The organism is Streptomyces sp. NBC_01689 (genome assembly GCF_036250675.1).
GTDB lineage: Bacteria > Actinomycetota > Actinomycetes > Streptomycetales > Streptomycetaceae > Streptomyces.
In genome coordinates this window covers 2935076-2992746 of record NZ_CP109592.1, presented here as the reverse complement: position 1 = coordinate 2992746, position 57671 = coordinate 2935076, and the positions used below count along the sequence as shown (strand labels likewise).

48 protein-coding genes (1 of these 48 cut by a window edge) are annotated in these 57671 nt (G+C 73.2%); 21 read left to right on the top strand and 27 right to left on the bottom strand.

Features of this window, described 5'->3' with window-relative positions; all coding sequences use genetic code 11:
- Positions 1-470, top strand: the final stretch of a protein-coding gene (locus OG776_RS12645; RefSeq protein WP_329320679.1) for a damage-control phosphatase ARMT1 family protein. Its footprint begins 724 nt before the window's first position; 470 of the gene's 1194 nt are visible here — the last part of the coding sequence; the start codon falls outside the window, past its left edge; its stop codon occupies positions 468-470.
- A 10-nt stretch (positions 471-480) separates the two neighbouring features.
- Here OG776_RS12645 and OG776_RS12640 read toward each other — a convergent pair whose 3' ends face one another.
- Positions 481-1746, bottom strand: coding sequence for a cytochrome P450 (locus tag OG776_RS12640; protein ID WP_329320677.1), 1266 nt, complete (start codon positions 1744-1746; stop codon positions 481-483).
- On the bottom strand, positions 1743-2579 hold the full coding sequence (locus OG776_RS12635) for an alpha/beta fold hydrolase (RefSeq protein WP_148013203.1): 837 nt from the start codon (positions 2577-2579) through the stop codon (positions 1743-1745). Before OG776_RS12635 ends, OG776_RS12640 begins: the two co-directional genes overlap by 4 nt.
- 303 nt (positions 2580-2882) lie before the next feature.
- Here OG776_RS12635 and cyc2 point away from each other — a divergent pair, with 303 nt between their 5' ends.
- From cyc2 to OG776_RS12615, 4 genes are all read left to right on the top strand, one after another.
- Positions 2883-5270: a germacradienol/geosmin synthase Cyc2 gene (gene cyc2 / locus OG776_RS12630; protein ID WP_329320674.1), complete on the top strand. Its 2388-nt coding sequence runs from the start codon at positions 2883-2885 to the stop codon at positions 5268-5270.
- Between the two features lie 318 nt (positions 5271-5588).
- The gene (locus OG776_RS12625; RefSeq protein WP_329320672.1) at positions 5589-6248 is read left to right on the top strand and encodes a PDZ domain-containing protein; all 660 of its coding nucleotides are present in this window, start codon (positions 5589-5591) and stop codon (positions 6246-6248) included.
- 221 nt (positions 6249-6469) lie between these two features.
- Positions 6470-7585 carry an aminopeptidase P family protein gene (locus OG776_RS12620; RefSeq protein WP_329320670.1) on the top strand — a complete coding sequence of 372 codons (1116 nt, stop codon included), beginning with the start codon at positions 6470-6472 and terminating at the stop codon, positions 7583-7585.
- 29 nt (positions 7586-7614) lie between these two features.
- Positions 7615-8556, top strand: coding sequence for an aminoglycoside phosphotransferase family protein (locus tag OG776_RS12615; RefSeq protein ID WP_148013202.1), 942 nt, complete (start codon positions 7615-7617; stop codon positions 8554-8556).
- 678 nt (positions 8557-9234) lie between these two features.
- On the opposite strand, the gene treZ is transcribed toward OG776_RS12615, so the two are convergent.
- Positions 9235-10980 (bottom strand): malto-oligosyltrehalose trehalohydrolase, encoded by a 1746-nt coding sequence (gene treZ, locus OG776_RS12610; RefSeq protein ID WP_148013201.1) that lies wholly within the window; start codon positions 10978-10980, stop codon positions 9235-9237.
- 196 nt (positions 10981-11176) lie between these two features.
- Here treZ and OG776_RS12605 point away from each other — a divergent pair, with 196 nt between their 5' ends.
- The 3 genes from OG776_RS12605 (at position 11177) to OG776_RS42440 (ending at position 13983) form a co-directional block, all read left to right on the top strand.
- Entirely contained in the window at positions 11177-11728 is a 552-nt protein-coding gene (locus tag OG776_RS12605) for a DUF1707 and FHA domain-containing protein (RefSeq protein WP_148013200.1), read from the top strand.
- Positions 11729-11980: 252 nt separating this feature from the next.
- Positions 11981-13348, top strand: a complete 1368-nt coding sequence (locus OG776_RS12600; RefSeq protein ID WP_148013199.1) for a M14 family zinc carboxypeptidase — start codon at positions 11981-11983, stop codon at positions 13346-13348.
- The gene (locus OG776_RS42440) at positions 13345-13983 is read left to right on the top strand and encodes an SSI family serine proteinase inhibitor (protein WP_443077265.1); all 639 of its coding nucleotides are present in this window, start codon (positions 13345-13347) and stop codon (positions 13981-13983) included. The genes OG776_RS12600 and OG776_RS42440 overlap by 4 nt, the downstream gene beginning before the upstream one ends.
- A 1-nt stretch (position 13984) precedes the next feature.
- On the opposite strand, the gene OG776_RS12590 is transcribed toward OG776_RS42440, so the two are convergent.
- The 3 genes from OG776_RS12590 to glgX all read right to left on the bottom strand — a co-directional run bounded on the left by OG776_RS12590 (position 13985) and on the right by glgX (position 20777).
- Positions 13985-15235 carry a M14 family zinc carboxypeptidase gene (locus OG776_RS12590; protein WP_148013198.1) on the bottom strand — a complete coding sequence of 417 codons (1251 nt, stop codon included), beginning with the start codon at positions 15233-15235 and terminating at the stop codon, positions 13985-13987.
- 623 nt (positions 15236-15858) lie between these two features.
- Positions 15859-18318 carry a malto-oligosyltrehalose synthase gene (gene treY / locus OG776_RS12585; protein WP_329326414.1) on the bottom strand — a complete coding sequence of 820 codons (2460 nt, stop codon included), beginning with the start codon at positions 18316-18318 and terminating at the stop codon, positions 15859-15861.
- A gap of 341 nt (positions 18319-18659) precedes the next feature.
- Positions 18660-20777, bottom strand: a complete 2118-nt coding sequence (glgX, locus tag OG776_RS12580) for a glycogen debranching protein GlgX (protein ID WP_148013195.1) — start codon at positions 20775-20777, stop codon at positions 18660-18662.
- Between the two features lie 178 nt (positions 20778-20955).
- Between glgX and OG776_RS12575 the strand changes: the two genes are divergently transcribed.
- The 4 genes from OG776_RS12575 to OG776_RS12560 all read left to right on the top strand — a co-directional run bounded on the left by OG776_RS12575 (position 20956) and on the right by OG776_RS12560 (position 25377).
- Entirely contained in the window at positions 20956-21783 is an 828-nt protein-coding gene (locus OG776_RS12575) for a Tat pathway signal sequence domain protein (RefSeq protein ID WP_148013194.1), read from the top strand.
- A gap of 93 nt (positions 21784-21876) precedes the next feature.
- Positions 21877-23196 carry a copper amine oxidase gene (locus tag OG776_RS12570; RefSeq protein ID WP_148013193.1) on the top strand — a complete coding sequence of 440 codons (1320 nt, stop codon included), beginning with the start codon at positions 21877-21879 and terminating at the stop codon, positions 23194-23196.
- 114 nt (positions 23197-23310) lie between these two features.
- Positions 23311-24549 (top strand): SAV2148 family HEPN domain-containing protein, encoded by a 1239-nt coding sequence (locus tag OG776_RS12565; RefSeq protein WP_329326412.1) that lies wholly within the window; start codon positions 23311-23313, stop codon positions 24547-24549.
- A 105-nt stretch (positions 24550-24654) separates the two neighbouring features.
- Positions 24655-25377, top strand: coding sequence for a 3'-5' exonuclease (locus OG776_RS12560; protein WP_148013191.1), 723 nt, complete (start codon positions 24655-24657; stop codon positions 25375-25377).
- 461 nt (positions 25378-25838) lie between these two features.
- Here the strand turns inward: OG776_RS12560 and OG776_RS12555 are convergent, their stop codons facing one another.
- The gene (locus OG776_RS12555; protein WP_148013190.1) at positions 25839-26702 is read right to left on the bottom strand and encodes a phosphotransferase enzyme family protein; all 864 of its coding nucleotides are present in this window, start codon (positions 26700-26702) and stop codon (positions 25839-25841) included.
- Between the two features lie 521 nt (positions 26703-27223).
- On the opposite strand from OG776_RS12555, the gene mgt reads away from it, so the two are divergent.
- A complete protein-coding gene (gene mgt, locus OG776_RS12550; RefSeq protein WP_329320658.1) occupies positions 27224-28462 on the top strand; it encodes a macrolide-inactivating glycosyltransferase in 1239 nt (412 codons plus the stop codon).
- Between the two features lie 45 nt (positions 28463-28507).
- Here mgt and OG776_RS12545 read toward each other — a convergent pair whose 3' ends face one another.
- Together OG776_RS12545 and OG776_RS12540 are read right to left on the bottom strand one after the other, a co-directional pair.
- Positions 28508-28879, bottom strand: a complete 372-nt coding sequence (locus OG776_RS12545; protein ID WP_329320656.1) for a VOC family protein — start codon at positions 28877-28879, stop codon at positions 28508-28510.
- A gap of 375 nt (positions 28880-29254) precedes the next feature.
- Positions 29255-31522 carry an MMPL family transporter gene (locus tag OG776_RS12540; protein ID WP_329320654.1) on the bottom strand — a complete coding sequence of 756 codons (2268 nt, stop codon included), beginning with the start codon at positions 31520-31522 and terminating at the stop codon, positions 29255-29257.
- A 252-nt stretch (positions 31523-31774) separates the two neighbouring features.
- Here OG776_RS12540 and OG776_RS12535 point away from each other — a divergent pair, with 252 nt between their 5' ends.
- Both OG776_RS12535 and OG776_RS12530 read left to right on the top strand, forming a co-directional pair.
- Complete coding sequence (locus tag OG776_RS12535; protein ID WP_148013186.1) at positions 31775-32323, top strand: DUF1697 domain-containing protein; 549 nt, start codon at positions 31775-31777, stop codon at positions 32321-32323.
- Positions 32316-32702 (top strand): nuclear transport factor 2 family protein, encoded by a 387-nt coding sequence (locus tag OG776_RS12530; protein ID WP_329320652.1) that lies wholly within the window; start codon positions 32316-32318, stop codon positions 32700-32702. The genes OG776_RS12535 and OG776_RS12530 overlap by 8 nt, the downstream gene beginning before the upstream one ends.
- Before the next feature lie 100 nt (positions 32703-32802).
- On the opposite strand, the gene OG776_RS12525 is transcribed toward OG776_RS12530, so the two are convergent.
- Entirely contained in the window at positions 32803-33633 is an 831-nt protein-coding gene (locus OG776_RS12525; protein WP_148013184.1) for an aldo/keto reductase, read from the bottom strand.
- 52 nt (positions 33634-33685) lie between these two features.
- Here OG776_RS12525 and OG776_RS12520 point away from each other — a divergent pair, with 52 nt between their 5' ends.
- A complete protein-coding gene (locus tag OG776_RS12520; RefSeq protein ID WP_329320650.1) occupies positions 33686-34723 on the top strand; it encodes a ketopantoate reductase family protein in 1038 nt (345 codons plus the stop codon).
- A gap of 437 nt (positions 34724-35160) precedes the next feature.
- Here the strand turns inward: OG776_RS12520 and OG776_RS12515 are convergent, their stop codons facing one another.
- The 15 genes from OG776_RS12515 to OG776_RS12445 all read right to left on the bottom strand — a co-directional run bounded on the left by OG776_RS12515 (position 35161) and on the right by OG776_RS12445 (position 50308).
- Positions 35161-35898 carry a sirohydrochlorin chelatase gene (locus tag OG776_RS12515; protein ID WP_148013182.1) on the bottom strand — a complete coding sequence of 246 codons (738 nt, stop codon included), beginning with the start codon at positions 35896-35898 and terminating at the stop codon, positions 35161-35163.
- A gap of 6 nt (positions 35899-35904) precedes the next feature.
- Positions 35905-36798: an ABC transporter permease gene (locus OG776_RS12510; RefSeq protein WP_148013181.1), complete on the bottom strand. Its 894-nt coding sequence runs from the start codon at positions 36796-36798 to the stop codon at positions 35905-35907.
- On the bottom strand, positions 36785-37573 hold the full coding sequence (locus OG776_RS12505; protein WP_148013180.1) for an ABC transporter ATP-binding protein: 789 nt from the start codon (positions 37571-37573) through the stop codon (positions 36785-36787). Before OG776_RS12505 ends, OG776_RS12510 begins: the two co-directional genes overlap by 14 nt.
- A 36-nt stretch (positions 37574-37609) precedes the next feature.
- A complete protein-coding gene (locus tag OG776_RS12500) occupies positions 37610-38722 on the bottom strand; it encodes an aliphatic sulfonate ABC transporter substrate-binding protein (RefSeq protein ID WP_148013179.1) in 1113 nt (370 codons plus the stop codon).
- Between the two features lie 268 nt (positions 38723-38990).
- Complete coding sequence (locus OG776_RS12495) at positions 38991-40346, bottom strand: sulfate adenylyltransferase subunit 1 (protein WP_148013177.1); 1356 nt, start codon at positions 40344-40346, stop codon at positions 38991-38993.
- A gap of 2 nt (positions 40347-40348) precedes the next feature.
- Entirely contained in the window at positions 40349-41299 is a 951-nt protein-coding gene (gene cysD, locus OG776_RS12490; protein ID WP_148013176.1) for a sulfate adenylyltransferase subunit CysD, read from the bottom strand.
- A complete protein-coding gene (gene cysC, locus OG776_RS12485) occupies positions 41296-41862 on the bottom strand; it encodes an adenylyl-sulfate kinase (protein ID WP_148013175.1) in 567 nt (188 codons plus the stop codon). Before cysC ends, cysD begins: the two co-directional genes overlap by 4 nt.
- A gap of 2 nt (positions 41863-41864) precedes the next feature.
- Positions 41865-42584: a phosphoadenylyl-sulfate reductase gene (locus OG776_RS12480; RefSeq protein ID WP_148013174.1), complete on the bottom strand. Its 720-nt coding sequence runs from the start codon at positions 42582-42584 to the stop codon at positions 41865-41867.
- A complete protein-coding gene (locus tag OG776_RS12475; RefSeq protein ID WP_081220004.1) occupies positions 42581-42760 on the bottom strand; it encodes a hypothetical protein in 180 nt (59 codons plus the stop codon). The genes OG776_RS12480 and OG776_RS12475 overlap by 4 nt, the downstream gene beginning before the upstream one ends.
- Positions 42757-44451, bottom strand: coding sequence for a nitrite/sulfite reductase (locus OG776_RS12470; RefSeq protein ID WP_148013173.1), 1695 nt, complete (start codon positions 44449-44451; stop codon positions 42757-42759). The genes OG776_RS12475 and OG776_RS12470 overlap by 4 nt, the downstream gene beginning before the upstream one ends.
- Positions 44452-44583: 132 nt before the next feature.
- Entirely contained in the window at positions 44584-44667 is an 84-nt protein-coding gene (locus tag OG776_RS12465; RefSeq protein WP_309474722.1) for a putative leader peptide, read from the bottom strand.
- 132 nt (positions 44668-44799) lie between these two features.
- A complete protein-coding gene (locus OG776_RS12460; protein ID WP_148013172.1) occupies positions 44800-45372 on the bottom strand; it encodes a GNAT family N-acetyltransferase in 573 nt (190 codons plus the stop codon).
- A 161-nt stretch (positions 45373-45533) separates the two neighbouring features.
- On the bottom strand, positions 45534-46907 hold the full coding sequence (locus tag OG776_RS12455) for a hypothetical protein (protein ID WP_148013171.1): 1374 nt from the start codon (positions 46905-46907) through the stop codon (positions 45534-45536).
- Positions 46908-46988: 81 nt separating this feature from the next.
- On the bottom strand, positions 46989-48374 hold the full coding sequence (locus OG776_RS12450; protein ID WP_329320643.1) for a helix-turn-helix domain-containing protein: 1386 nt from the start codon (positions 48372-48374) through the stop codon (positions 46989-46991).
- A gap of 299 nt (positions 48375-48673) precedes the next feature.
- Entirely contained in the window at positions 48674-50308 is a 1635-nt protein-coding gene (locus OG776_RS12445) for an acyl-CoA dehydrogenase family protein (protein ID WP_329320641.1), read from the bottom strand.
- Positions 50309-50325: 17 nt separating this feature from the next.
- Between OG776_RS12445 and OG776_RS12440 the strand changes: the two genes are divergently transcribed.
- A complete protein-coding gene (locus tag OG776_RS12440) occupies positions 50326-51492 on the top strand; it encodes a YihY/virulence factor BrkB family protein (RefSeq protein ID WP_148013168.1) in 1167 nt (388 codons plus the stop codon).
- A gap of 333 nt (positions 51493-51825) precedes the next feature.
- Here the strand turns inward: OG776_RS12440 and OG776_RS12435 are convergent, their stop codons facing one another.
- Positions 51826-52686, bottom strand: a complete 861-nt coding sequence (locus OG776_RS12435) for an NmrA family transcriptional regulator (RefSeq protein ID WP_329320638.1) — start codon at positions 52684-52686, stop codon at positions 51826-51828.
- 103 nt (positions 52687-52789) lie between these two features.
- On the opposite strand from OG776_RS12435, the gene OG776_RS12430 reads away from it, so the two are divergent.
- The gene (locus OG776_RS12430; protein ID WP_329320636.1) at positions 52790-53725 is read left to right on the top strand and encodes an AraC family transcriptional regulator; all 936 of its coding nucleotides are present in this window, start codon (positions 52790-52792) and stop codon (positions 53723-53725) included.
- Between the two features lie 10 nt (positions 53726-53735).
- Complete coding sequence (locus tag OG776_RS12425) at positions 53736-54428, top strand: helix-turn-helix transcriptional regulator (protein ID WP_329320634.1); 693 nt, start codon at positions 53736-53738, stop codon at positions 54426-54428.
- 52 nt (positions 54429-54480) lie between these two features.
- On the opposite strand, the gene OG776_RS12420 is transcribed toward OG776_RS12425, so the two are convergent.
- Complete coding sequence (locus OG776_RS12420; protein WP_148013165.1) at positions 54481-54882, bottom strand: VOC family protein; 402 nt, start codon at positions 54880-54882, stop codon at positions 54481-54483.
- A gap of 88 nt (positions 54883-54970) precedes the next feature.
- Between OG776_RS12420 and OG776_RS12415 the strand changes: the two genes are divergently transcribed.
- A complete protein-coding gene (locus tag OG776_RS12415) occupies positions 54971-55666 on the top strand; it encodes a ThuA domain-containing protein (protein WP_148013164.1) in 696 nt (231 codons plus the stop codon).
- Between the two features lie 219 nt (positions 55667-55885).
- Positions 55886-57508 (top strand): carboxylesterase/lipase family protein, encoded by a 1623-nt coding sequence (locus OG776_RS12410; protein WP_329320631.1) that lies wholly within the window; start codon positions 55886-55888, stop codon positions 57506-57508.
- Positions 57509-57671: the final 163 nt, after the last annotated feature.

Genomic DNA, 57671 nt, shown 5'->3' with positions numbered 1-57671 from the left:
TGCACGTGAAGCCGTACCCGTACTTCGTCTCGGACGCCACGACCGCCGACGTGCTCGACGCCCTGCGCCGCCTGAAGGCCGCGCCCGGGAAGGCCGGGGCGTCGGGCCACCGCCTCTGGTCGGCGATGACCGACGGCCGTCTCACGGTCCGCGCCCACCCGTTCTCCTGCGCCCCGCTGCCCTGGGCCGACATGCCCGGCGATCTGCGCCGGGAGTTCGCCGAGGCCGACGTCACCCTCATGAAGGGCGACCTGAACTACCGCCGCCTCGTGGGCGACCGGCACTATCCGGCCACCACCCCGTTCGCGCGGACGACCGCCTGCTTCCCCGGCCCGGTCGCGGCCCTGCGCACCCTCAAGTCCGATGTCGTCGTGGGCCTCGACCCCCGCACCGAGGCCGCGCTCGACGCCGCCGGGCGCGGCAGCTGGCGTACCGGCGGGACCCACGCGCTGATCCAGGTGCGGCGCTGAGACCGCGGGCTCATCCCAGGTGCACCGGCAGGGACTTGAGTCCGTTGATGAAGTTCGAGACGAGCCGGCGCGGGGCTCCGGCCGGGGTCGGCGACGGCACGGCGCGCAGCATCTCCTCGTAGAGCACCCGCAGTTGCAGCCGCGCGAAGTGCGCGCCGAGGCAGACGTGCGGCCCGTCGCCGAAGGAGACGTGGGGGTTGGGGGAGCGGGTCAGGTCGACCCGGTGCGGGTCCGCGAAGACACGCTCGTCGTGGTTGGCCGAGGCGTGGAAGACGACCACCTTGTCGCCCGCGCGGATGCGCCGCCCCGCCAGTTCGGTGTCGACGGCCGCCGTACGGCGGAAACTGAGGACGGGCGGGTACAGACGCAGCAACTCCTCGACGGCGGTGTCGAGTCCGACCCTTCCCGAGCGCAGGGCGGCGTACGTGTCCGGGTTCCGCGCCAGTGTCAGCAGACCGCCCGGCGCGGCGCTGCGCACGGTGTCGTTGCCCGCGACCGTCAGCAGGAAGAAGAACATCTCCAGCTCCGCCGGGGCGAGTTCGGGGTCGCCCGCGAGCGCGGTCAGCACGTCGTCGCCCGGGACGGCCCGCTTGTGGAGCGCCAGCCGGTGCGCGTACGCGAACATGTCCCCCAACCTGGACGGGGAACGCGGATCGACGGGTCTGCCGTGTGCGTCGTGGACGGGCTCGCCCGCCTCGTCGGGGTCCTGGTAGCCGATCACCCTGCGCGTCCAGTGCAGCAGCAGCCCCCGGTCCTCCTCCGGTACGCCCAGCAGGTCAGCGAGGTTGAGCAGCGCGTAGTCGTCGGTCACGGAGGCGACGAGGTCGCAGCGTCCGTCCCCCGCGCGGGCCTCGCGCACCGCGCCCTCGATCAGGGCGCGGGCCCGTCCGCGCACCACCGACGTGAAGTGCTCGATCCGGCGGGGGGTGAAGGCGCGGCTGACCGTACGCCTCAGCCGGCCGTGGTCCGGCGGGTCCTGATTGAGCATCATCCGCCGGATGAACGGCAGGTCGTCCGGGGCGGGATCGCGGATCTGGGTGGCGCCGAGCCACGAGGAGTACGTCACCGGGTCCTTGAGCACCCGCACCACGTCCGCGTGCCGGGTCACCGCCCAGAACCCCGTTCCGGCGGGCCAGCCGAGCACCTCGGGTTCGTCCTGCCAGGCCACCGGGTGGTGGTCGCGCAGCGTGCGGTAGGCGGCGTACGGAATCCCGTCGGCGTACCGGCGGGGGTCGAAGACGTCGGGGACGGGCGGCACGGTCTCCCGCAGGCTCACGCCGCGCTCCCGCCGCCGGCCGCGGCGACCGGCACCGCGCCTCCGGCCCCCGCCGTTCCGCCGTCCTCCGCCGCGCCGAGGAAGGACTCCACCACGCGGATCAGGTCGAGCGGGCTCTCGTCCATCGCGTAGTGCCCGGTCCGCGCCAGTTCGTGGAGTTCGGCGTCCGGGTACCAGCGCATCCAGGTCTCCCGCATCAGGGCGGCCGACAGCGCGGGGTCCAGCGCGCCCGTCACGGCCAGCGCGGGCACCCGGGCGCCCTCGACCTCGGCGTGGAAGTCCGCGCCGGCCCACGAGTCCAGATAGGCGCGGAACGCCTTCGGGTCGCTGAGCGCCAGCGACCGCGTCACCATCCGGTCCAGCCAGGCCGCGGGCAGCCGGCCGCCGGTCGTGAGGTCCATGATGGTCCGCCGGTTCTCCGGCCGGTGCGCCGCGTCCGCGAACAGCTCCCACTGGTCCTCCGGCAGGGGCAGCCCCGACGCGGGTACCGGCGAGACCCCGACCAGCCGGCGCAGCCGGTCCGGGACGAGGGCCAGCAGGCGCTGGGCGACGGCGCCCCCCATCGAGTGGCCGATCACCGAGAACCGGGACCACCCCAACCGGTCCGCGAGCCCGACGACGTCGGCCGCCGCCTCGGAGGTCGTGTACGAGCCCGCGACGTCCCGTGCCTCCCCGTAACCCCTCAGGTCGACCAGCGCGTACTGGAACGCGGCGCGGTCGAGGTCGGGCAGCACGGACGCGTACGCGGACCGGTCGGCGAACCAGCCGTGCACGGCGATCACCTTGTGGGCGCCGTCGCCGTGCACTTCATGGGGGAGCACGAAGGAGGTCATGCGCCCACGGTGGCCCCGCCCGTCCCGGTCGGCAAGACCCCGCACGGGCGACCGCCGCCCGACCGGCACCTCCGGGGCGGTCCGTCCGGTGCGGGTGGTGCGGGTGCGGCCCCGCCGGTCGGGGTGCTCGCGGTCGGGTCGTTCCCGGTCGGGGTGGGGTCCCGCCGGCCCGGGTGCGGCGGCGGCCGTCGCGACCGGCCGCAACCGCCCTGCCGGAACGGCCATTTCGTACGGATTCACGCGATGGTGTGATCATGTCCCGGGCGGTGGATGTGTCCGCGATGCCATGGGTAGGGCCCGGCCATGACGCAGCCGTTCGAACTCCCGACCTTCTACATGCCGTATCCCGCGCGGCTGAACCCGCACCTCGACGAGGCGCGAGCCCACACGGCCGAATGGGCCCGGGGGATGGGCATGCTGGAGGGTTCCGGCATCTGGGAACAGTCCGACCTCGACGCGCACGACTACGGCCTGCTGTGCGCGTACACGCACCCCGACTGCGACGGCCCGGCCCTCTCGCTCATCACCGACTGGTACGTGTGGGTCTTCTTCTTCGACGACCACTTCCTGGAGACCTTCAAGCGCACCCAGGACCGCCGGGGCGGCCGGGCCTACCTGGACCGGTTGCCCCTCTTCATGCCGCTCGACCCGTCGGCCCCCGTGCCGGAGCCGCTGAACCCGGTCGAGGCGGGGCTGGCCGACCTCTGGGCGCGCACGGTGCCCTCGATGTCGCCGGGGTGGCGGGAGCGGTTCGCCGTCTCCACCGAGCACCTGCTCAACGAGTCGATGTGGGAGCTGTCCAACATCGACGAAGGGCGGATCGCGAACCCCGTCGAGTACATCGAGATGCGCCGCAAGGTCGGCGGGGCCCCCTGGTCGGCCGGGCTCGTCGAGTACGCGACCGCCGAAGTGCCCGCCTCCGTGGCCGGGTCGAGGCCGCTGCGGGTGCTGATGGAGACGTTCTCGGACGGCGTGCACCTGCGCAACGACCTGTTCTCCTACCAACGGGAGGTCGAGGAGGAGGGCGAGCTCAGCAACGGCGTCCTCGTCCTGGAGACCTTCTTCGGCTGCACCACCCAGCAGGCCGCCGAGACGGTCAACGACATCCTCACCTCGCGCCTGCACCAGTTCGAGCACACGGCGCTGACCGAGGTGCCCGCGCTCGCCGTGGAGCACGGGCTCACCCCGGACCGGATCGCCGCGGTCGCCGCCTACACGCGGGGACTCCAGGACTGGCAGTCGGGCGGCCACGAGTGGCACCTGCGGTCCAGCCGGTACATGAACGAAGGCGCCCTGGAGGCGGACCGCGCGTTCGGAGCCGGCGTCCTCGGCACCTCCGCCCTGGACCTCGCCGGCCTGCTCTCCGCCGCGGGCGCGGAGCGGCTGCGCGCGTACACCCACGTTCCGTTCCAGAAGGTCGGTCCGTCGCAACTGCCCGACTTCCTGATGCCGTTCGAGGTGACGCTCAGCCCCCACCTCGACGGGGCCCGGCACCGCCTGACCGGCTGGATGCACGCCATGGGCATGCTCCGGGAGGGCGTCTGGGACGAGGACAAGCTGGACGCGTACGACCTCCCGCTGTGCGCGGCGGGCATCCATCCGGACGCCACCGCGGACGCCCTCGACATCAGCTCGCAGTGGCTGGCCTGGGGCACGTACGGCGACGACTACTACCCGCTCGTCCTCGGTCACCGCCGCGACCTCGCCGCGGCCAGGACGGTCACCGCGCGTCTGTCGGCCTGCATGCCCGTCGACGGCGAGGAGGTCCCGGTCCCGGCGAACGGCCTGGAGCGAGGCCTCATCGACCTCTGGCGGCGCACCGTCGCGGACATGACCCCCGACGAACGACGGCAGTTCCGGTCCACGGTCGACGTGATGACGGAGAGCTGGGTGTGGGAGCTGTCCAACCAGATCCAGCACCGCATCCCCGATCCGGTCGACTATCTGGAGATGCGCCGGGCCACGTTCGGTTCGGAGCTCACCATGAGCCTGTGCCGGCTCGGCCACGGCCGGAAGGTCCCGCCGGAGGTCTACCGCAGCGGTCCCGTCCGGTCGCTGGAGAACGCGGCGATGGACTACGCGATGCTGCTGAACGACGTGTTCTCGTACCAGAAGGAGATCGAGTACGAGGGGGAGATCCACAACGGCATCCTCGTCGTCCAGAACTTCTTCGGCTGCGACTACCCGACCGCGCTCGGCGTCGTCCACGACCTGATGACCCAGCGCATGCAGCAGTTCCAGCATGTCGCCGCTCATGAACTGCCGCTTCTGTACGAGGACTTCAAGCTCTCCGCGGAGGCGCGGGAGACCATGGAGGGATATGTCGGCGAGCTGCGGAACTGGCTGGCCGGAATCCTGAGCTGGCACCGGGGCTGCCGTCGTTACGGCGCCGAGGACCTCGCCCGCCGCGCCCACGGCTTCGTACCCGACCTGGTGCCCGGGGTGCCCTTCGGCGGTCCGCGGCCGGGTTCCGCACCGGTGGAGGCGCCGGCCCCGGTGCCCGCGCCCGCGGTCCTCCTGCCCGCCGGGGCGGGAGCGGGGGGCTTCGGCGGCGGGGCGCCCCGCATCCCGAGGGGTACGGGGGCGGCCGCCGAATTCACCCTGCCGCCGCAGACCGCCGGGGACCCCGCGGACACGACGGCTCCGGCGATCCCGGCGTCTCCGGCGGCCTGGACGCCCGCGGCGGGCTGAACGGTTCCTCCGGGGTGGCCGGGGCCGGGGTCCGGACGGGGCCGAGGGAGCACGGGCTCCGGGGCCTCGGTCGGGTGCGGCCTCACCGGTGGGCGGGTGCGCCCCCACCGGTGGGGGCGCGGCCTCACCGTCGGGGGGCTTCCGCGGTGGACGGGTGCGGTCCCGCCCGTCCAGCACGCGCGGCGGCGGAGGCCGGCGGACGGGGGTGCGATGCGAACGCGGGTGTCAGTCTCACTCGTTCGTGAATCGTCCCGCGACGGCGCGCGGGGTAGAGCAACAGCCGGGGGCGGTCCGTAGAGCAGCTGCCGGAGGCGATTCATGGAACAGACCGCGTTGCGTCCCAAGCCGATGCCCGGTCAGGAGCCTGGCGGCGGCGACAGCCGTCCGGCGCCCGCCGCCAGGCGCCCGCACGCCGTGCGCCGTCGCGGCAGGCGGCTGATGTCCCTGCTGTTCGGTCTCCTAGTCGGGACCGTCCTCGTCCTGTCGGGGGTGGGGCTCGGCACCGTCGGTGCCACCGTGATCGGTATGAGCAGGATGGCGGCGCTGCAGAGGGCGGCCGGTGAAGCCGGGGATGGACGGGGGCCGGACAGGGCGCGGGGGCAGGAGGGGAAGCAGGCGCACGGGGGACGGCAGGGCCCGGCGCCGGGGGCGGAGGATGCGAGCGGGTCGTCCCCGTCCGCGTCCTCGCGCGGCGGCACCGGGACGGGGACCAGGGCGGCCCTCGGGGTCGAGGCCGTCGACGCGCCCGGGGGCGCGGGCGCGCTGATCACGGCTGTCCACGACCCCGGCCCGGGCCGCACGGCCGGTCTGGTCCGCGGCGACGTGCTCGACGCCCTCGGCGGCACCCGCCTCGGCTCGGCCGCCGACCTGGCGCGGGCCGTCGCCGCGGCGGACCCGGGCCACGCGGTGACGCTCGCCGTGCGCCACGCCGACGGCGGCCGGCAGCGGCTGACCGCCGTCCCGGGACTCGTGACCTGACGAGGGCGGCGGCCCTCCGCACCGGCTGCCCGGCCCGGGCCGGCCGGCAGGGCGTCGGGCGCGGTCGCGAACCGTGGGATCCGGGCGGTGCGGAGGCATACGATCGTCCCCAGGACCCCCGGACCGGCTCCGGGACCGTCGCGAGCGGCTCGCGGGCACCGCGTCGGAGGGGCAGGATGCTGCCCGTGGCCCCTGGGGAACGCGGACACGCGGAGGCATGGATGACCGGCACGCCCACACCTTTCACCGCCGGTGACTACGAGGCCCGGATGCGGCGCGCCGCCGAGGCCGCCACGGAGGCCGGACTCGCCGGTCTGCTGGTGGCGCCGGGGCCCGACCTGGTGTGGCTGACCGGCTACCGGCCGGTGGAGACCGAGCGGCTCACCCTGCTGGTCCTGCGGGCGGGCCAGGACCCCGTGCTGGTGGTGCCCACCCTGGAGGCCCCGGACGCGGCGGCCGCCGCGCCCACGCTCGCCCTCCGCGACTGGACCGACGGCAAGGACCCGTACGAGGCCACCGCGTCCCTCGTCGACGCCGACGGCCGCTTCGGCGTCAGCGACAACGGCTGGGCACTGCACCTGCTCGGCCTCCAGAAGCGCCTCCCGGACTCCCGCTACGTCGCCCTCACCGAAGCGCTGCCGATGCTCCGCGCCGTCAAGGACGTGGCGGAACTGGAACGCCTGGCGGCCGCGGGAGAGGCCGCCGACGCGACGTACGAGGAGATCCGGAAGGTCCCCTTCGGCGGACGCCGGGAGAGCGACGTGGCGGCCGACATCGCCGATCTGCTCCGGCAGTTCGGGCACTCCCAGGTCGACTTCACGATCGTCGCCTCGGGATCCAACGGCGCCAATCCGCACCACGAGGCGAGCGGGCGTGTCATCGAGCGCGGCGACATGGTCGTCCTCGACTTCGGCGGTCTCAAGCACGGCTACGGCTCCGACACCTCCCGCACGGTCCACGTCGGCGAACCGGACGCGGAGGAGCGCGAGGTCCACGACGTGGTGCGTGCGGCCCAGGAGGCGGGTGTCGCGGCGGTCCGGCCGGGAGCCGCCTGCCAGGACGTCGACCGGGCGGCCCGCGCGGTCGTCGCCGAGGCGGGGTACGGGGACCGCTTCATCCACCGCACCGGGCACGGCATCGGCGTCACCACGCACGAACCGCCCTACATGATCGAGGGCGAGGAGCAGCCCCTCGTACCCGGGATGTGCTTCTCGGTGGAGCCCGGCATCTACCTGCCCGGCCGCTTCGGGGTGCGGATCGAGGACATCGTGACGGTGACCGAGGAGGGCGGATGGCGCCTCAACACCACGTCCCGCGAGATGGCGATCGTCGACTGACCGGCCACCGGGAGCGGCACGGCGCGACCATGCCCCGGGCACCCGAGCCGGCACCCGCACCGACCGTCGAAACGGTCCGCCGGCTGGTCCGTCCGCTCATCGCCGGAAGCGGGCCGGACGACGCCGGCCCCGAGGTGCGGCCCGTCGCGGAGAGCGGCGGACACACCACCTGGTGGGTCGGCGGCCGGCATGTGCTGCGGCTCACCCGGGACCGCGAGGCCGCGACGCGCGCCCGCCGGGAGCTGAGGGTGCGCGACCTGGTCCGCCCTCTGGTCGGGGTCGCCGTGCCGCGGAGCGTCGCGCACGGGGACTGGGCGGTCGGACTGGCCTACACCCTGGACACCAGGGTGCCCGGGCGTTCCGGCGAGGCACGGGACGTCTCGGCCGTCGGGGAGGCCGACCTGGCCGGGCTGCTCACCGGGCTGCGCGAGGTGTCGGTCCGGCAGGCGGAGTCGCTCGGTGTGCCCCGGGCCGAGCCGCGTTCCCTGGAAGAGCTGCGGGCGGCCGCCGAGCGCGCCGTCGGGCGCCTGGCCGCCGAGGACGAGTTCGACGCCGGGAACCTCGCCCAGCTCACCCGGGACGCCGCCGGCCGGCTCGCCGCCCCGGCCGCGGGCGCCGTCCTCGTGCACCACGGGCTGAGGGGCGACCACCTGGTGGTGAGCGCGGACGGCAGGGTGCGGGGCGTTCTCGGCTGGACCCACGCGGTGCTCGGTGACCCGGCCGAGGACATCGCGGGGCTCGCCGCGGCAGTCGGCGCGCCCGCCGCCGTACGCGCCGCGACCCTCGCCGGATATGGCGCCCGCCCCTGTCTGCGCGGTCTGTGGCTGGCCCGCTGCGACACGGTGATCCGGCTCGCCGACCGGCTGGCGGCCCAGGCCGGCCGGCCCCTGGCGCCCCTGCGGAACCAGCTCCTGCGCGCCTGGGAGTCGATCCTCCTGGAACGGGTCACGGAACTGCCGGGCGACGGCTGAGGCACCCGACGGCCCGGCTCCGGGCCGCCCCGGAGCGTACGGAGCCGTGCCGCCGGAGCCCCACCGCACGCCCGCGCCGTCGGGCTCGGTCGCCGCCGCGGGCGGTGCGTGGGCCGGTGTCCCGGGAGCGGCGGTCCGTCGTACGGGCCCACGGTGCCGACCGACCGTACGGGTCCGCCGCGACCGCGGGGGTACGGGTCCGCCGCGCACCTTCCCCGTGCGGGGTGCGTCGCATGTGGGCCGGTGACCGGCGGTCGTGGGTCCACCGGGCTGGTCGGCCGGACGCGTCGACCGTACGGGTCCGCCGCACACGTCGGTCGCACACGTCCGCCCTGCGCGGACGGCCGGGCCCGCCACGAGCGAGGGCGTACGGGTCCGTCGCACGCGTCAGCCGTGCGGGGACCGTCGGGCCCCACCGCGAGCGCGGGCGTACGGGTCCACCGGGCCGGTCGGCCAAACGCGTCGGCCGTACGGGTCCGCCGTGCGCGACGCCACACCCGGCCCCCGTAGCCGGTGCGCGCGCGGGCGGGCCGAGGTCGGCGGCCCGCCGCGCACGTCCTCCGCGCACGTCCTCCGCGCACGTCCTCCGCGCATGTCCTCCGCGCACGTCCTCCGCACGTTCCGCCGTCCGCGGACAGCGGACGGCGTGCGGTCCGCTGTCCGGTCGGCCCGTACGCCTCACGCCTGCGTCAGCACCACGCACGACTCGCCGGGCACGCTGAGCAGCCCCTCCGCGTCCGGCGTCCGCACCGGCTCCCACGCGGCCAGCACGCGTGCCCGGCTCAGGCCGAGCGGGATCGCGGCGGTCTCCTTGCCGAGGTTCACCGCCACCCGGATGTCCCCGCGCCGCAGGGCGAGCCAGCGGGCGTCCTCGTCATGGGCGATCCTGACGGCGGCGAGGTCGGGGTCCGAGAGGTCGGGATGGCGCCGGCGCAGCGCGATCAGGTCCCGGTACCAGGCCAGCACGCGCGCGTGCAGCGCCCGCTCCGGCTCGGACCAGTCCAGACAGGAACGCTCCCGGGTCGCCGGGTCCTGCGGGTCGGGCACGTCCTCCTCGGCCCAGCCGTGCGCCGCGAACTCCCGGCGCCTGCCCCGCCGTACGGCCTCCGCCAGCTCGGGATCGGTGTGGTCGGTGAAGAACTGCCAGGGCGTGCCCGCGGCCCACTCCTCGCCCATGAACAGCATCGGGGTGAAGGGTCCGGTCAGCGTCAGCGCGGCCGCGCAGGCCAGCAGCCCGGGGGAGAGCGACGCCGAAAGGCGGTCACCCTGGGCGCGGTTGCCGATCTGGTCGTGGGTCTGCGCGTAGCCGAGCAGCCGGTGCGCCGGGACCCGGGTCCGGTCGAGCGGGCGGCCGTGGCGCCGTCCCCGGAAGCTCGAATACGTGCCGTCGTGGAAGAAGCCCGCCGTCAGCGTCTTCGCGAGCGCCGCGAAAGGGGTCTCGGCGAAGTCCGCGTAGTAGCCCTGCGCCTCACCGGTCAGCGCCGTGTGCAGCGCGTGGTGGAAGTCGTCGTTCCACTGCGCGTGCAGTCCGAGACCGTTCTCCTCGCGGGGGGAGATCAGCCGGGGGTCGTTCAGGTCCGACTCGGCGATCAGGAAGAGCGGCCGGCCCACTTCGCCGGCGAGTGCGTCCACGGCCGTGGACAGCTCCTCCAGGAAGTGCAGCGCGCGGGTGTCGCGCAGCGCGTGCACCGCGTCCAGCCGCAGTCCGTCCAGCCGGTGGTCCCGCAGCCACGCCAGCGCGCTGCCGACGAGATACGACCGCACCTCGTCGGAGCCGGGCGCGTCCAGGTTCACAGCCGAGCCCCAGGGCGTCTGATGGGTGTCGGTGAAGTACGGCCCGAAGGCCGGCAGATGGTTCCCGGACGGCCCGAGGTGGTTGTGCACCACGTCGAGGACGACGCCGAGACCCAGCTCGTGCGCCCGGTCGACGAAACGCTTCAGCGCCTCGGGGCCGCCGTACGGCTCGTGCACCGCCCACAGCGAGACACCCTCGTAACCCCAGCCGTGCCGCCCGGGGAACGGGCACAGGGGCATCAACTCGACGTGCGTGACCCCCAGTTCAGCGAGATGGCCGAGTCGCCCGGCGGCCGAGTCCAGCGTGCCCTCGGGGGTGTACGTCCCCACGTGGAGCTCGTACAGGACCGCGCCCTGGAGCGGACGCCCGGTCCACTCGGCGCGCCAGGCGTACCGGTCCTGGTCGACCACCGCGCTCAGCCCTTCGGGGCCGTCCGGCTGCCTCCGCGAGCGCGGATCGGGCAGGACGGGTCCGTCGTCCACCGCGAATCCGTAGCGCGTCCCGTCCCGCGCCTCCGCGTCTCCCGTCCACCATCCGGCGCGCTCCGGATCGCGCTCCAGCGCGCTCACGGCGCCCTCGCAGTGGAGTGCCACCCGGTCGGCCTGCGGTGCCCACACCTCGAACCGCACTGACGGTTCCCCCTTGTCCGCTCTCCGTGACGTAGCCCGTGTCCATGGTGCGGCACAGGAGATCGATTCGTGCTCCTCTCCACCCGTTTGCCGCACGTCGGTCACGTGATGGACGCGCGGCGGGAACGTGTCGCCCGGCGGCGGCGGTTCCCGGGTCTTCTGGACACCCCGCTCCTCCTGACCGACAATCACCAGCGTGACGTCGTCCTTCGAGTTCCACACGTACCCCGCGCGGTTGTCCGACGCGGAGCGCGACCGGGCGCTGAAGGCGCTCCGTGACGGCGTCGCGCTCGGACGTCTCTCGCACGACACGTTCGTCCGCCGCATGGAGCTGGCGCTCTCCGCCCGCCGGTCCGACGAACTCGCCGCGCTCACCGCCGACCTGACCACCGAGGGCCGCTGGTCGAAGCTGGTCTTCGGCACCGTCGAGGCGGTCTCCGGATTCACCGTACGTCTGCGCAGGGCCTGGCAGGCCGAGCGGCTCCCGAAGCTGCTGCTGCCCCACCCGGGCAACGGCTACCCGTTGCGGATCGGCCGTGATCCCGCCAGCGGGCTGCGGCTCAACCACGAGACGGTGTCGCGGATCCACGCCGAGCTGAGCCGCCAGGGCGGCCTGTGGGTGCTGCGCGACCTGGGGTCGACCAACGGGACGACGGTCAACGGGCGGCGGGTGATCGGCGCCGCCGTCGTCCAGGACGGCGACCAGATCGGATTCGGACGGATGCTCTTCCGGCTGTCCTCGACCTGACCTGACCTGACCTGAGCTGACCGCTCGGCCGGCCCGGCCGGGACACCGTTCGCCGCCGGGGCGTCCGGGCGCGGCCGGTCCACGCCACGCGCCCGGTCCGTCCGCCCTCCGGGCGGTCCGAACGAGCTCTGGCCTTGGTTTCACTCAGCGATTTCCTCGGCTTCCCTTCCGTTCCGCGGTGTTGACGTACCTTCGCAGTCGTGACTGACTGTGCGTACACCGTGTGCATCTGGTGAAGCGACGGCACCGTATGTGTGGAGGTGCGCCCTGCCGCCACTCCTCCGCTACCCGACCGTGGACGAGCTGGGTGCCCGTGCCGCCGCGCTCGTGGCCCGCCGCCCGAAGGACGCCCGGCTGCGCCGCGTGGGCACCTCCCGGGCGGGCACCCCCCTCTGGCTCCTGTCCGTCGGACACGGCCACCGCCAGGCCCTCGTCGTCGCCGGACCGCACGCCAACGAGCCGGTGGGCGGCGCCACGGTCCTGCGCCTCGCCGAACGGGTGCTCGCCGACCCCCGGCTTCGCGAGGGCGCGGACGCCACCTGGAACCTGCTGCTCTGCCTCGACCCCGACGGCTCCCGCCGCAACGACGCCTGGCTGCCCGGCCCCTACACCCTCGGCCGCTACTTCCGGAACTTCTTCCGCCCCGGCTTCGTCGAACAGCCCGAGTGGCTGCCCGAGGGCGCGGACCGCGTGACCCTGCCCGAGACCCGCGCCCTGCTCGACCTCCAGGACGAACTGCGGCCCTTCTTCCAGTGCTCCCTGCACGGCGTCGACGTCGGCGGCGCCTTCGTCGAGCTGACCCGCGAACTGCCCGGCCTCGCCCAGCGGGTCGCCCACACCGCCGCACGGCTCGGCATCCCGCGCGAGCTCGGACCCTACGACACCCTCTACTGGCCGAACCTGGGGCCCGCCGTCTACCGCATCCCGCCGCCGCACCGCGGCGACCTCGCCGCCGCGATCACCGAGGCCGCGGTGGAGTCCACCTGGTTCCATCCGCACCGCCACGGCACCGTCACGGCGGTCGTCGAGGCACCCATGTGGGGCGTGGCGGCCGTGGAGGACGCCGGCCGGCCCGCCGACGCCGACGCGGTGCTGCGCTCCGTCAGCCACACGCTGCGCCACGACACACGCGTCCTGGAGGACATCCTCGCGCGGGTCCGCCCCGGCCTCGGCACCGCTCCGGACGCGGCCCGCCTCCTCGCGCCGGTCGACGACTATTTACTGGTCGGACCCGGCCTCGCGGACTCCTGGGACCCCGATCTGCGGGACTCCGGATCGCGGCCCCTGCCCTCGCTCGGCACCGCCCGGCTCATGTCCCTGCGCCTGTCCGGGCGGCGGGTCGCGCTGCGCACGGCCGGACTCCTCCACCAGCTCGTCACCGCGTCCGGGTGCGACCCGCGCGGGGCGCTGCCGGAGCTGGACCGGCTGATCGACGCCTGGTGCGCCGACTACCGCGAAGGCTGCGGCGCGCGCTGGGTCCCGGTCGCACGCCAGGTCGAGTACCAGGCACGTGTGGTCATCGCCGCGTTCGAACTCGCCGGACGGTACGCGCCGGTGGGCTCCCCATCGGGTGAGACGGGCTGGAGTTCACCGGCCGTCCTGCCGATGCACCGGGAATGACGAGAACCACCGAAGCGCTGCGCGGCGTCCTGTCGGCCGCGGCGGTCCTGCTCACGACCGCCGCGACGCCGGTCGGGGCCACGGCTTCCGAACCGACGTGGGTCGGGGTCACTGTTTCCGAACAGCCGCCGGTGACCTCGGGGCGGGGCGCCTCCGGCGACTGGCTGTACCTCACGGTCACCCGGGGCGAGGCCTCTCCCGTGACGTTCTCACCCGTCCGGGTGCCCGCCGGGAATCCCGTCGGCGCACCTCCCGGGGCGCCGTCACGCGCCTCCCGGGTGTCCCTCCGCCCGATGCCCCGGCCGGCACCCTTCCGCGAGGGGACCACGCCCGGCACCGGCATCCGCCGCCCCGGCCCCCGTCACCTCGACACCCCCGGCACGCTCCTGCTCTGCGCCCCGCCCCGGGGCCCGCACCGCCACGCGGAACGGGCCTGTGCCGAACTCGCGGCGGCCGGGGGCGACATCGGGCGGATCCCGGCCACCCCGGGCGCCCTGTGCCCCATGATCTACGCGCCGGTCACCGCCGCCGCGCGCGGCGAGTGGAACGGCCGCCCGGTCACCTACGCGCGCACCTTCGCGAACTCGTGTGTGCTGGGCGCGGACACGGGCGCGGTGTTCGCCCTGGGGGAGTAGTTCAGACCGCGCCGTCGCGCGCGTGCAGGGCCGCCGCGACCACGGTGCGGGACTGGTGCTCGACCTGGTGCTGCAGCGGCACCCAGCGGGCGCCGAAGCGTTCGGCGAAGGCGTCGCTCCAGGAGGCGACGAGGCGTTCGAGGCGCGGCGCCGCCCGGTCGTCGGCCTCCTGGAGGACGCGCAGCAGCATCGCCGCCGCCCGCAGCGGCAGCCGGCGCCCGAACGCGTCCACGCTGCCGACGTACGCCCTGGTGGTGTCCGCCGGCGGTGTCCTCGTCCAGTCGTCGGCCAGTCCCGGTATCAGCTCCAGCGCCCACTTGGCGGCCCTCAGCAGCGGCCCGTCGGGGCCGGGCAGCCGCGGTACGACCTCCGTCAGCACCGCCTCCACCTGGTGCGCGTCCAGCCGCAGCCGGCGGGCCAGACCGCGCATCGCGGAGGCCGGCGCCGGGTGCGGCGCGGGATCGGCGACCAGGTCGCTGGCCCACATCGGGACCTCGACGACCGCGGTCAGCCCTCCGTACCGGTGCGCGTGGTACCAGGTGCTGTGCCGTGCGTCGTCGGGCATGCTCGGGTAGGCCGCGTCCGAGCCGGGGGCCGGCATCACATGCACACCGGGCCCGGAGGCCGGCCATCCCGCGGCGTCCGACGCGCCGGTCTCGACCGGGATGTGCAGCTCGGCCGCGGATTTGGCGAACGGTTCGGCGAGCCCCGGGATGTCCTTGGTCAACTGCACCCAGCTGCCGCCGAGATCGGTGCCGTGCAGGGTCACCTGGAGGTAGGGCCGCAGCTCGTCGATGACCCGGAGGAGGGCGCGCGTCTCCGGTGGGAGCCGGTCGGGCGGCAGCACGGACGGCGACCACTCCGGCTGCTCGGGTCCGGCCGGACGGAAGAAGCCGAGGTGGTAGTCGAGCAGCGTGCGCGGTGCCGGTGTCACATGCAGGCTGGCCCCGTCCGGGTCCGCGCAGAGCAGGAAGTGCCACGAGGTACCGGCCCGTAACTCCTTGTCGTACAGCACGCGTTCGGCCAGGGACAGCAGGGTCGAACCGCCGGCCGGCTCATTGGCGTGGGCCCCGGCGACGACGAGGACCGCGCGCCGCGCGTGACCGACGGACAGCAGGTGGAGCGGCCTGCCCGCGCGGGAGACCCCGATCTGCCGGAGCCTGCTGAGGCCGGGCCGATGAGCCGCCAACGCCCGTGCGGACGCGACGATTTCGGTCACACTGGGGTAACGCAGCTCCTGCAGGAGACTCACCCCCGACCGGTCCGCCCTGCGTCGCTGTCCGCAGTACTCCACGGACGGGGTCAACTGTCAAGCGGCGGCCGGAGCGCCCCGGCGGCGCCGGCCGTTCCCGCGCGCGGGTTCGGGAGGCGCACACGCCCGAAAGCGCGAGGTCCCGCCGGGACGCGCGTGGTCCTCCCGCGGGTGCGGGCGTTCCACGGCCGCCGGTTCACGTCACCCGTACGGGTGTACCGAGCCGAGTCCCGCGGGGAGACGGCCAGACGGCGGTCGGCCGTCCGACCGCCTGGCCGTCCGTCCGGCCGCCCGGCAGCCCCACCGTCCGGCCGGACGGCCCGACTGTCCGACGGCTCGGGCCCGGCCGTCCCACCGTCCGGCCGGTCCCTCCGCCCGGCCGACGGAGGGACCGGCCGCCGCACCGGCCCCCCGACTCGCCGGGTGCCTTCCGCGCCCTCGTACGACGCCGCCGCCCTCCCGGGGGCGTCACCCGGTCCCGGATTCCGCCCCAGGACGCGCGGCGCCGTCCCTCCGCACGTCAACCGGCCCAGGCGTCCCGGGCCCGCACCCGCGTCCGGATCTCCGGACCGTCACCCGGCCACGGTTGTCCGAACTCCCGCCCGCCGCCACCGCGTTACTGGTCAGCCGTGCGTCGCCCGGTCCGCGGGTGTGTCGTCACCGGTGCGTTCCAGCAGTGCGACCGGTGACCGTTCGAAGAGGTCCGCCACGCGCACCCGCCCCGTGAACCGCCGTCCGGGGACGAGCAGATCCGTCCACCGCCCCGCGGGCAGCGCGAGACATGTGTCGCGCCAGCCGCCCCCGTCGGTCAGCCGCGACGACAACCGGGTGACGGCCGAGAGCACCTCCCCGGAGCGTACGAAGGCCACACAGTGCGCGGCCCGCGGCCCCTCGGCGGCCAGCGGAGCGTACGTCGCCGTACTCCCGAAGACGTCGGGGCGCCGCGCGCGCAGCCGGAGCGCGGCGGTGGTGAGCGCGGCCTTCTCCGGGATCCCCGCCGTCTCCGCGCTCGCCGCCGTGCCCGGGGCGGAGGATCGGGGTGGCGACGGCCGCGGGGGCGCGAACGGCTCCCGGTTGTCCGGGTCCACCAGCGCCAGGTACTCGTCCTCGGTGCCCTGGTACACGTCCGGCAACCCCGGCATGGTCAGGTGTACGAGGGCCGCCCCCAGGACGTTCGCGCGCACGTGCGGCGCGAGTTCCGCCCGGAGGGCGGCGACGTGCCGGCCGGGCTCCCCGCAGGGGCCCGCGGTGACGAACGCCGCGACCGCTGCCTCGTACGCGGGGTCCTGCTCGGTCCAGGCGGTGTGCAGGCCGGCCTCCCGGACGTGCTTGAGGAGCGCGCCCCGGACCCGGTCCGGGTCGGCGGGGCCCAGCCCGAACACCGTCTGCCAGGCGGCCCACGCCGTCTGCGGGTCGGGCACGTCCGCCGCGTCCCGCGGTGTCACCTCGGCCAGCAGGCCGTCCCACCGGTCCGGACACTGGGTGAGCACGGACAGCGCCGCGCGTACGTCGGCGCTGCGTTTCGTGTCGTGGGTGGACAGCGCCGTCCCGGTGCCGGGCCAGTCCCGCTGGAGGCGGGCGCAGTAGGCGTGGAAGTCGTCGGGGGAGACGGCCGGGGCTCCCGGGGCACCGCCCACCTCGTTGGCCGACAGCAGGGGTACGTAGCGGTAGAACGCCGTGTCCTCCACGGACTTCGCGCGCAGCGCGGACGAGGTCTGGGCGAACCGGGCCCGGAACTCGGCGTGTTCGGGCCCGTCCCCGTACCGTCCGAGCACGAGATCCCGTACGACGTCCACGGCGTGCGCCTCCTCAGGCACGGTGAAGACGGCCCGGGCCTCGGCGGCGGCCTCCGCGGTGACCACGGTGGAGGCGTCCGTGGAGGGATACGGCCGGTACACCCCGACCCGTACGAGCAGTTCACGCAGCGCGGTGCCCAGGGCCCAGGGCGCGTGGTCGCGCAGTCCCGGTTCGTCCGAGCGGGCGCACAGGCGGGCGGCCACCCGGGTGAGACGGCCGGACTCGGTGGCCAGCTCGTGGGTGAGCACCTGGTACGCCGCCCGGCGCACCGTCGCCTCCCAGGACCCACCCAGGTCGGCCGGCGGAGACGCGAACCGCCGGTACACGCCCAGAAGTTCGGCCGCTCCGGCCGGGTCCGTGAAGAGGCCGTCGACGTGCCGCAGCGCGTCGTAGCCGGTGGTGCCCGCGACCGGCCAGGCGGCGGGCAGCGGTTCGCCGTCCGCGAGGATCTTCTCGACGACCGTCCAGCGTCCGCCACTCGCCTCGTGCAGACGGCGCAGATACGCGTCCGGGTCCGCGAGCCCGTCCGGATGGTCGACGCGCAGCCCCTCGAACACGCCGTCGGCCAGCAGTTCCAGGATCTTGCCGTGGGTCGCGGCGAACACCTCCGGGTCCTCGACCCGCACCCCGACGAGTTCCGAAATGCTGAAGAAACGCCGGTAGTTCAGCTCGGTGCGGGCCAGCCGCCACCAGACCGGGCGGTACCACTGCGCGTCGAGGAGCCGGGGCAGCGGCAGGTCCCGGGTGCCCTCGCGCAAGGGGAACTCGTGGTCGTAGTAGCGCAGGACGTCGCCGTCCACCTTGAAGCGGTCGAGCTCGGTGCCGAGGCGGCCCCCGAGCACCGGCAGCAGCACCCGGCCGCCCTGCGCGTCCCAGTCGATGTCGAACCAGCGCGCGTACGGCGATTCGGGCCCCTCGCGCAGTACCTCCCACAGCGGGCGGTTGTGGCGCGGGGCCATGGCCATGTGGTTCGGCACGATGTCCACGACGAGCCCGAGCCCGTGCTCGCGTGCGGTGCGGGCCAGGGAGCGCAGCCCGCGCTCGCCTCCCAGTTCCTCCCGCACCCGTGTGTGGTCGACGACGTCGTAGCCGTGCGCCGAGCCCGGGACGGCCTCGAGGACCGGGGACAGGTGCAGATGGGAGACCCCGAGCGAGGCCAGGTACGGCACGGCGGCCTCGGCGGCCGCGAAGGGGAACTCGGGTTGCAGCTGGAGCCGGTACGTGGCGGTCGGAGCGGCGGGACCCATGGAGTCCGGGATCTCCCGTTCGGGACGCTCAGGTGTCATGGGAACCTACGTACCCCTCTCGCCCGGTTTCGTGACATCCACGCCCGCATACGGGTCCGTGGGGGGCCGGGCCCGCGGTCGTCCGGTCGCCTGGAGGCCCCGCGCGCCCGCCCCGCGGCCCCGGCGGGACCCGCGCGGGGCGACGGCCGCGCCGGGGCCCCCCGACGGCCGGACGACCGCGGCATCGGGGCCACGGCCGGGAGCCGGCGGTCCGGTCCGGCCCGGCCGACCGGTCCGACCGACCGGCCCGACCGACCGGTCCCGGCCGGACGGCCCAGGGCGTCGCGGCCGGGGTGCGGCGGGGCGCCCCCCAACCCCCCGGCCGGTGCGACGGGACCGGGTCAGAAGTCCTGGGCGGGCCGTTGCAGCACCGTCAGGCTCCGGTCGATCAGTGTCAGCCGGTCCCCGGCCTGGACCTTGGCGCCGGTGCCCGGTACCGGTCCCTCCGGCAGGGCGGTGTCGACCACCACCTGCCACTGCCGACCGTGGTCGACGGGGACCGTGAACTCCAGCGACTTCGGGGAGGCGTTGAACATCAGGAGGAAGGAGTCGTCGGCGATGTGCTCCCCGCGCGGGCCCGGTTCGGAGATCGCGTTGCCGTTGAGGAAGACGGACAGCGCGTGCGTCTGCGTCGCCCCCCAGTCCTGTTCGGTCATCTCGGCGCCGGCGGGGGTGAACCACGCGATGTCGGACAGCTCGTCGTGGGTGCCCTGGACGGGCCGGCCGTGGAAGAAGCGGCGGCGCCGGAACACCGGGTGGTCACGGCGCAGCCACACCATCGCCCGGGTGAAGTCGAGCAGTTCGCCGCCCTCCTGCGGCCACGGCACCCAGGCGAGCTCGCTGTCCTGGCAGTATGCGTTGTTGTTGCCGCCCTGGGTGCGGGCGAACTCGTCGCCGTGGCTGAGCATCGGCACACCCTGGGAGAGCATCAGCGTCGCGATGATGTTGCGCCGCTGGCGGGCCCGCAGGGCGAGGACGCCCTCGTCGTCGGTCTCGCCCTCGGCACCGCAGTTCCACGAGCGGTTGTGGCTCTCGCCGTCGCGGTTGTCCTCTCCGTTGGCCTGGTTGCGCTTTTCGTTGTAGGAGACGAGGTCGTTGAGGGTGAACCCGTCGTGGCAGGTGACGAAGTTGATGGAGGCGAGCGGCCGGCGGCCGTCGTCCTGGTAGAGGTCCGACGAACCGGTCAGTCGGGAGGCGAACTCGGCGAGCGTGCGGGGCTCGCCGCGCCACAGGTCTCGGACGGTGTCGCGGTACTTGCCGTTCCACTCCGTCCACAGCGGCGGGAAGTTGCCCACCTGGTAGCCGCCCTCGCCGACGTCCCAGGGCTCGGCGATCAGCTTCACCTGGGAGACCACCGGGTCCTGCTGGACCAGGTCGAAGAACGACGACAGCCGGTCCACCTCGTGGAACTGCCGTGCCAGGGTGGCCGCGAGGTCGAAGCGGAAGCCGTCGACGTGCATCTCGGTGACCCAGTAGCGCAGCGAGTCCATGATCAGCTGGAGCACGTGCGGGGACCGCATCAGGAGGGAGTTGCCGGTCCCCGTGGTGTCCATGTAGTAGCGGGGGTCGTCCGCGAGGCGGTAGTAGGAGGCGTTGTCGAGACCCCTGAAGGAGAGGGTAGGTCCCAGGTGGTTGCCCTCGGCCGTGTGGTTGTAGACCACGTCCAGGATGACCTCGATCCCGGCCTCGTGCAGCGCGCGGACCGCCGACTTGAACTCCAGGACCTGCTGGCCTCGGTCTCCCCAGGAGGCGTACGTGTTGTGCGGGGCGAAGAAGCCGATGGTGTTGTAGCCCCAGTAGTTGTTGAGGCCCATCTCCACCAGACGGTGGTCGTTCACGAACTGGTGCACCGGCATCAGCTCCAGAGCCGTCACCCCCAGCTCCGTCAGGTGTTCGATGATCGCGGGATGGGCGAGTGCCGCGTAGGTGCCGCGCAGTTCCTCGGGCAGTGCCGGATGCCGCATCGTGAGGCCCTTCACATGGGCCTCGTAGATCACGGTGTGGTGGTATTCGGTACGGGGGCGACGGTCGTCCCCCCAGTCGAAGTACGGGTTGACCACGACCGACGTCATGGTGTGCGGCGCCGAGTCCAGGTCGTTGCGCTTGTCGGGCGACCCGAACGGATAGCCGTACACCTCCTCGCCCCAGTCGATCGAGCCGCTTATCGCACGTGCGTATGGATCGAGCAGCAGCTTGGCGGAGTTGACGCGCTGTCCGCGCTCGGGCGCGTACGGCCCGTGCACCCGGAACCCGTACCGCTGGCCGGGCATGATCCCGGGCAGGTACGCGTGCCGTACGAACGCGTCGCTCTCGCGCAGTTCGACCGCCGTCTCCGAGCCGTCGTCGTGCAGCAGACACAGCTCGATCCGGTCGGCGGCCTCCGAGAAGACCGCGAAATTGGTACCGGCGCCGTCGTACGTGGCACCGAGTGGATATGCCTCACCAGGCCAGACCTGCATGGATACGACTCTCCCAGTAGTGCCGCGCCCCGGGGGGCGACTCCGAAGCGAGTCTCCCCGAAAGTGATGGAACCTCCTATGACTTACGTCCCTCTTACCCGCTGACCAGGCATACGTCGTATGCCGAACCGGTGGTACTCAAAACGCTCCTAGGGAAACAGGGGGAGTAGGGGGAAATGTGCGCAAGATAGTGCACCGCCATCTGGGAAAAGTGGTGGCGGGTGCGGCCATCGCGGTGGCAGGGACGGCCGTGATGGTCGGGATCACCCTGCCGGGCTCGGCGGGCGCCGACGAACCGGGCCGGGGCCCGGCCGGCGCCGGCTCGCAGCAGACCGGACAAGGACAGGCGCAGGGACAGGACCAGGGGCAGGCGGCCGCGCGGCCCGGCGTCGTCGAACAGGCTCCGGCGCAGGGGGACAAGGGCGTCGGCCGTGACCCGCTGACCGACGACGAGACGGCACGGGTCGAACAGCTGGCGGCGAACCGGCAGTTGTTCCGTTCCAGCGAGAACGTCGAGGGCGGCCGGGGCCCGCAGCGCATCAGCGTCGACCTCGCCGAGCCGGAGGAGGACGAACTCGACGACCCGGGGGCACCTCGCCGCGCGGACGTCACGTTCTACGACTACCACGACGACACGCTCGTCACCAGGACCGTCGATCTCGGCACCGGCAAGGTGGAGAGGACGGACACCCAGCACGGCGTCCAGCCGCCGTTGAGCCGTGACGAGATGGACGAGGCGGCCCAGCTGCTCATCGCCGACCCGCTCGGCGCGGGCCTGCGGGCCGACTACAAGGACGCCACCGGCAAGGAACTCACCTCGCCCGACCAGCTCACGCTCAACAGCATGGTCTACCGGGCCACCACGGGTGCCCGGCCCGGCCTCCTCGCGAAGTGCGGGGAGCACCGCTGCGTGAGGCTCTTCCCGAAGGTCAGGAACGGGTCCTGGATCGACAGCCGTGACCTGGTGATCGATCTGAGCGCCCGCAAGGTCGGCACGCTCGGCTGACGTCCGCGGCCGCCTCGCCCGCGTGGCGCCGCCCTCACCTCCGTTCTCTCCAACTCCCTTCTTCCGCATGCTTTCGCGAGGAGTCCCTTCGTCATGCGCGTGAACAGAATCAGCCATGCCCGCAGCCGGACGGCGGTGGGCCTGTCAGTGGCCGCGCTGGCCGCCGGCGCGACGACGGCCGCGGGTCCGGCCGTCGCCCAGCCGAAGTCCGCCCCGGCGGCCGCGGCCAGTTGCAGCACGGCCTACAAGATCGAGCAGAAGCTCTCCACCGGCACCACCTGGCGCATGTGCTGGCACTACGAGAGCGAGGCCGGGCTCGTCCTGGAGAACATCTCGTACCAGCCCAAGGGCGAGGCCCAGCCGATAAAGATCCTCACCAGCGCCAAGCTCGGCCAGATCCACGTCCCCTACGACGACGGCAAGGCCGAGTACGACGACCTCACGGGCGCGGGCTTCGGGCAGGGCCTGATGAAGATGGCGCCGGGCGAGTGCCCCGGCGGCACCATCAAGACCGTGAAGATCCCCAACGCCTGGGATCCGCAGCACCCGAACGTCAACGGTCTGTGCACCACGACCCGTTCGCGCGGTCACGCCTACCGCATGGAGGCCGACTCGGGGAACAAGGTCTACCAGACCCAGGGCAAGGACCTGCTGATCTACACGGTCAACAAGGTCGGCTGGTACGAGTACATCACCGAGTGGCGTTTCCAGGACGACGGCACCGTGAGCATGAACATCGGCGCAACCGGCAGCCTCTCGCCGGGTGACTACGACGCCGGCGACGGCCGCGGCTGGCCCATCGGCAAGGGCGCGAAGGCGTACGCCACCAGCCACAGCCACAACGTCTTCTGGCGGCTCGACTTCGGCCTGGACGGTTCCTCCAAGAACAAGATCGAGCAGTACGACTCGGTGGTCAGCCCGCCCCGCAACGGCAACGAGGGCCCGACCAACAAGACCACCCGCACCAAGATCACGAAGGAACTCGCGGGCGACGCCAAGAACATGCGCTGGTGGCGGGTGGTCAGCGCCACCGGCAAGAACAAGGACGACCACGCCCGCTCCTACGAGATCGTCCCCGGCGCCACCACCAAGTACCTCGGCCGCAGCTTCACCAAGCACGACCTGTACTTCACCGAGTACAAGAAGTGCGAGCAGTTCGCGAGCGACAATCTGCTCAACTGTGGAGCGGGCGCGGGCAAGTCCGTCGACAAGTACGTCAACGGGCAGACCCTCACCCACCCCATCGTCTGGGTCAACGTGGGCTTCCACCACATCGCCCGCGACGAGGACCAGCAGCCCATGCCGGTCCACTGGCAGGGCTTCTCCATCGCTCCGCGCGACGTCACGGCTATGAATCCGCTCACTCCGCCGGAGCTGGCCGACCAGAACGGGCATGTGGAAAACGCTAGTTGAGAAACGACCTGTCCATCGGGCTGCACCGCCCGCCGCTCCCGGAGTACCCTTCCTTGATCGTTGAGTGGGGCTGGCCCCACGGGAGAGCTCGGGGGAGCGGAAGGCGGTGCGCGGGTGGGCTCGGGAGGGCTGGAGTTGCCTCCTGGTGACGAGGGTCACGAGGGGAACTCCACAGATGTCCCACCCGGCGCGGTGTCCCTGGCGCGGCCGATGGAGATGGGATCCATCGGACCGGAACTGGACTGGGGCGCCGACGCCTGGCGCGAGGTGCGTACGCGTGCCCAGCGGGCCGGGCGCGCCTACATCTGGCTGAACCTGGTCGAACAGCGGGTGCGCGCGGTCGTGGCCGCTGTTCTGCGCCCCATCTACGAACCCGTCCACAGCGACGATTGGGTGGTCGCGGCGGCGGGTCCGGCCGGGCAGGAGTGGGTGCAGCGCGCGGTCGCGGTGCGCGAGGTCAGCCGGCGCAAGGGGTATCTGCTCGACCCCGCCGACGACAACGTGCTCAGTTTCCTCACCCTGCCCCAGCTGCGCGAGCTGATGGTGCAGCACTGGCCCTGCTTCGAGCCCTACTTCGACGAGCGCCGGGACGTCGAACTCGCCCTCGACGAACTGGAAGTCACCCGGAACGTGGTCTCGCGCAACCGGGCGCTGTCCGAGGCGGTGCTGGGCCAGGCCGAGCGGGCCGCCGCGAAGCTCCTGGAGATACTCGGCGCCGGCAGTGACACGCCCTCCGCGCGGCGGCTGCCCGTCGACGCCGTCGAGGACCTGGTCGGCGACCGGTACGCGGACGTCGTCGGGGTCCATTCCGACCGGGTCCGGCTACTGCGGCAGTTCCCCGCGGAGGACCTCTTCGGCGGAGCCCGTCGTCTCGACGCCGTCGGCATCGGTCTGAACCTGCTGGTGCAGAACTTCTCCGGACGGCGGCTGGTACGGCTCGCCGAGTCCGGCTGCCGGGTCAGGCTGCTGTTCCTCAACCCGGCCTCCAGCGCGGTCAAGCGCCGCGAGCGCGAACTCGGCCTCAAGCGGGGCGAGCTGAGCCGCGCCGTCGAGATGAACATCCTGCACATGCGCAGGGTGCGGGCCCGGCTGCGGGACCCGGGCGCGTTCGAGATCCAGGTCTACGACGAGACACCGCGCTTCACGGCGTACCTCGTCGACGGCGACGGCTCCGACGGCATCGCGGTCGTGCAGTCGTATCTGCGCCGCGCGCGTGGCATGGAGGCACCGGTGCTGGTGCTGCGCGGCGGCGGCCGTGTGGTCAAACCGGACGAGATCGGCGAGGAAGGGCTCTTCCCGACATATCGCGAGGAGTTCGAGGTGGCCTGGGCCGATTCGCGGCCGGTGTCCTGAAGTGTCGCCGTCCTCCGGAAGCGGAACGCGCTCCTCGGGTTGTCAGTGGGCCGTGCGATCGTGGAGACCACTGGGGGAAAGCACCACGAAGAAGGGGGGCCGCCGATGGGCTGGCACCAGGAGCTGCTGATCGGCTTCGACCTGGAGACGACCGGGACCGATCCGCGCGAGGCGCGCATCGTCACGGGCGCCGTGATCGAGGTCAAGGACGGAGAACCGCTGGGCCGCCGCGAGTGGCTGGCCGATCCGGGCGTGCGGATCCCGGAGGACGCCGTCGCGGTGCACGGCATCTCGAACGAGCGCGCCACCGCGGAGGGCCGCCCCGCCGACCAGGTCGCCGACGCGATCGCGGAGGTCCTGGTCGGGTACTGGAAGACGGGCGTCCCGGTCGTCGCGTACAACGCCGCCTTCGACCTGACGCTGCTCTCCGCCGAACTGCGCAGGCACGGCCTGCCCTCGCTGCGTGAGCGGCTCGGCGGCAGCGACCCCGCCCCGGTCATCGACCCGTACACCATCGACCGCTCCGTCGACCGCTACCGCCGCGGCAAGCGCAACCTCGAAGCGGTCTGCACGGAGTACGGGGTGGAACTGCGCGCGGCCCACGACGCCTCGGCCGACGCCCTCGCCGCGGCCCGGCTCGCCGGAGCGATAGCCGGCCGGCACCCGAAGGTCGCGGGTCTCGGCCCCGCCGCACTGCACCGCCGCCAGATCGAGTGGTACGCCGAGTGGGCGGCGGACTTCCAGAGCTTCCTGCGCCGCAAGGGCGACACGGACGCGGTCGTCGACGGGACCTGGCCCCTGCGCGACCTCGCCGACGAACGGGTCTGACCCCCGAGCGGCCCCGGGAGCCGCGGCGCTCGGGCGCGCGGCGGCCCGTGCGGGCGGCAGGCCGCGGGCAGCGGGCGCGACAGCGGGCCTGCGGCCTGAGTGGCGGCTGGTGAGCGGATGACCTGCGGCGAGCGGTGGCCGGTGAGTGGACGGCCCGCGGTGAGCGGTGGCCGGTGAGCGGACGGCCCGAGCCGACCGGCGGTCCTCGGCCGGTGCGGTGACCGGTGCGGTCGCGACAGCCTGAGACATGAGGCGCGGCGGTCACGACGGCCGGTGACATGGCACGCGGCGGTCAGGACGGGCAGCCCCTCCCGCGAGGCGACAGGCGCGGTCCGGGACTCATGCCGCTCGGCTCCGCCGGTGACCCGCGCGGCCCGCGAGGCCGGAGCGGGCTACCACGCAGCCGCCCACGGTGCCGGACCGGGCGGCGGCGCGACGGCCCGCCGGGGAGAGCCGCGGCGTCAGAACGGATACCAGCGGACCGAATCGTCCCCGTCCCGCAGGGACGCCACCCTGCGTTCGAACTCGGCCAGCGCCTTGGTACTGCCCGGTGCGTGCTGGGCCACCCACGCGCAGCTTGCGGTCTCCCGGGCACCCCGCAGCACGGAACAGCCCTCCCACGCGCGCACGTCCCAGCCGTAGCCCCGGGTGAACGAGTCGTACGCCTCGGCGGGCATCCCGTAGCGGTCCCGGGAGAGCGCCATGACCACGAGGTCGTGCTCGCGCAGATCGGCGGAGAAGGTCTCCAGGTCCATCAGGACCGGGCCGTCGGGACCGACATGGACGTTGCGCGGCAGCGCGTCCCCGTGGATCGGGCCCGGGGGCAGATGCGGGGTGAGCGCGGCGGCGGCGGACGCGAAGCCGTCACGCCGGGCACGCAGGAAGGCCGCGTCCCGCGGGTCGATCGCGTCGCCCGCCAGCCGCAGCCAGCGCTCCACGCCGCCCAGCAGTTCCCGGGGCGGCAGGGCGAAGGGGGGCGAGGGCAGCGCGTGCACCACCCGGAGCAGTTCGGCCAGATCGTGCGGCTCGGCGGGGCGTACGGGCGCGGGCAGGCGGTGCCACACCGTCACCGGATGACCGTCCACCAGCAGCGCCTCGCTCCCGGCGGCCCGCACCGCGGGGACACCGGCCCCGGCGAGCCACTCCGCGATGTCCAGCTCCCGCCGGGCGCGGTCGAGGAGTTCGGCGTCCCGGCCCACCTTGACCACCAGCTCACCGGCGGCGAAGACCGCGTTCTCGCCCAGGGCGAGGAGTTCGGCCTCCCCGGGCGGCCCCGGCAGCACGCCCGCCGCGGCCAGTACGTCCCGCGCCCGCGCCTCGTCCATCCGTCGCCTCCGTCTCCTCGCGCGGTGCCCGCGCGGTCGCCGCGTCCCCGCGTCCCCGCGTCCCCGTGACGCGCCGCGCACGGGGCCCGCGCGCACGGCGTCGCGGTCACGCCCTTCGCGGCCAGTCTCGCATTCGCACAGGTCGGGGCGTGTGCCCGGTGTCTTGCCGCCGCGTTCGTCGACGTCCTGTTCCGGCCGGAGAGCCTGGTCCGGCCGGCGCTCGGGGCTGGATGCCGGCCACGGGGACGCGGGCCCTGGCGGATTCCGCCCCGCGCACCGCCGGGAACAGCTGGGCGACGGGCACCGCTCCCGTCTCCCGCCTGCGTCCGGCGCCCGCCCGGTCGGTGCACGGCCACCCCGAGGGGAAGGTCAAGACCGCGACCCCCGCCTTCCAGGGGTACTCCGGCGGGGCGATCGATCAGGCCGGGCTCCGCGGACGGCCGGTCCGGGACGGCGACCCGGTTCCGGCCCGTTGCCGGCGCTGAGCGACCCGCGGGCGACGGGTGTGGCGACGCCCGGGAATGAGATTGCACGAGACGTCTCGTCTCGTCTACGGTCGGGGCATGACCACCATCCGACGCGCCCACATCGCCATGTTCTCCATCGCCGCGCACGGGCATGTGAACCCGAGCATCGAGGTGATCCGGGAGCTCGTCGCGCGCGGGCACCGGGTCACGTACGCCGTTCCGCCCGCCTTCGCCGAGAAGGTCGCCGAGACGGGGGCGGAGCCCCGGATCTGGCACTCGACGCTGCCGACCGACGACGACCCGGACGCGTGGGGGACCGAGACGATCGACCACCTCGAACCGTTCCTGACGGACGCCCTGCAGGCCGAGCCGCAGCTCGCGGCGGCGTACGAGGGCGACGAGCCGGATCTCGTCCTGTACGACATCACCGCCTACCCGGCCCGGGTCCTGGCCCACCGCTGGGGTGTCCCGATCGTGCAGCTCTCCCCGAGCATGGTCGCCTGGGAGGGGTACGAGGAGGAGGTCGGCCGGGCCGTCTTCGAACCGGTCAAGCGGACACCGCGCGGCCGGGCCTTTTATGAGACCTTCGCCGGCTGGATCGCCGCACACGGCATGGACCTGAGTGTCGAGGACTTCATGGGACGGCCCGACCGGTGTCTGGTCCTCGTGCCCCGGGTCCTGCAGCCGAACGCCGACCGTGTCGACGAGGAGCGGTACACCTTCGTCGGCGGCTGCCAGGGCGACCGCGCCGCGCAGGGGGAGTGGCGGCGGCCCCCGGGCGCCGACAAGGTGCTGCTCGTCTCGCTGGGCTCCAGTTTCACCAAACAGCCCGGGTTCTACCGCGCGTGCGTGGCGGCCTTCGGGGATCTGCCGGGCTGGCACGTCGTGCTGCAGATCGGCAGGTTCGTCGACCCGGCGGAGCTCGGGGAGGTGCCGGACAACATCGAGGTGCACCAGTGGGTACCGCAGTTGGCGATCCTCCGGCAGGCCGACGCCTTCGTCACGCACGCCGGTGCGGGCGGCAGCCAGGAGGGCCTGGCCACCGGCACGCCCATGGTCGCCGTACCGCAGGCCGTCGATCAGTTCGGCAACGCCGACCTGCTCCAGGCGCTCGGCGTCGCCCGCCACGTCCCGATGGCGGAGGCGACACCCGCCGTACTGCGCGAGGCCGTCCTCGCCCTCACCGGCGACCCGGGGGTGGCGCGCCGGCTGCGGGACATCCGCGACCGGATGGAGAAGGAGGGCGGTACCCGGCGGGCGGCCGATCTCATCGAGGCCGAACTGCCCGCCTAGCGATGGGGTGTTGGGGTCGACCGTGCACTCGCGCGGGGACGGCCCTCAGTCGACGAGGGTCGTCTTGGGGCGGACCACACAGAACTCGTTGCCCTCCGGGTCGCACAGCACGGTCCACGACTCACCGCCGCTCTGCCCGACATCCGCCCTGCGCGCGCCGAGAGCGAGGATGCGCTCGATCTCGGCCTCCCGGTCCTCGGCGGCGGAGGTCAGATCGAGATGCAGACGGTTCTTGACGGTCTTGCGGTCCGTCACCGGCATGAAGCAGATGCCCACCGGCGCGGACACGTCCGGTCCGATCACGACCTCCCGCTCCCGCTCGGAAAGGATCCGCCAGTCCAGCACCGAGGCCCAGAACCGGGCCAGGGCGGGCAGATCATGGGCGTCGATGACGAGGTGATGCAGTGAGACAGGCATGTCGGCCAGTGTGCCCGTCGCCCGCACCGGACCGAGGTTCCGCACGGTGTGGACCCCGTATCGCGCGATCGGTTCCGACGGCCCGACGGCCCGACGGCCCTGATGGCCCTGACGACCCGAAGGCCCTGACGGCCCGACGGCCCTGACGAGTCGAGGCCGGTCACGCGACCCCGACTGCCCCATCGGCCTCGATCGCCCCATCGGCCCGGACCTGCGCCCCGGTCCGGACCTGCGCCCCGGTCCGGACCTGCGCCCCGGTCCGAACCTGCGCCCCGGTCCGAACCTGCGCCCCGGTCCGTTCCGGGGCGCCGGTCCGTACGGAAGGCCCGTCGGTCCCACCCCCGTGGGGACCGACGGGCCCTGTCGCGGCCGGGGTCAGACCCCGGCGCGCTCGTCCTGCCTGGCCGGCGGCAGGACGGCCTCCGGCGACTCGTCGTGGGTGAAGTCCGGCAGACGGTTCAGCCACTTCGGCAGGTACCAGTTGCGCTCGCCGAGCAGGGCCATCACGGCCGGCAGCAGGACCCCGCGGATGATCGTCGCGTCGATGAGCACCGCGGCCGCCAGACCCACGCCCATCTGCTTCATGGACTGCATGGACAGCGTGCCGAAGATCGCGAACACGGCGACCATGATGACGGCGGCGCTGGTGACGACACCGGCCGTGGTGACCACCCCGTGCCGGATCGCGTCCTTGGTGTCACGCCCCCGCAGCCGCGCCTCACGGATACGCGAGACGACGAACACGTGGTAGTCCATCGACAGCCCGAAGAGGATCACGAAGAGGAACAGCGGCAGCCAGGTGACGATGGCGCCCACCCCCTCCGCGCCCACCAGCGAGGCACCCCAGCCGTGCTGGAAGACGGCCACGAGGATGCCGTAGGCGGCCGCGACCGACAGGAGGTTGAGCACGATCGAGGTGATCGCGATCGTCAGCGAGCGGAACGAGAGGAGCATCAGCAGGAAGGCGAAGACGACCACGAACGCGAAGACCGGGGTCACCGAACCCACCAGCTGGTCGTTGAAGTCGCGCGACCCGGCGACCTGTCCGGTGATCGGCGCCTGGACCCCGTCCACCTTGCCGAGCGTGGCGGGCCGGACCGTGTCGCGCAGCAAGGCCAGGCTCTTCTCCGCCCTGTCCTGGTCGGAGCCGCCCACGAGCGGCACGTACACGAAGGCGACGTTCTGCGCCGCGTGCACCTTGATGTCGACCGGGCCGCGCGAGGCACCCGAACTGATCGCGGTGGTACGGAAGTCGGCGAGCGCGGACCGCACGTCGGCGGCGTCGATGTCGTGCGCCTTGACGACCACCTCGGCCGGCTCGGAGCCGCCGGGGAACGCGTCGTTGACCCGGTTGTACGTCCCGACGATCGGCAGCGAGTCGCCGAACTCCTTGTCCAGGGTCAGCTGTTGGGTTTTCATGCCGAGGGCGGGGGAGGCGATGGCGAGCAGCACCCCGGCCGCCACGACAAGGGAGAGTCCGGGCCTGACGAGTACGACCCGCAGCACGGCACCCCAGAAACGGCTGCCCTCCTCGCCGGGCCGGCGGTTGCCGCGGCGGCCGCCGCCCCGCTTGTCCGGGTGCAGGAACGGGACGCGGCCCTTCTCCACCCGCTCCCCGAGCAGCGACAGCAGCGCGGGCAGCACGGTGACCGAGCCGACCATGGCGACCGCCACGACCATCAGGGACGCGAGCCCCATCGCCTCGAACTCGGCGAGTCCGGTGAAGAGCATGCCGGCCATCGCCACGCAGACGGTGACACCGGAGACGACGATGGCCCGGCCGCTGGTCGCGGCGGCGATCCGCAGCGCGGTCCGGGCGTCCCGGCCGGCCTCGCGCTCCTCGCGCTCACGGCGCAGGTAGAACAGGCAGTAGTCGACCCCGACGGCCAGACCCACCAGCAGCATCACGGAGTTGGCGGTGTCGCTCATCGGCTGGAGATGGCTGACGATGCCCATCAGGCCCATCGTCGCCATGATCGCGGTGACCGCGAGGGCCACCGGGAGCAGGGCCGCCACCAGCGCGCCGAAGGCGATCAGCAGGATGCCGAGGGCCACCGGCACGGCGGAGAGCTCGGCCTTCTGGAAGTCGTCCCCGAACGCGTCGTCGAAGGTCTTCTGCATGCTGGCGCCGCCGATCTCCTCGATCCGCAGCCCCGTGTGCTCCTTCTGCACCCCCTTGACGGCGTCCAGCACCGGTGCGACGCGGTCGCCCGCGGTGTCCGAGTCCCCCCGCATGTCGAACTGCACGAGGGCGCTGCGGCCGTCCTTGGAGATGGTCTTGGTGTCGTACGGCGAGGTGACGTCGGTGACCTCGCCGGTCGCGCCGACGGCCCGGACGACGGCGGTGACGGCACTGCGGAACTCGGCGTCCGTGGAGGTGACGTTCCCGTCCTTCGCCTGGATCAGGACGCTCTCGCTCGACGGCTCCTTGATCCCCGAGTCCTCGATGATCTTCGCGGCCGTGTGCGTCTCGCCCTTGAGCTGATCGCTCTCGTCGACGTCCACGCGGCCGGCCGCCGAGCCGAGCCCCATCGCCAGCACGACGAACAGCACCCAGATCCCGACGGCGGCCCATCGGTGCCGGGCGCTCCAGCCGCCTGCCCGGGCGGCGATGCCCCGCACCCGTATGTCTCCGTTCCTCATGACGGGCCAGCCCCTTTGTGCGCGGTGACAGCCCCCTGCCGTCACCTTTCGTTATGAAGGTATGGCCCGTACAAGACCGTCTCCTCGTACTGCCCGGTGAACCGTCCGGCCCCCGGCTCCTCCCCGCGGACCTCGCCGTCTCCGCACTGAGGAGGATAGAAGGCCCTTACATACAGGGAGGGTTCTCGGGGATCCGGCTCAGGGTGCGGGTGTTGGTGCGGATGAGCGGGGATGCCGTCCTAAGGTGAACGGATGACGACGACGTACGCGGCACTGCTCCGCGGGATCAACGTGGGCGGCAACAAGAAGGTGCCGATGGCGGAACTCCGTACGCTGCTGCAGCGGCTCGGCCACGGCGGTGTGGGCACCTACCTGCAGAGCGGCAACGCCGTCTTCTCCTCCGACCGGGGTGACGAGGAGTCCCTCGCCGCCGAGTTGGCCGACGCCGTCGAGAAGCACTTCGGGTTCACCGTGGACGTGCTGGTCCGCGACCACGCCTACCTGAGGGCCGTACGGGAGGCGTGCCCGTTCCCGGCCGCCGAGCTGCAGGCCAAGCAGCTGCACGTCACCTACTTCTCCGCGCACGTCGACGCCGGGCGTTTCGCGTCGGTCGACCCGGCGGCCTTCCGGCCGGAGGAGTTCCGGCTCGGTGACCGCGTCCTGTACCTGTTCGCACCCGACGGCCTGGGCCGCTCCAAGCTGGCTGAGGCACTGGCCAGGCCCAGGCTCCTCAAGGGCGTCATCGCCACCACCCGCAACTGGAACACCGTCGTCAAACTGGAGGAGCTGACAGGTGACTGATCACAATCCCGCCGTGGAGGCGGCCATCGAGGGCGAGCTGAGTCTGCTCGACGCCGAGGTCCGCCGTTCGTCCGAGCTGCTCGGAGCCCTGCTGCACCCCGGCTTTCGCGAGTTCGGCTCCTCCGGCCGGGTCTGGGACCGCGCCTCGATCCTCGCGCATCTGACCACGACGACGGCTCCGGGTTCACGGCCCATCACCGCCGCCCGTATGAAGGGTGTCCAACTGGCGCCGGACCTGGTCCACATCACCTTCGACACGGAGGCGGACGACGGGCGCCTGGTGCACCGGAGTTCGCTGTGGTGGCGGACGCCCGAGGGCTGGCGGCTCTACTTCCACCAGGGCACACCGTTCAGCGCGGAGCCGCCGGACGCGGAGTGAGCGTGAGCGCCGCGTCGCCGAGGCGCTCGGGTCCCGCCCGCAACGGAGTCGGACCGCTGCCCCGGCACGGCCGCGGCTTCGCCCTGTCCCACGGGCGAGGTCAGCCCAGAGCCCGCAGGTCCTCGTCGGTCAGCCGTACCGCGGCCGCGTCCAGGTTCTCCTCCAGGTGGGCGAGCGACCCCGTGCCCGGTGTCGGACAGAGCACCGGGGAACGGTGCAGCAGCCAGGCGAGCGCGATCTGGCCCGGCGTCGCCCCGTGGCCGGCGGCGATCTCCGCGTGGACCCGTCCGGTGGTGAGGGAGCCGTTGCCGAGGGGGAACCACGGCAGGAACGCGATCCCGCGCGCCTCGCACAGCTCCAGCAGCGGGTCCGAGGCACGGTCGAGCAGGTTGTAGCGGTTCTGGACCGCCGCGATGTCGGTCGACTCCAGAGCGGTCCACAGCTGTTCGGGCGTCACGGTGTCGAGGCCGAGATGCCGGATCTTCCCCTCGGCCCGCAACTCGTCCAGTGCGCCGAGCTGTTCGGCCATCGGCACCCGCGGGTCCAGCCGGTGCAACTGGTACAGGCCGATCGTGTCGAGCCGCAGCCGTCGCAGACTGGCCTCGCACATCGCCCGCAGCGTCTCCGGCCGCCCGGACACGTGCCACGCGCCGGGGCCGGTACGGACGACTCCGCCCTTGGTGGCGATCAGCAGATCCTCCGGGTAGGGACGGAGAGCCTCGGCGACCAGCTCCTCCGCCACCGACGGACCGTAGTTGTCGGCGGTGTCGACCAGCGTGACCCCGCGCTCCACCGCCCGCCGCAGGACGGCCACCGCGTCCCGGGCGTCGCCGCGCGGGCCCCAGTAGCCAGGACCCGTCAACTGGGCGGTGCCGTAACCCAGCCTGCGGACCGGCAGCTCCCCGCCGAGCATGAATCGTCGCGAAACCATCCGGCCGAGACTACCCGCACCGGTGCGCGAGGACTGTGCGAGGCTCCTCCCCATGCGATACGTCATCATCGGGGCCGGAGCCGTGGGCGGAGCCGTCGGCGGCCGGCTCGCCGAAGCGGGGCACGACGTCGTCCTGGTCGCCCGGGGCGCGCACCACGAGGCGCTGCGCACCGGCGGACTGCGCCTCACGACCCCGGAGGGCGTCCGGACGCACCGGCTGCCCGTGGTCGACGGTCCCGCGGCACTCGGCGCGCTGCGGGCCGACGACGTCCTGATCGTCGCCGTCAAGACGCAGGACAGCGAGGCGGCCCTGGCCGCCTGGGGCCCGGCCCCCGTGGCGGGCGGCGGAACGGCCGCCGAGCGACTGCCGCTGGTCTGCGCGCAGAACGGCGTGGAGGGCCAGCGCCTGGCGCTGCGCCGGTTCCGGCGGGTGTACGGGGTCTGCGTCTGGCTGCCCGCCACCTTCGTCGAGCCCGGCGCCGTCTCGGCTGCCGGCGCGCCCCTCACCGGTATCCTCCACCTCGGCCGGTATCCGCACGGCACGGACGAGACGGTCCGCCGGATCGCCGCCGACCTGGAGGAGTCCCGTTTCGGGGCACCGGTCGTGCCGGACGTGACGCGCTGGCAGTACGCCAAACTGCTCGGCAACCTCGCCAACGCGGTCGAGGCGGTCAGCGGCCCGGTCGGCGGCCAGGAGAGCCTGGAGCTCGTCGGACGGGTGCGCGCGGAGGGCGAGGCGGTGCTCGCCGCCGCCGGGATCGCGTACGCGGGCGAGGAGGAGCAGCGGCGGGCCCGCGGCGACCGGATCCGCCTCCAGCCCCTCGACGGCTCCCCGCGGCGCGGCGGCTCCTCCTGGCAGTCCCTCGACCGCGCCACCGGCACCATCGAGGCCGACCAGCTCAACGGCGAGATCGCCCTCCTGGGCCGGCTGCACGGCGTACCCACCCCGCTCAACGACCTGCTCCAGCGGCTCGCGAACACCTTCGCGCGCGAACGCAGGGCGCCGGGTTCGATGCCGGTCGCCGAGCTGGTGCGGCTGGCGGGGGAGGCGGTCGCGGCGCCGGACGAGGCGAGGCCACCGCGTCCCTGACGCGACCGGTACGGATCACGCGCACGGGCCGCGGCACCCGGATCCACGGCGCGGCGTGCGCGAACTCGCCAGGCTCATACGGGAGTCGGGAGTCGGGCCGTCGCACCGATGGCGGGCGCCGGCGTCGTGGACGACGGGCGCGGCCCCGTGGGCCTTCCGTCGCGCGGAGAGCCGGGCGACGCGGCGGCCGCGGAGCGGGGCCGTTCGTCCGGACCACCTGCCGGGGTGACGGCAGGTGGTCCGCGCCGGTGTCGTCCGGCCCGGACGGCGGCCGCCAAGGGATGTCCCGCGATCCACGGTGGATCGGCGCGCGGCGTCGGATGCGGTGCGTCGCACGGCGGAGGGCCGTCCTCGTGCCGGGCGTAATCGGGCGGTCCGACAACGCGGCGAGGTGCCGTAGCCGTCGTCGTGCGCCTGCCGGAGATCACGGACAGCGCCTAGGCGCCGATCGCCGCCAGGGCCGGCGACCGGGCCTGGTCGTAGCGCTCCAGCAGCACCCGCGCCACCTCCGGCGCCGGGCCCAGCACGTCCGCGAGTACGTCCGCCTCGGCCGCGCCCCGGGCGATCCGGTCCGGCAGGAACCCGGGGGCCAGGACATAGGGCGCGACGGCCACCCGTGCGCAGCCGAGCGCCCGCAGTTCACGCACCGCGTCCTGCGTGCGGGGGAGGGCGGCGGAGGCGAACGCGGGCCGCACGGCGCGCCAGCCGGTGCGCCGCCACTCCCGCGCGATGTCCGCGATCACCGCGATCGCCTCCGGGTCGCTGGACCCCGCGGAGGCCAGCACGACGCCGGTCGAGGCCTTGTCCGCGGGGGTCAGCCCCGCCTCGTACAGACGCCGTTCGAGGGCGTCCGTCAGCAGCGGTGACGGGCCGAGCACCGCCGCCTGCCGGACACGCAGCCGGGGCGGGGCCTGCCGCAGCACCGCCGGGATGTCCGCCTTCGCGTGGAAGGCGCGGGTGAGCAGCAACGGCAGGGCCACCACGTCCCGTACACCCTCCGCGTCCAGGGACTCCAGCACCCCGTTCACCGACGGCACGTTGAAGTCCAGGAAGCCGGTCTCCACGCGCAGGCCGGGGCGCCGCGCCCGGACCCGCCGGACGAGGGCGTGGACCGTCGCGGCATGGCGCGGGTCGCGGCTGCCGTGGGCGATGACGAGGAGGACCGGGCGGTGCATGAGGCCTCAGCTCTTCACGAGGAGTCCGCGACCGCGCAGCACCCGCCGTTCCAGGGGGCTGAAGAGGAGCAGGTCGATCGCGATACCGACGAACAGGATGAGGAAGATGGCGAGGAACACCATCGACATGGAGCTGGCGTTGCGGCCGTTCTCCAGCAACTGGCCGAGTCCGACGCCCAGATCGGGCGAGGAGGCGATGATCTCGGCGGCCATCAGCGAACGCCAGGAGAACGCCCAGCCCTGCTTCAGACCCGCCAGATAGCCCGGCAGCGCCGCGGGCATGACGATGTGCCAGGTGCCGCGCAGCCCGGTGGCTCCCAGGGTCCGCCCCGCCCGCAGGAAGAGCGGGGAGACCTGGTCGACGCCCGAGACCAGCCCGTTGGCGATCGAGGGGACGGCGCCGAGCAGGATCACGGCGTACATCATCGAGTTGTCCAGGCCGAGCCAGATCACGGCCGGCGGCACCCACGCCACCGAGGGCAGGGACTGCAGACCGGACAGGACCGGGCCGATCGCGGCGCGGACGAACCTCACCCGTGCCACCAGCAGACCCAGCGGTGTGCCGATCACCAGGGCCAGCAGGAAGCCGAGCAGTCCCCGGGAGACACTGGTCCAGACGTAGCCGAGCAGGGTTCCCTGCAGCCACGCGTTCTTCGCCTCGTCCCAGACGGCCGAGGGCGAGGGCAGCTTGCTGGGGTCGGTGACGACGTCGAAGGAGATCAGCGACTGCCAGACCACCAGCACCAGCGCGACGGCCACGAGGGGCGGCAGGACCTTCGCGACGAAGACCTGCCCAAGGGAGGGCCGGCCGGTGTGGACCGCGGTCTCCAGGGCGTCCAGGCCCGCCAGGTCGTTGTCCTCCCGGACGGCCGCTTCGTCCTTGGTCTCAGTGCTGGCCATGGCGGCGGATCTCCCCACGCAGTTGTTCGGTGATCTCGACGGACAGTTCCGCCACGTCGGCGTCCTCGATGCGCCGCGGCTGCGGGATGTCCACGGTCCACTCGTGCGCGACCCGTCCGGGGCGCGAGGAGAGGAGGACCACGCGCTGCGCCAGCCGTACCGCCTCGCGCACGTTGTGCGTGACGAAGAGGACCGACACCCGCGTCTCCCGCCAGATGCGGGTCAGTTCGTCGTGCAGGACGTCCCGCGTGATGGCGTCGAGCGCCGCGAACGGCTCGTCCATCAGCAGCAGTTGACTGTCCTGGGCGAGCGCGCGGGCCATCGCGACGCGCTGGCGCATCCCGCCGGAGAGTTCGTGCACCCGCTTGCCGTACGCGCCCTTCAGCCGCACGAGTTCGAGCAGTTCCTCCGCCCGGTCGCGGCGGTCGGACTTCGCGACGCCCCGCAGCCGCAGGGCGAGTTCGATGTTCTTACCGGCGGTCAGCCACGGGAAGAGGGCGTGCTCCTGGAACATCAGGGCCGGGCGCCCGTCGGTCGTGATGCTGCCCCCGGACGGGGCGTCGAGCCCCGCCACCAGATTGAGCAGCGTCGACTTCCCGCAGCCCGAGGCCCCCAGGAGGGTGACGAACTCGCCCGGTGCGACATCGAGGGTGATGTCGTCGAGGACGAGCTGCGGTCCCGCGGGTCCGGCGAAGGACTTCGAGACGTGCTCGATCCTGGCGGCGTGCTCGACTGCTGCGGCGCTGTCGGCGGTCTTCGCGAAGGTCGTGGCCATGGTCGTCACCTCCTGGGAACTCATCGGGGTCCGGGACTACTTGGCGCCGAGACCGGCGTCATCGACGGGGGTCCCACCCTCGGCCGCGAGGACCTTGTTCAGCAGGGTGAGGTCGTAGATGCCCGTCAGGGTGGGCTTCTCCAGCAGACCGGCCTTCACCGCGTGCTCCGCCTCGGTGTTGAGGGTGGACGCCAACGGGTCGTCGGTGACCTGGATGGACTTCCAGGCCGGGTCGAGGACATCGGCCGGCAGGGCCTTGCCGGAATCGGCCTCCAGCTGCTTGTTCGCCGCGGCCTTCGCCTCGTCCGGGTTGGCGTTGATCCACTTGTTGGTCTCGACCGAGGCCTTCAGCACGGCCTCGACGGCCTTCGGGTGCTCCTTGAGGAACTTCTGCGACACGATGATGTTCGTGATCACGAACTTCTTGTCGGGCCACAGGTCCCGCTCGTCGAGCAGCACCTTGCCGCCCTCGGCGACCAGCTTGGACGCGGTCGGCTCCGGCACCCAAGCGCCGTCGATCGAGCCGGACTTGTAGGCGTCCGGAGTGATCTTGTTGTCGGTGCGGACGACCGAGACGGCGCCCTTGCCGCTCTGCGGGTCGACCTTCCAGCCCTGCTCCGCGGCCCAGTTGAGGAACGCGACGTCCTGGGTGTTGCCGAGCTGCGGGGTCGCGATCTTCTTGCCCTTGACGTCCTTCAGGGACTTGATCTTCTTGGGGTTCACCACCAGCTTCACGCCGCCGGACGCCGAACCGCCGATGATGCGGAGGTTCTTCCCCGCCGACTTGGTGTAGCCGTTGATGGCGGGCGAGGGGCCGATCCAGCCGATGTCGATCGAGCCCGAGTTCAGGGCCTCGATCTCGGAGGGACCGGCGTTGAAGATCTGGTACTTGGCCCGGGTGGCGCCGAGCTCCTTCTGGAAGTAGCCCTTCTGGTTGGCCACGAGCGCGGTCGCGTGCGTGAGGTTGCCGAAGTAGCCGATCTTCACGGAGTCCAGGCCGTCTGTCTTCTTGGACCCGGCGGCGACCTTCGCCTTCGAACTGTCGTCCTTCGACTCGGAGCCGTAACTGCACGCGGCGAGGGCGAGCAGCGGGAGTGCGACGGCGGCGGCGGTGCCACGGCGTACGAGGGCGGAGCGGATGGCAGGCACGGGAGGCTTTCCTCTCGTTGGCCCGGCGGTCACGGTTTCAGTACGTGGCCGGGGGGTCGGCGGGTCTTCGTCGGGTCCGCAGCGGGGGCACCGCACGGCCGGAGCGAAGCCGGGGACGTGGGGGAGCGTGGGGGGACGGGGCGCGCAGGCAGTGCGCGTACGTCACGCCGCACATCGCGCCACTCCGCCCTGCCCGCTGCCGAGGGCGCCGCTGCCGACGCGGCCGCCCTCCTTGGCGAACGTGGAGTAGAAGTCGGTGGGGGTCATGTCAGAAGTCCCACCCGTCCTCGTCGCCCTCGTCCTTGACCGGCTGCGGTGCGGCGAAGGACTCGCCGACCATGCCGGCGGTGAGGGTGGTGCCGTCCGAGGGGTCGATCAGGATGAACGCGCCGGTGCGCCGGGAGTCGGCGTACGAGTCGAGCGGAAGCGGCTCGGCGGTACGGATCTTGACGCGGCCGATGTCGTTGGCGGCGAGCCGGCCCGGGTGCGGGTGCAGCGAGAGGTCGTCCAGCGTCAGCCGGGACGGGATGTCCTTGACGATCGCCTTGACCGTGCGGGTGCCGTGCTTGAGCAGGACCCGGTGGCCGACCGTGAGCGGCTGGTCCGCGACATGGCACACGGTCGCCTCGACGTCCTGCGTGGTCGGCGGCGCGTCCTTGCTCGGTACGAGCAGGTCGCCGCGGGAGACGTCGATGTCGTCGGTCAGCAGCAGGGTCACCGACTGCGGGGTCCAGGCGATGTCGACCGGCGTGCCGAGCAGGTCGATCCCGGCGACCTGGGAGGTGCGTCCGGAGGGCAGGACGGTCACGCTCTCGCCGACGCGGAAGGTACCGGCCGCGATCTGGCCGGCGTAGCCGCGGTAGTCGGGGTGTTCGGCGGTCTGCGGGCGGATCACGTACTGCACGGGCAGCCGGGCGTGGCAGTGCGCCAGGTCGTGGCTGACCGGCACGGTCTCCAGGTGTTCCAGGACCGTCGGGCCGCCGTACCAGTCCATGTTCGCGGAGGGTTCCACCACGTTGTCACCGGCGAGCGCCGAGATGGGGATCGCGGTGATCTCCGGAACGCCCAGCTCGGAGGCGTACGCCGTGAACTCCTCGGCGATGACCGCGAAGACGGACTCCCGGTAGCCGACGAGGTCCATCTTGTTGACGGCGAGGACGACGTGCGGGACGCGCAGCAGAGCGGCGACGGCGGCGTGGCGCCGGGTCTGCTCGATGACGCCGTTGCGGGCGTCCACCAGGACGACGGCGAGGTCGGCGGTCGAGGCGCCGGTGACCATGTTCCGGGTGTACTGCACATGGCCCGGGGTGTCGGCGAGGATGAACCGGCGGCGCGCGGTGGCGAAGTACCGGTAGGCCACGTCGATCGTGATGCCCTGCTCCCGCTCGGCGCGCAGGCCGTCGGTGAGCAGCGCGAGATCGGGGGTGTCCTGGCCGCGGTCGGCCGAGACCCGCTCCACGGCCTCCAGCTGGTCCGTCAGGACCGACTTGGAGTCGTGCAGCAGACGGCCCACGAGCGTGGACTTGCCGTCGTCGACGGAGCCGGCGGTGGCGAAGCGCAGCAGCGTGGTCGCCGACAACTGCTCGACCGACAGGGGCTCGGTGGGTTCGGTGGCGCTGGTCATGGCTAGAAGTACCCCTCGCGCTTGCGGTCTTCCATCGCGGCTTCGGACATCTTGTCGTCGGCGCGGGTGGCGCCCCGCTCGGTGAGCCGGGAGGCGGCGATCTCGGCGATCACGGCGTCCAGCGTGGTGGCGTCGGAGTCGACGGCGCCGGTGCAGGACATGTCGCCGACGGTGCGGTAACGGACCTGCCGCTTCTCGGTCGTCTCGCTCTCCTTCGGACCGCCCCACTCGCCGGCGGTCAGCCACATGCCGGCCCGCTGGAACACCTCGCGCTCGTGCGCGAAGTAGATCTCCGGGAGTTCGATGCGCTCGCGGGCGATGTACTGCCAGACGTCCAGCTCGGTCCAGTTGGAGAGCGGAAAGACCCGGACGTGCTCGCCGGGGGCGTGGCGCCCGTTGTACAGCTGCCACAGCTCGGGGCGCTGGCGGCGCGGGTCCCACTGGGAGAACTCGTCGCGCAGGGAGAAGACACGTTCCTTCGCGCGGGCCTTCTCCTCGTCGCGGCGTCCGCCGCCGAACACGGCGTCGAAGCGCTCCGACTGGATCTTCTCGGTGAGCGGAACGGTCTGCAGCGGGTTGCGGGTGCCGTCCGGACGCTCCTTGAGGACACCGCGGTCGATGTAGTCCTGGACGGAGGCGACGTGCAGGCGCAGACCGTGGGCGGCCACCGTGCGGTCGCGGTACTCCAGGACCTCCGGGAAGTTGTGCCCGGTGTCGACGTGCAGCAGGGAGAACGGGACGGGCGCGGGGGCGAAGGCCTTCAGCGCCAGGTGCAGCATGACGATGGAGTCCTTGCCGCCGGAGAAGAGGACCACCGGCCGTTCGAACTCGCCCGCGACCTCGCGGAAGATGTGCACCGCCTCGGACTCCAGCGCGTCCAGGTGGGACAGCGCGTACGGCCCGCTGTTCCCGGAATCGCCGGCCGCCTCGGACACAGTGGCTGCGGTCGTCATGCGAGACCCCTTTCGGTGAGCAGCGCATGCAGCGCGGCCGCGGACTCCTGCACGGACTGGGTGTGCGACTCGATGCGCAGATCGGGCGAGACGGGCTCCTCGTAGGGGTCGTCGACGCCGGTCAGCCCCGAGATCTCGCCCGCGGCCTGCTTGGCGTAGAGCCCCTTCACGTCCCGTACGGAGCAGACCTCGACCGGGGTCGCGACGTGCACCTCCAGATACGCGGTGCCGCCGTCCCGGTGCCGTCCCCGCACCGCCTCGCGGCTGTCCGCGTACGGCGCGATGACGGGTACCAGGGCCTTGACGCCGTTGCGGGAGAGGAGTTCGGCGAGGAATCCGATGCGCTGGACGTTGGTGTCGCGGTCGGCGCGCGAGAAACCGAGGCCCGACGAGAGGAACTCGCGGATCTCGTCGCCGTCGAGCACCTCGACGCGGTGGCCCTCCTCGCGCAGCCGGCCGGCCAGCTCGTACGCGATGGTGGTCTTGCCGGCACTCGGCAGACCCGTGAGCCAGATCGTGGCTCCGGTCACTTGGTTCTCCTGGTTCTCCGCGATCTCGGTCATGGTCAGCCGTGCAGCCCGCACTCGGTCTTCGAGCGACCCGCCCAGCGGCCGGCGCGGGCGTCCTCGCCCTCCAGGACGCGGCGGGTGCAGGGCGCGCAGCCGACGGAGGCGTAACCGTCCGTCAGCAGAGGGTTGGTGAGGACGCCGTGCTCGGCGACGTAGGCGTCCACGTCGTCCTGCGTCCAGCGGGCGATCGGCGAGATCTTGACCTTCCGCCGCTTCTCGTCCCAGCCGACGACCGGGGTGCCCGCCCGGGTCGGGGACTCGTCCCTGCGCAGTCCCGTCGCCCACGCGTCGTACGCCGTGAGGCCCTCTTCGAGGGGCTTGACCTTGCGCAGGGCGCAGCACAGGTCGGGGTCGCGGTCGTGCAGCGCGGGCCCGTACTCGGCGTCCTGTTCGGCGACCGTCTGCCGGGGGGTGAGGGTGATGACATGGACGTCCATCACGGCCTCGACCGCGTCCCGGGTGCCGATGGTCTCGGGGAAGTGGTAGCCGGTGTCGAGGAAGACGACGTCGACCCGGCTGTCGTCGGGGAACGCGCGGGAGGCCAGGTGGGCGACGACCGCGTCCTCCATCGAGGAGGTGACACAGAACCTCTTGCCGAAGGTGTCCGCCGCCCAGCGGAGGATCTCCAGTGCGGAGGCGTCCTCCAGGTCACGCCCCGCCCGCTCGGCGAGATCCCTCAAGTCCTCGTCCGTACGCTCTTCCTGAGTTGCCGTCATATCTCCGCCCCTCCACGGTCGTCCTGCCGAAGGCCCCGGGACAGCAGCCCGAGGAACTTCAGCTGGAAGGCCCGGTTGCACGCCGCGCATTCCCACGCGCCGTGACCCTCCTCGCTGGGCCGCAGGTCCTCGTCCCCGCAGTAGGGGCAGTAGAACGGCGCGGCACGCTCGCTCATGACAGGGCCTCCTCGGAGGCGCGCGCGGCCCAGGTGGCGAAGCGCTCGCCGTCGGCACGCTCCGCCTGGAAACGCCTGAGGACCCGCTCGACGTAGTCCGGGAGTTCGTCCGAGGTGACCTTGAGGCCGCGGACCTTGCGGCCGAAGCCGGCCTCCAGCCCGAGCGCGCCGCCCAGGTGCACCTGGAAACCCTCGACCTGCTCACCCTGGTCGTCGAGGACCAGCTGGCCCTTGAGACCGATGTCCGCGACCTGGATACGGGCGCAGGCGTTCGGGCAGCCGTTCACGTTGATCGTGATCGGCTCCTCGAAGTCGGGCAGGCGGCGTTCGAGCTCGTCGATCAGGGAGGCGCCGCGGGCCTTGGTCTCGACGATCGCGAGCTTGCAGTACTCGATGCCGGTGCAGGCCATCGTGCCGCGCCGGAAGGAGGACGGCCGGACGGTCAGGTCGAGGGCTTCGAGCCCCTCCACCAGGGAGTCGACCCGGCTCTCCTCGACGTCGAGGACGATCATCTTCTGCTCGACGGTGGTGCGCAGCCGGCCGGAGCCGTGGGCGCCCGCCAGCTCGGCGATCTTGGTGAGGGTGGCGCCGTCCACCCGGCCGACGCGCGGGGCGAAGCCGACGTAGAACCTGCCGTCCTTCTGCCGGTGCACGCCGACGTGGTCGCGCCAGCGGGCGACGGGCTGCTCGGGCGCCGGGCCGTCCAGGAGCGCGCGCTCCAGGTACTCGTCCTCCAGGACCCGGCGGAACTTCTCCACGCCCCAGTCGGCGAGCAGGAACTTCAGGCGGGCGCGGGTGCGCAGCCGGCGGTAGCCGTAGTCGCGGAAGATCGAGATGACGCCCTCGTAGACGTCCGGGACCTCGTCCAGCGGGACCCAGGCGCCCAGGCGCTGTCCGATCTTCGGGTTGGTGGAGAGTCCGCCGCCGACCCAGAGGTCGAAGCCCGGGCCGTGCTCGGGGTGGTCCACGCCGACGAACGCGACGTCGTTGATCTCGTGCGCCACGTCCAGCAGGGGCGAGCCGGAGATCGCGGACTTGAACTTGCGGGGCAGGTTGGAGAAGTCCTTGTTGCCGATGATCCGGCGGTGGATCTCGTCGACCGCGGGCGTGCCGTCGATGATCTCGTCCTCGGCGATCCCGGCGACGGGCGAACCCAGGATCACGCGCGGAGTGTCGCCGCAAGCCTCCGTCGTGGACAGCCCCACGGCCTCCAGACGGTTCCAGATCTCCGGGACGTCCTCGATACGGATCCAGTGGTACTGCACGTTCTGCCGGTCGGTGAGGTCGGCGGTGCCGCGCGCGAACTCCTGCGAGATCTCGCCGATGACCCGCAGCTGGTCGGTGGTGAGCCGGCCGCCGTCGATACGGACGCGCAGCATGAAGTACTTGTCGTCCAGCTCCTCCGGCTCCAGGATCGCGGTCTTGCCGCCGTCGATCCCGGGCTTGCGCTGGGTGTACAGCCCCCACCAGCGCATCCGTCCGCGGAGGTCGTTGGGGTCGATCGAGTCGAAGCCCCGCTTGGAGTAGATCGTCTCAATGCGTGTCCGCACATTGAGACCGTCGTCGTCCTTCTTGAACTGCTCGTTTCCGTTGAGCGGGGTGAAGTGGCCCACGGCCCACTGGCCCTCACCGCGGTGACGGCTCACCTTGCGGCGGGGCCCGGCGTCGGGGTTCTGCGGGGTGGCGGCCATGGTGGACACGTCCTTCGGGACTGCGGGACAGGAAGGAGGGCACTCTTGAGCGCGCGCATGGGCACCCGTGGGACGGGTGCGCGTCATTGCGCGGGAGAGGCGAGAAAGGGAATGCCGGCTCGGCCGGGGCTGTCAGCTCACCGGACAGATGGCGCTGGACATGCGGCCGAGATCGACGTGGCGCCGACTCACCAAGGCAATTCCAGTTCCAGACATGACGGAAGCGTGTCACGCGTATCTCGGGGGAGTCCACCGTCATCCATCATGTGGACAACCTTGTCCCGGTCGCTGAGACAAGGGTGGTGGTCGGTCACCCGGTCGGCCCTCCGGGCCCGGCCGGACGGCTGGTCAGACCGTCCGTGCGCCGGGCCAGGGGCCGGGGGCGGTCACGTCCGGCTCGTCCTCGACCTTGGTGTCGAAGAGCCTGAACCCGCGCCGCAGGTAGTTGTCCATGGCGTACTCCCCGTCCTGGCTGCAGGTGTGCAGCCAGACCCGCTTGGTCTCGGCCCGCCTAGGCACGCGTTCGGCCAGGTCCCAGGCGCGCGCGACCCCGTACGAGAGGAGGTGGCCGCCGATGCGCCGGCCCCGGAAGGCGGGGATCAGGCCGAAGTAGACGATCTCCACGACACCGTCGTCCTGCGGTTCCAGCTCCACGTAGCCCGCGGGCGTGCCCCGGTCGTAGGCGACCCAGGTCTCCACGCCCGGCCGGTCCAGGAACCGCTCCCACTGCGCGTACGTCCAGCCCAGCCGGTCGGTCCAGCGGACGTCGGCGCCGACCGAGGCGTACAGGAAGCGGCTGAACTCGGCCGAGGGGACCTCGGCGCGCACGATCCGGACGTCCCCGGCGGGCGCCGCCGCGGGGAGCAGGTCGGCCGGGGAGGTCTGTTCCAGGGACCAGGTGGTCACAGTGACGGTGCTCATGAGGTCAGGGAACCACGGCCGCTCGGCCCCCTCCAAGGCGGACCCCGCCGCGCCCGGCCCGGCAAAGGCCCCGGCCGCGGCACTCGGGGCGGCCCGCGGGACACCGTCCGGCCGTGCCGCGGGACGCCGCGCGTCGGCGCCGCACGGTCCGCGCGACGGGCTCAGCCCAGCGAGCGGTCCACCGAGGCCAGCGGCACCGCGTAGAGGGTCCGCTCCGGCGTCGTGTCCGAGCCCGCGCCGCTCAGGGTCCACAGCTCGCCGGTCTCCTGCCAGTACGACAGGGAGGAGGTGTGCTGACCCCAGCAGGCGTACGACTGGTCGCCGCTGCACCGGACCGCCTCGGCACCGCCGCCGCTCTGCCGCCACAGGGTGCCGTGCCTGCCGCCGCTGCCGGGGGTGTGGCCGACGTACCAGTCGGCCCTGCGTGCCCCGACGGGTGTGTGCGACAGGGCGCCGGACAGACCTGAGGCCTTCGTCGTGTAGGCCTCGTCCGCGTCGACGCGGCCCAGGGAGTCGCTGCGGAGCAGGCCCTCACGGCCCGCGACGGTGCTGTAGGGATAGCGCCAGATCCGGGTCCGGTCGCCGTCCGGACCGGACGCCTCGGTGGCGACCAGGCTGTCCGGCGTCGAGGTGCGGTCCAGCGAGAGCGAGCCGAAGCAGGGGACCGACCCCGCGGCGGAGCCACAGGTGCCGCCGGCCGGGCTGTACGAGCCGACGGCCGGCAGCACATAGCGGTAGCCGTGCGCGGAGTAGCCGCCCCGCACCCTGCCGACCGCCGTGCCGTCCACGCCGGCCTTGAGGATGTGGTGCAGGTCGAAGACGAGCAGCGCGTCGTCGCGGCCGGCGTCGCTCCGGCCGGTGACGATCAGCTTGCCCTGGTACCAGACCATGCCGCTCATCCGGGAGCGGACCGCGTCGAAGTCCCGGCCCCCGTCACGCGGGGCGACGAGCAGCACCCAGCGGTAGGCGAGAGCCCGGGGGTCGCTCGCGTCGATCAGGGCGATCCGGGCCAGCTCGCGGTCCCCGGCCGTGGTGGCCGCCGACCGGTCGTCGTGCGTCCAGCCCGCCATGATGACGCGCTGCTCGCCCCACATGCCGTCGTCGTCCGCGTCGCCGGAGGTGGTGACGGAGGCCGGCCTCCACTCCCGGGTCCGGGCGTCGTCCCCGGCCCAGCAGTACGCCCGGGTCGCGACCGGTTCGAGGGGCAGCGCCGAGCGCTCGGTGCCGGAGCACTCCGCCCGGTCGCGCATCACGTGGTCGGTGTCGGCCAGGACGCCCGAGACGCCGACGTTGCCGCCCATGTTCCTGGTGAGCGTGGTCAGGGTGTCCTCGGGGAGCAGGTTCTCGTTCAGCCGGAAGCCGCCGGCCGTCGCGGCGGCACCGAGCGGGGCCAGTGCCCCGGGGCTGTTGCTGTTGGTGGCCTGGGAGGTGCTGATCAGCGTGGCCGCCGCGGTGAGCGCCAGGGCGGTTCCGGCCAGGGTGGCGCGCAGCGCCTGTCCCCTCCGTTGTCGGCGGTGCCTGCCGCGGTGCTTCATGCGTCCTCCCGAGGAAGGCCAACTGCCTCTCATGATCAATACGTTGACGGAGAGACGGGTGGGGTGGCCTGTGAGGGGATGCTACGGCAGGGAGCGGTCCACCTGGTCGAGGACCCCGGAAGACGGTCCCGAAATACGCTCCTTGTGGTTCACCGGGGACGCGTCGGCGCCCGGTGCGGTACAAGGGGGCGGTGCGGCGCGGGCCCTGCGTATGGCGGGAGCCGTCGAGTGGGCGAGCAGGTCCCGGGGGTCCTCCGGGAGGGCCAACTCCACCTCGGTGTCGTCGCAGAAACGATACGGCCGGTGCTCCAGGAAGGCCCCGAGGTACCGCCGTACGCGCGACATCTCGGCCCGTACCGTGACCGTGCGGCCCGCGTCGCCGAACAGGTCGTCGGCGAGGCCCGCGGCGCTGCGGCCGCCCGGACGGGCCGCGAGCAGGAAGAGCAGTTCGGCGTGGCGGGGGGTCAGCCGCTGGCACCAGGTCCCGGCGTCCGAGGCGACCGTCACCGACCAGCGGCGCGGATGCGCCAGGTCCAGGACGATCCGCGCGGGCCGCCGGGGCGCCGGTTCCTCGGTGGCGCGGACCAGCCAGCCGCCGGGCAGCGGTTCCACCACGCACGTCCCGACCGTCGGCAGCCAACCACGCCCCGCGCTCGGCTCCTTGGGCAGCGCGAGCCGGGTCGTGTACGGCATCCCGGTGACCGCGGCCGTCCAGCCGTCCTGGTCGACGGCCGCCGCGCGCCCGCCGAGCCGGGCCAGCACCGGCGCCGCCACCGCCCGCAGCCGCTCCAGCGAGGTCAGGTGCAGCTCGCGCAGCCGCGCCTCGGCGAGCCGGGCCACCGAGCCGACCAGCGCCAGCGTGGCCGGATGCAGCGTGTCCAGCGGTCCGCTCACGTCCACCACCCCCAGCAGGGTGCCGTCGCGCGGGTCGGTGACCGGCGCCCCGGCACACGTCCACGAGTGATGGGTGCGCACGAAGTGCTCGGCGGAGAACACCTGTACGGGCTGACGGGTGACCAGCGGGGTGCCCACGCCGTTGGTGCCGACGACGTTCTCACGCCAGTCCGCGCCGAGCTCCAGACCGAACCCGTCGGCCTTGCGCAGCACCGAGGAGCAGCCCTCGCGCCACAGCACCCGGCCCTCCTGGTCCGCGACGACCACGATGTGATGGGCCGCGTCCGCGACCGAGAGCAGTCCCTCACGCAGCACCGGCAGCACATGCCGCAGCCGCGAGGTCTGCCGTCGCCGCTCGACCTCGTCGCGGACCAGCAGCCCCGACCGGACGTCGTGGTCGGGGTCGACGCCGTCGCGCAGCATGCGCTCCCAGGACTGCCCGATCACCGGGCGCGGCGCGATCCGAGCCGGGTGCCCGGCCAGCGTGGCCTCGCGCACCTCGCCCAATACCCGGGCCGCCTGCGCGGCGTCCAGGGCGGCGAGCCGTGTCACGTCGATCGGCGGGTGCGCCACTGTTCCTCCCCGGGCGGACTGCGCACGGCGGCGGACGACCGGACGCTCGGCTCTTTTCGGCCAAGGGAGATCCGCCCCCGTACTGACTGCGGTTCTCATAGTGCCGCCCGGCGGCGACGGAGGGGCACAGTCCGGACACACTCCGCAGGAAAGTTGCAACCCCTTGCAACCCTGGCGAACAGCCGTACGGGGTCAGAAACTTGAGCGACGCCGCCGGTGCGGCGTTCGTGCTCCCCGCCACGGGGCCAGAGAGCGGGGGTGGTGCCGTGTCGGCGCAGCACCACCCCCGCGCCGCCGGCTCAGGAGACCGGACGGGCCCGCTCCACCACCGTGGCCAGATCCAGACTGTGCGGCAGGGTGCCGAAGGCCGAACCCCAGTCACAGCCCAGGCGTGAGGCGCAGAACGCGTCCGCGACCTCCGGCGGCGCGTACCGCACGAGCAGCGAACCCTGGAGCACCAGCGCGATGCGCTCCACCAGCCGGCGGGCACGGGCCTCGATGCCGTCCAGATCGGCCAGTTCGGCCAGCAGGTTCTTGATCGCGCCGTCCAGCCGGTGGTCGGCGCCGCGGGCCAGGCCCACCTCCCGCAGGAACGCGTTCAGCGCCTGAGGCTCGCGCTGCAGCGCGCGCAGCAGGTCGAGGGCCTGCACGTTGCCGGCGCCCTCCCAGATCGAGTTGAGCGGCGACTCGCGCAGCAGCCGCGGCATGCCGGACTCCTCCACGTACCCGTTGCCGCCCAGGCACTCCAGCGCCTCCACCGCCACCGGCGTGCACCGCTTGGTCACCCAGTACTTGGCGGCCGGCACGGCGAGCCGCAGGAACGCCCGCTCCTCCTCGCCGCCGTCGTCGTACGCGGCCGCCAGCCGCATCGCCAGCGTCGTGGCCGCCTCCGACTCCAGCGCCAGGTCGGCCAGCACGTTGCGCATCAGCGGCTTGTCGATCAGCCGGCCGCCGAAGGCCTCCCGGTGGGCGCTGTGGTGCACGGCCTGGGCGACGGCCTGCCGCATCAGCGAGGCGGCCCCGAGCACACAGTCGAGCCGGGTCGCCGAGACCATCTCGATGATCGTGCGCACCCCCCGGCCCTCGTCGCCGACCCGGCGCGCCCAGGTCCCGTCGAACTCGACCTCGCTCGACGCGTTCGACCGGTTGCCGAGCTTGTCCTTGAGCCGCTGGATACGGAACACGTTGCGGGTCCCGTCCGCGAGGACCCGCGGCACCAGGAAGCACGTCAGGCCGCCGGGGGCCTGCGCCAGCACCAGGAAGCCGTCCGACATGGGCGCCGAGCAGAACCACTTGTGCCCGGTCAGCTCGTAGGTCCCGTCCTCGGCGAGCGGCCGTGCCTCGGTGGTGTTGGCCCGTACGTCGCTGCCGCCCTGCTTCTCCGTCATGCCCATCCCGAAGAGCACTCCGGCCTTCTGGGCGGCGGGCCGCAGCCCCTGGTCGTAGACGGTGGACGTGAGGCGCGGCTCCCACTCGGCGGCGAGCGCGGGATCGGCCCGCAGGGCGGGCACCGCCGCGTGGGTCATCGACAGCGGACAGCCGTGGCCCGCCTCGGCCTGGGTCCAGACGATGAACCCGGCCGCCCGCCTCAGGTGCCCGCCGGGGCGCGACCAGGCGGCCGTCAGCCCGGCCGAGACGCCCTTGCCGAGGAGCCGGTGCCAGGAAGGGTGGAAGTCGACCTCGTCGACGCGGTTGCCGTAGCGGTCGTGGGTGCGCAGCTTCGGGGGGTTCTCGTTGGCGAGCGCCCCCCACTCCTGCACCTGCGCGGAACCGGTCGTGCGGCCGAGCGTCGTCAGCTCGTCCCGCGCCTCGTCGAGAAGCTGTGGATCAAGGTGCCGCTCGACCGCTTCCACGAGGGCCCGGTCGGCGGCAAAGACGTCATATCCGACCAGGGGCGGAGCCTGGTTGGTCACGGTGTGGGTGCTGGCTGCCATACGGATACGGTAAGGATGTGCACCAGGCAAAAGAAACACCTGAACGGCCTCCCTCGGGCCGCTTCCACCGCGCTCGCGCGCTGTACAGGAACGTGTCGAAGCGCAGGACCGCCTGGCTGCTGCTCAAGGACACCGTCAACTCCTGCATGGAGTACCGGATCCTGGGGCTGGCGGCCGAGTCCGCCTTCTTCACGCTCCTGTCCGTGCCGCCCCTGCTGCTCAGCCTGATCGGGCTGCTCGGTTACGTGGACGACTGGACCGGCGCGCACTCGATCGCCAGCCTGGAGTCCAACATCCTGGAGGCGTCCCGCACGGTCCTGACCGACAAGGGCGTGCACCAGATCGCCGAACCGATCCTCCACGACGTGATGAAGGGCGGACGCCCCGACGTCATCTCGATCGGGTTCCTGTTCGCCCTGTGGTCGGGGTCGCGCGCGGTGAACGTCTTCGTCGACACCATCACCGTGATGTACGGCCTCGACGGCACCCGCGGGATCGTGAAGACCAGGATGATGTCGTTCCTGCTCTTCGTCGTGGCCCTGCTGATCGGCTCGATCGCCCTGCCGCTGATGGTCGCGGGCCCGGACGCGGTGGTGCAGGTCGTGCCGTGGTCGGCGACGCTCGTGCAGGTGCTGTACTGGCCCGTCGTCATCGTGCTCTCGGTCGTCTTCCTCACCACGCTCTACCACGTCTCCGTGCCGGTGCGGTCGCCCTGGGTGGAGGACGTGCCGGGCGCCCTGGTGGCCCTCGCCATGTGGGTCCTCGGCAGCTTCCTCCTCCGGATCTACCTGACCAGCACGGTCGAGGGCCCGACGATCTACGGTTCGCTGGCCGCGCCCGTCGCGGTCCTCCTGTGGATCGGTGTGTCCGCGTTCGCGGTGCTGGTGGGCGCTGCCGTCAACGCCGCGATCGACCGGGTCTGGCCGGCCGCGGCCACGGCGGCGGCCCGCGCCGCCAACGAACGGCTGCGCCACGAGCAGGCCGCGGAGTACGTGGCCCGTGCGGCCGCCTCCTACTCCGCCGACCCCGACCCCGACGACCCGGACATGCCCTCCGAGTTCCCCGAGCGCTGGTCGCGCTTCCTCCCCCCGGAGGACGTGACGTCCCGGCTCCGGGGCCATGTGAAGAGCACGCACCACCCGCACAAGGACCACGAGGGCGAGAACGGTCCCCGGGGCGGCTGACCGGCCCCGCATGGCCCTACGCTGCCGCGCATCGCCGCGCCGCCCCGCGGTCGGCCGGTCCGGCGGCCGGCCGGTCCGGTGGCCCGCTTGCTTCCGCCGCGGGCTGTTCCCCGCCACCTGGCCGTCGTCGGCCGGCCTCGGCTCCGGTCACCGGGTCAGGGCCCGGCTGCTGGGTTCGGCCTCCGGCGGTCCGGCGTTTCCGGTGGTCCTGCAGTCCGGCGGTCCAGCAGTCCGGCGTATCCGGAGGTCCGGCGAGGTCCGGTCGCCGGGTGTGGCTCTCGAGGGTCCGGGCCCGCCCCGGGGCTCCCCGGGGGCGGGGCTCCCGGTGCGGCCTCAGCCCTTCCAGATCCCGGCCGCCGCGGTCTGCGCGGCGAAGTCCGAGAAGTCGCGCGGCTCGCGGCCCAGGACCTCCCGGACCCCGTCCGACAGACGGGCGTTGCGGCCGTCGAGAAGGGTCTCGAAGAGCCCGACGAGGAACCCGGCCTCCGCGGGCGGCACCCCGAGAGCGGCCAGGTCCTCCCCGTACTCCCGTGCCGTCACCGGGACATAGGCGAGTTCACCGCCGGTGGCCGCGGCGATCTCCGCGACCGCCTCCCGGAAGCTCAGCAGCCGGGGCCCGGAGACCTCCAGGTCCCGGCGCGCGTACCGGTCGCCCGCCGTCAGCACGGCCACCACGACGTCCGCGATGTCCCGCACGTCGACGAACGGCTCGCGCACCTCACCGGCCGGGAACACCAGCTTCCCGTGCCGGAGCCCGTCCACCAGCGGCCCCTCGCTGAAGTTCTGCGCGAACCAGGCCGCCCGTACGACCGTCCAGTCCGCGCCCGACTCCCGGAGAGCCTGCTCGGCCGGGCGGCCCTGCTCCTCGCCCCGCGACGACAGCAGCACCAGCCGCCGCACCCCGAGCCCGACCGCCTCCCGCGCCAGGGCGCCCACCGCCCCGGCCGCGGCGGGCACGCCGATGTCGTCGGGATGGACGAGATACGCCGCGTCGGCGCCCCGCAGGACGTCCGACCACGTCGACCGGTCCGTCCAGTCGAAACCATGGGCGCGCGAGGCCGCCCGTACGGCGAGCCCGGCCGTCCGGGCCGCCTCCGCCACCCGGCGGCCGGTGCGCCCGGAGGCCCCCGTCACCACCACCGTCATGTCCCGCGCACCGCGGATCTCCTGCTCACGTGCCGTGTGGTCCGTCATGCCGTCAGTCAAGCGCCGCTTCCGCCGCGGGCCCATCGTCGAAGAGCTCACGGGCATGAGCGGACGTCCACGACGGCGCGCGGGGGCCGTCTACGCTGACGCCATGGACGCACTCGCCGGCCTGCTCGAGGGCCCCCGGGCACGCGGCGCCTTCATGATCCGGGCGGCCTTCGACCCGCCCTGGTCCGTACGGGTCGAGGACCGCGCCCCCCTGACGGTCGTGCTCGTGGTCCGCGGCCGGGCCTGGATCACGCCGGACGAGGGGGAGCGGCTCCTGCTGCGCGCGGGCGACCTCGCCGTCGCCTGCGGCCCTGACCCGTACACCTGCGCGGACGACCCCGGGACCGCGCCACAGGCGGTGATCCTGCCGGGCGGGGAGTGCGTCCACCCCGACGGGCATCCGCTGCGGGGCCGCTGGGACCTCGGCGTGCGCAGCTGGGGCGACCGCCCCGACGGCTCCACGGTGCTGCTGATCGGGACGTACATGATGCGGGGCGAGATCAGCGGCAGGCTGCTCGACGCGCTGCCGCCGCTGCTCTCCCTCACCCAGGACCTGTGGGACTGCCCGCTCACGCCGATCCTCGCCGCGGAGATGGGACGTGACGAGCCGGGCCAGGAGGTCGTCCTCGACCGGCTCCTCGACCTGCTGACGATCAGCGCGCTGCGGGCCTGGTTCTCCCGTCCGCAGGCGGCGGCCCCGGCCTGGTACCGGGCGCTGGCGGACCCGGTCGTCGGACGGGCGCTGCGGCTCCTCCAGGACGACCCCGCGCACCCGTGGACGGTGGCGGCGCTCGCGGCGCGGGCCGGGGTCTCACGGGCCGCGCTGGCCCGGCGCTTCGCCGGACTCGTGGGCGAACCGCCGATGACCTACCTCACCGGGTGGCGCCTGGCGCTGGCCGCCGACCGGCTGCGCGAGACGGACGACACCCTGGAGTCGATAGCCCGCCGGGTCGGTTACGGCAGCGCGTTCGCCCTGTCCAGCGCCTTCAAACGGGTGTACGGAATCAGCCCGCGGGAGCACCGGGGCCGGGCGGCGTAGCCTGGCGTCCGTGTACGTGGAACGCGCGTCCCGGTTGCCCGGCGCGGTCGTGTGGCACCGCGCGGTGTCCACGCCCGCCCAGGCCGTGCGGCCCGTGCTCCCGGACGGCTGCATGGACCTGCTGTGGACCGAGGGCCGGCTGCTCGTCGCCGGCCCCGACACCCGCGCCCATGTGCCCGGCGGCGCACCCGCCCGCTGGGCGGGGGTCCGCTTCTACCCCGGTACCGCGCCCGCCCTCCTCGGCGTTCCCGCCGACGAACTCCGCGATCTGCGCGTCGGCCTGGCCGATCTCTGGCCCGCCGCCCTCGTCCGCCGCCTGACCGCGCGGATCGACGCGGCGGCCGACCCCGTCGCCGCGCTCGAGGAGGTGGCGCTGGACCGGGCGGAGGACACCGAGCCCGCCGACCCGCTCCTCCGGGAGATCGTGACCGCTCTCGGCGCGGGGCGGCCGGTCGCCGACACGGCCGACCGACTGGGCCTGAGCACACGGCAGTTGCACCGCCGCTCACTGACCGCCTTCGGCTACGGACCGAGGACGCTGGCCCGGGTCCTGAGACTGCAGCGGGCCCTCGCGCTGGCCTGGGACGGCGTCCCCTTCGCGGAGGTCGCCGCCCGGTCCGGCTTCGCCGACCAGCCCCATCTGGCCCGGGACGTCAAGGAGTTGGCGGGCATGCCGCTGCGCGCGCTGCTCGCGGACCCCTGAGTGTCCGTGTCCCGGGCCCGAGGCGGGCCGGCGGGCAGCCGTACGCGGGGCCCTACTCCCCGGGCAGCCGCGCGAACAGGTCCACGCCGTTGCCGTCCGGGTCGTGCACGACCGCGTACCGCATGCCCCAGAAGGCGTCCCACGGCTTGAGCTCGCCGTGGTGACCGGCGCCCACCAGCTCCTCGTACACGGAGTCGACCTCGGCCGGACTGTCGCAGAGGAAGGCGAGCGACGTCCGGCCCCCGCCGGCCGTCCCCGGCCGCCACCCCGGGTGGAACGACCGGACGGTCTCCTCGGTGTCGATCGCCAGCCGCAGGCCGCCGGGCAGTTCGGCCTCGACGTGCGGCTGGTCCTCGGCCCCCTCGGGGAAGACGAGACCGAGACGGCGGTAGAAGGCGAGCGTGGCGGCCAGGTCGGAGGCGACCAGGCCGATCACATCGAATCGTGGAGTCATGAGGGCACGGTAGACGGCCCGCGCGGGCCCGGTCTTGAAGGAATCGGACAGCCCGGGCGCCCGGCCGCGTCGGCATAGGCTCACCCTCATGGCCCACCGCGTGCTCGTCCACACCCGCACCACCGCCTACCGGCACGACTCCATCCCGGCCGCCGTGGCCGCGCTGCGCTCCCTCGGTGACGCGCACGGCTTCGACCTCGACGCCACCGAGGACCCCGCCTGTTTCGAGCGGCCGCTCGACGCGTACGCCGCCGTGGTCTTCCTCTCCACCAGCGGCGACGTGCTGACACCGGCGGGCCGGACCCGGCTCGCGGCGTACGTCGAGGGCGGCGGCGGCTTCGTCGGGGTGCACGCCGCCGCCTGCACCGAGTACGACTGGCCGTACTACGGCGAACTGCTCGGCGCCCGCTTCGACCGGCACCCCGACCTCCAGCCCGGCCGGGCCCTCGTCACGGACCGGACGCATCCTGCGACCCGACACCTCCCGGCCGTCTGGGAGTTCACCGACGAGTGGTACGACTTCCGCCCCGGACCGGACGGTTCGGCCCACGTGCTCGTCCACGCCGACGAATCCTCCTACGAGGGAGGCGGTATGGGCGACGACCACCCGCTGGTGTGGATCCGCGAGCAGGGCGCGGGCCGGGTCTTCTACACCGCGCTCGGTCACACGGCACGGGCCTACGACGACCCCGACTTCCGCACCCACCTGCTCGGCGGCATCACCTGGGCCGCCGGGGACCGCGCCGACCCGGGCAGGCCGCGACGGACGGCGTCCGCCGGGTAGCCCGACACACACCGTCCGTCTTTCACCGTCCGTCTCTCACCGTCCGTCTCTCACCGACGGGCGACCGGGGCCGGGGGCCGGGGCCGGTGGGCGGTCGCCCGTGTGCGCCGTTCGGGGATCTCCGGCCGGACGCCGGACGAGGACCTCCACGCGAACGGCCGCAGGTGATGTGATGCTCAGCCGGAAAGGGTGCGCGAGCGGCGAGGAGCTGGTGGTCGGATGGCGACGGACGCGGTGCGGCAGACGGATCCGGTGGTCACCACCCCGTACGGAGCGGTGCGCGGCCGATACGAGGACGGAGTCGCCGTCTTCCGCGGCATCCCTTACGCGGCACCGCCGTTCGGCCCGCGCCGCTTCCGGCCACCGGTGCCCCCGGAACCCTGGGACGGGGTGCGCGACGCGGGCTCCTTCGGACCGACGCCGCCCAAACCGCCCTACTCGGAGGCCTTCGCGCGGCTGCTCGCCGACCCGGTCGTGCCCGGCGACGACTGCCTCAACCTGAACGTGTGGACGCCTGAACCGGGCCCCGGCGCGCGCCTTCCCGTCCTGGTGTGGATCCACGGCGGGGCACTGACCCGCGGGTCGTCGGCCGTACCGGTCTACGACGGCCAGGCCTTCGCCCGTGACGGAGTCGTCCTGGTCTCCCTCAACTACCGGCTCGGCGTGGAGGGTTACGGCCTGTTCCCGGACCGGCCGGCCAACCCGGGCCTGCGCGACCAGCTCGCCGCCCTGGAATGGGTGCACACGTCGATCGCACGGTTCGGTGGCGACCCCGGCCGGGTGACCGTCTTCGGGGAGTCGGCGGGCGCCATCAGCATCGGGGCGCTGCTCGCCGCTCCGCGTGCCCGGGGACTCTTCCACCGAGCCGTCCTGCAGAGCGGACCGCCGGAGACCGCCGACCGGGACAAGGTGCGCCGGATGGTCCGCAGAATGGCCGCCCGGCTCAAGGTCCCGGCGACCGCGGAGGCGTTCGCCGACGTCGACCGCGACCTGCTGCTGCGCACCCAGGCCGAGGTGGGCCGGCTCAGCAGTCCCGTGCTCGGCGGGCCAGCCTTCGGGATCGTCGTCGACGGGGACCTGGTCCCGCGCGACCCGCTGGACGCCCTCCTGGAAGGCGCCGCGCCCGGCGTCGACCTGCTGCTCGGCTGGACCAGCGAGGAGTACCGGCTGTGGCTCGTCCCCGGCGGCCTGCTGGAACGCGTCGACCGGCTCGGCCCGGTCGCCGTCGCCGGTGCCATGGCCCGCTGCCGCTGTGGTCACGAGGTGCCGCGCGGCTACCGTGCCCTCCACCCGACGGCGAGCACCGCCGAACTCGTCGGACAGATGGTCACCGACCACCTCCTGCGGGTCCCGCTGCACCGCCTCGCCGGCGCCCGCCGCGGACACTCCCGCGCGTACGTCTACGAGTTCGGCTGGCCCTCGAACGTGCCCCGCCTGGGCGCCTGCCACGCGCTGGAGCTCGGCTTCGTCTTCGACAGCGCCGAGGTGCCCGAGGCGACCCAGCTCGCCGGTGAGGGCGCTCCGCGGGAACTCGCAGACGCCATGCACGGTGCGTGGGTGCGGTTCGCCGTGGACGGTGACCCCGGCTGGCCGGTCTGGGACACCACCCATCCCGTCCAGGTGTTCGGCGTGGGGGACCCGCACACCGTCCGAGGGCCGCGCGACCGCGAACTCGCCCTCTGGGAGGCGGAGTCGAGCAAGCCCGCGAGTGCCCGCGGCCCGTTCGGCGGAGCGCCGCCCGCGGCCGCCGCGCGCCCGCGCGAGGGCGCACCCGCCCGGACCACCGCACCGCTGTCGGCCGTGCGCCGACTGCGCCGCTCCGGCGGCGACCCCCGCCCCTGACGCCGGCCTCCGGGCCGTCGAAGGGGACCCGCCCGCCGGCGGACCCGCCCGAACGGGTCCCCGTGGGCGGCCGACGGACACGGGGCCCGGGCAGCCACCGGCCCGGGCCGCGGGCCGCACAGGCGGGCACGGAGCCCTCGGGCACCGGGTGCCCCGGCGGTGG

Coding starts and splice junctions, on each gene's coding strand:
- OG776_RS12435 (WP_329320638.1), bottom strand. CDS start 52,686: ATGACGGACCACACGGCACGTGAGCAGGAGATCCGCGGTGCGCGGGAC.
- cyc2 (WP_329320674.1), top strand. CDS start 2,883: ATGACGCAGCCGTTCGAACTCCCGACCTTCTACATGCCGTATCCCGCG.
- OG776_RS12465 (WP_309474722.1), bottom strand. CDS start 44,667: ATGTCTGGAACTGGAATTGCCTTGGTGAGTCGGCGCCACGTCGATCTC.
- OG776_RS12445 (WP_329320641.1), bottom strand. CDS start 50,308: ATGGCAGCCAGCACCCACACCGTGACCAACCAGGCTCCGCCCCTGGTC.
- OG776_RS12535 (WP_148013186.1), top strand. CDS start 31,775: ATGACGACGACGTACGCGGCACTGCTCCGCGGGATCAACGTGGGCGGC.
- OG776_RS12560 (WP_148013191.1), top strand. CDS start 24,655: ATGGGCTGGCACCAGGAGCTGCTGATCGGCTTCGACCTGGAGACGACC.
- OG776_RS12570 (WP_148013193.1), top strand. CDS start 21,877: ATGCGCGTGAACAGAATCAGCCATGCCCGCAGCCGGACGGCGGTGGGC.
- OG776_RS12635 (WP_148013203.1), bottom strand. CDS start 2,579: ATGACCTCCTTCGTGCTCCCCCATGAAGTGCACGGCGACGGCGCCCAC.
- OG776_RS12510 (WP_148013181.1), bottom strand. CDS start 36,798: ATGGCCAGCACTGAGACCAAGGACGAAGCGGCCGTCCGGGAGGACAAC.
- glgX (WP_148013195.1), bottom strand. CDS start 20,777: ATGCAGGTCTGGCCTGGTGAGGCATATCCACTCGGTGCCACGTACGAC.
- OG776_RS12415 (WP_148013164.1), top strand. CDS start 54,971: ATGGCCCACCGCGTGCTCGTCCACACCCGCACCACCGCCTACCGGCAC.
- OG776_RS12420 (WP_148013165.1), bottom strand. CDS start 54,882: ATGACTCCACGATTCGATGTGATCGGCCTGGTCGCCTCCGACCTGGCC.
- OG776_RS12620 (WP_329320670.1), top strand. CDS start 6,470: ATGACCGGCACGCCCACACCTTTCACCGCCGGTGACTACGAGGCCCGG.
- OG776_RS12615 (WP_148013202.1), top strand. CDS start 7,615: ATGCCCCGGGCACCCGAGCCGGCACCCGCACCGACCGTCGAAACGGTC.
- OG776_RS12540 (WP_329320654.1), bottom strand. CDS start 31,522: ATGAGGAACGGAGACATACGGGTGCGGGGCATCGCCGCCCGGGCAGGC.
- cysD (WP_148013176.1), bottom strand. CDS start 41,299: ATGACGACCGCAGCCACTGTGTCCGAGGCGGCCGGCGATTCCGGGAAC.
- OG776_RS12455 (WP_148013171.1), bottom strand. CDS start 46,907: ATGAAGCACCGCGGCAGGCACCGCCGACAACGGAGGGGACAGGCGCTG.
- OG776_RS12520 (WP_329320650.1), top strand. CDS start 33,686: ATGCGATACGTCATCATCGGGGCCGGAGCCGTGGGCGGAGCCGTCGGC.
- OG776_RS12475 (WP_081220004.1), bottom strand. CDS start 42,760: ATGAGCGAGCGTGCCGCGCCGTTCTACTGCCCCTACTGCGGGGACGAG.
- OG776_RS12505 (WP_148013180.1), bottom strand. CDS start 37,573: ATGGCCACGACCTTCGCGAAGACCGCCGACAGCGCCGCAGCAGTCGAG.
- OG776_RS12410 (WP_329320631.1), top strand. CDS start 55,886: ATGGCGACGGACGCGGTGCGGCAGACGGATCCGGTGGTCACCACCCCG.
- OG776_RS12545 (WP_329320656.1), bottom strand. CDS start 28,879: ATGCCTGTCTCACTGCATCACCTCGTCATCGACGCCCATGATCTGCCC.
- OG776_RS12515 (WP_148013182.1), bottom strand. CDS start 35,898: ATGCACCGCCCGGTCCTCCTCGTCATCGCCCACGGCAGCCGCGACCCG.
- OG776_RS12470 (WP_148013173.1), bottom strand. CDS start 44,451: ATGGCCGCCACCCCGCAGAACCCCGACGCCGGGCCCCGCCGCAAGGTG.
- OG776_RS12555 (WP_148013190.1), bottom strand. CDS start 26,702: ATGGACGAGGCGCGGGCGCGGGACGTACTGGCCGCGGCGGGCGTGCTG.
- cysC (WP_148013175.1), bottom strand. CDS start 41,862: ATGACCGAGATCGCGGAGAACCAGGAGAACCAAGTGACCGGAGCCACG.
- OG776_RS12430 (WP_329320636.1), top strand. CDS start 52,790: ATGGACGCACTCGCCGGCCTGCTCGAGGGCCCCCGGGCACGCGGCGCC.
- OG776_RS12625 (WP_329320672.1), top strand. CDS start 5,589: ATGGAACAGACCGCGTTGCGTCCCAAGCCGATGCCCGGTCAGGAGCCT.
- OG776_RS12480 (WP_148013174.1), bottom strand. CDS start 42,584: ATGACGGCAACTCAGGAAGAGCGTACGGACGAGGACTTGAGGGATCTC.
- OG776_RS12495 (WP_148013177.1), bottom strand. CDS start 40,346: ATGACCAGCGCCACCGAACCCACCGAGCCCCTGTCGGTCGAGCAGTTG.
- treY (WP_329326414.1), bottom strand. CDS start 18,318: ATGACACCTGAGCGTCCCGAACGGGAGATCCCGGACTCCATGGGTCCC.
- OG776_RS42440 (WP_443077265.1), top strand. CDS start 13,345: ATGACGAGAACCACCGAAGCGCTGCGCGGCGTCCTGTCGGCCGCGGCG.
- mgt (WP_329320658.1), top strand. CDS start 27,224: ATGAGATTGCACGAGACGTCTCGTCTCGTCTACGGTCGGGGCATGACC.
- OG776_RS12525 (WP_148013184.1), bottom strand. CDS start 33,633: ATGGTTTCGCGACGATTCATGCTCGGCGGGGAGCTGCCGGTCCGCAGG.
- OG776_RS12460 (WP_148013172.1), bottom strand. CDS start 45,372: ATGAGCACCGTCACTGTGACCACCTGGTCCCTGGAACAGACCTCCCCG.